General features: G+C 71.6%; 62 protein-coding genes and 1 pseudogene (1 of these 63 running past the window's edge). 19 read left to right on the top strand and 44 right to left on the bottom strand.

Annotated features, from left to right (window positions below; genetic code table 11):
- Positions 1-1143 precede the first annotated feature (1143 nt).
- The 5 genes from ACFCLZ_RS37965 to tpg (ACFCLZ_RS37985) all read right to left on the bottom strand — a co-directional run bounded on the left by ACFCLZ_RS37965 (position 1144) and on the right by tpg (ACFCLZ_RS37985) (position 3984).
- Positions 1144-1617 carry a helix-turn-helix domain-containing protein gene (locus ACFCLZ_RS37965; protein ID WP_350794563.1) on the bottom strand — a complete coding sequence of 158 codons (474 nt, stop codon included), beginning with the start codon at positions 1615-1617 and terminating at the stop codon, positions 1144-1146.
- Complete coding sequence (locus ACFCLZ_RS37970) at positions 1614-2327, bottom strand: hypothetical protein (RefSeq protein ID WP_380286492.1); 714 nt, start codon at positions 2325-2327, stop codon at positions 1614-1616. Before ACFCLZ_RS37970 ends, ACFCLZ_RS37965 begins: the two co-directional genes overlap by 4 nt.
- A gap of 329 nt (positions 2328-2656) precedes the next feature.
- Complete coding sequence (locus ACFCLZ_RS37975) at positions 2657-2854, bottom strand: hypothetical protein (protein ID WP_380286493.1); 198 nt, start codon at positions 2852-2854, stop codon at positions 2657-2659.
- A 6-nt stretch (positions 2855-2860) separates the two neighbouring features.
- Complete coding sequence (locus ACFCLZ_RS37980; RefSeq protein WP_380286494.1) at positions 2861-3325, bottom strand: hypothetical protein; 465 nt, start codon at positions 3323-3325, stop codon at positions 2861-2863.
- Between the two features lie 38 nt (positions 3326-3363).
- Positions 3364-3984: a telomere-protecting terminal protein Tpg gene (tpg, locus tag ACFCLZ_RS37985; RefSeq protein WP_380286495.1), complete on the bottom strand. Its 621-nt coding sequence runs from the start codon at positions 3982-3984 to the stop codon at positions 3364-3366.
- 123 nt (positions 3985-4107) lie between these two features.
- Between tpg (ACFCLZ_RS37985) and ACFCLZ_RS37990 the strand changes: the two genes are divergently transcribed.
- Both ACFCLZ_RS37990 and ACFCLZ_RS37995 read left to right on the top strand, forming a co-directional pair.
- The gene (locus tag ACFCLZ_RS37990) at positions 4108-4428 is read left to right on the top strand and encodes a hypothetical protein (protein ID WP_380286496.1); all 321 of its coding nucleotides are present in this window, start codon (positions 4108-4110) and stop codon (positions 4426-4428) included.
- Positions 4429-4510: 82 nt separating this feature from the next.
- On the top strand, positions 4511-5404 hold the full coding sequence (locus ACFCLZ_RS37995) for a PIN domain-containing protein (RefSeq protein ID WP_380286497.1): 894 nt from the start codon (positions 4511-4513) through the stop codon (positions 5402-5404).
- A 131-nt stretch (positions 5405-5535) separates the two neighbouring features.
- Here the strand turns inward: ACFCLZ_RS37995 and ACFCLZ_RS38000 are convergent, their stop codons facing one another.
- From ACFCLZ_RS38000 to ACFCLZ_RS38025, 6 genes are all read right to left on the bottom strand, one after another.
- Positions 5536-6030: a hypothetical protein gene (locus tag ACFCLZ_RS38000; protein WP_380286498.1), complete on the bottom strand. Its 495-nt coding sequence runs from the start codon at positions 6028-6030 to the stop codon at positions 5536-5538.
- A gap of 148 nt (positions 6031-6178) precedes the next feature.
- Positions 6179-6622 carry a hypothetical protein gene (locus ACFCLZ_RS38005; RefSeq protein ID WP_380286499.1) on the bottom strand — a complete coding sequence of 148 codons (444 nt, stop codon included), beginning with the start codon at positions 6620-6622 and terminating at the stop codon, positions 6179-6181.
- Between the two features lie 11 nt (positions 6623-6633).
- A complete protein-coding gene (locus ACFCLZ_RS38010; RefSeq protein ID WP_380286500.1) occupies positions 6634-6990 on the bottom strand; it encodes a hypothetical protein in 357 nt (118 codons plus the stop codon).
- Between the two features lie 7 nt (positions 6991-6997).
- Positions 6998-7555 (bottom strand): telomere-protecting terminal protein Tpg, encoded by a 558-nt coding sequence (tpg, locus tag ACFCLZ_RS38015; RefSeq protein ID WP_380286501.1) that lies wholly within the window; start codon positions 7553-7555, stop codon positions 6998-7000.
- A gap of 9 nt (positions 7556-7564) precedes the next feature.
- A complete protein-coding gene (gene tap / locus ACFCLZ_RS38020) occupies positions 7565-9826 on the bottom strand; it encodes a telomere-associated protein Tap (RefSeq protein ID WP_380286502.1) in 2262 nt (753 codons plus the stop codon).
- Between the two features lie 96 nt (positions 9827-9922).
- The gene (locus ACFCLZ_RS38025) at positions 9923-10858 is read right to left on the bottom strand and encodes an endonuclease domain-containing protein (RefSeq protein ID WP_380286503.1); all 936 of its coding nucleotides are present in this window, start codon (positions 10856-10858) and stop codon (positions 9923-9925) included.
- 171 nt (positions 10859-11029) lie between these two features.
- Between ACFCLZ_RS38025 and ACFCLZ_RS38030 the strand changes: the two genes are divergently transcribed.
- Positions 11030-11302, top strand: coding sequence for a hypothetical protein (locus ACFCLZ_RS38030; RefSeq protein ID WP_380286504.1), 273 nt, complete (start codon positions 11030-11032; stop codon positions 11300-11302).
- 75 nt (positions 11303-11377) lie between these two features.
- Here the strand turns inward: ACFCLZ_RS38030 and ACFCLZ_RS38035 are convergent, their stop codons facing one another.
- Positions 11378-13036 (bottom strand): hypothetical protein, encoded by a 1659-nt coding sequence (locus ACFCLZ_RS38035; RefSeq protein WP_380286505.1) that lies wholly within the window; start codon positions 13034-13036, stop codon positions 11378-11380.
- A 195-nt stretch (positions 13037-13231) separates the two neighbouring features.
- Positions 13232-14167: a hypothetical protein gene (locus ACFCLZ_RS38040; protein WP_380286506.1), complete on the bottom strand. Its 936-nt coding sequence runs from the start codon at positions 14165-14167 to the stop codon at positions 13232-13234.
- A gap of 279 nt (positions 14168-14446) precedes the next feature.
- On the opposite strand from ACFCLZ_RS38040, the gene ACFCLZ_RS38045 reads away from it, so the two are divergent.
- Entirely contained in the window at positions 14447-14863 is a 417-nt protein-coding gene (locus ACFCLZ_RS38045; protein ID WP_380286507.1) for a hypothetical protein, read from the top strand.
- A gap of 257 nt (positions 14864-15120) precedes the next feature.
- A complete protein-coding gene (locus ACFCLZ_RS38050; protein WP_380286508.1) occupies positions 15121-15336 on the top strand; it encodes a hypothetical protein in 216 nt (71 codons plus the stop codon).
- A 64-nt stretch (positions 15337-15400) separates the two neighbouring features.
- Here the strand turns inward: ACFCLZ_RS38050 and ACFCLZ_RS38055 are convergent, their stop codons facing one another.
- From ACFCLZ_RS38055 to ACFCLZ_RS38070, 4 genes are all read right to left on the bottom strand, one after another.
- Positions 15401-15616, bottom strand: a complete 216-nt coding sequence (locus ACFCLZ_RS38055; protein ID WP_380286509.1) for a hypothetical protein — start codon at positions 15614-15616, stop codon at positions 15401-15403.
- 183 nt (positions 15617-15799) lie between these two features.
- A complete protein-coding gene (locus ACFCLZ_RS38060) occupies positions 15800-15991 on the bottom strand; it encodes a hypothetical protein (RefSeq protein ID WP_380286510.1) in 192 nt (63 codons plus the stop codon).
- Positions 15992-16039: 48 nt separating this feature from the next.
- The gene (locus ACFCLZ_RS38065; RefSeq protein WP_380286511.1) at positions 16040-16576 is read right to left on the bottom strand and encodes a hypothetical protein; all 537 of its coding nucleotides are present in this window, start codon (positions 16574-16576) and stop codon (positions 16040-16042) included.
- A complete protein-coding gene (locus ACFCLZ_RS38070) occupies positions 16573-17184 on the bottom strand; it encodes an RNA polymerase sigma factor (RefSeq protein ID WP_380286512.1) in 612 nt (203 codons plus the stop codon). The genes ACFCLZ_RS38065 and ACFCLZ_RS38070 overlap by 4 nt, the downstream gene beginning before the upstream one ends.
- 603 nt (positions 17185-17787) lie before the next feature.
- Between ACFCLZ_RS38070 and ACFCLZ_RS38075 the strand changes: the two genes are divergently transcribed.
- Positions 17788-18483 (top strand): HNH endonuclease family protein, encoded by a 696-nt coding sequence (locus ACFCLZ_RS38075; RefSeq protein WP_380286513.1) that lies wholly within the window; start codon positions 17788-17790, stop codon positions 18481-18483.
- A gap of 127 nt (positions 18484-18610) precedes the next feature.
- Here ACFCLZ_RS38075 and ACFCLZ_RS38080 read toward each other — a convergent pair whose 3' ends face one another.
- Positions 18611-19339, bottom strand: a complete 729-nt coding sequence (locus ACFCLZ_RS38080) for a hypothetical protein (protein ID WP_380286514.1) — start codon at positions 19337-19339, stop codon at positions 18611-18613.
- The gene (locus ACFCLZ_RS38085; RefSeq protein ID WP_380286515.1) at positions 19336-19971 is read right to left on the bottom strand and encodes a hypothetical protein; all 636 of its coding nucleotides are present in this window, start codon (positions 19969-19971) and stop codon (positions 19336-19338) included. Before ACFCLZ_RS38085 ends, ACFCLZ_RS38080 begins: the two co-directional genes overlap by 4 nt.
- 182 nt (positions 19972-20153) lie before the next feature.
- On the opposite strand from ACFCLZ_RS38085, the pseudogene ACFCLZ_RS38090 reads away from it, so the two are divergent.
- A pseudogene (locus ACFCLZ_RS38090) lies at positions 20154-20570 on the top strand (Ku protein); the annotation flags it as partial.
- A 70-nt stretch (positions 20571-20640) separates the two neighbouring features.
- Positions 20641-21144 carry an Imm21 family immunity protein gene (locus ACFCLZ_RS38095; RefSeq protein ID WP_380286516.1) on the top strand — a complete coding sequence of 168 codons (504 nt, stop codon included), beginning with the start codon at positions 20641-20643 and terminating at the stop codon, positions 21142-21144.
- Positions 21145-21699: 555 nt separating this feature from the next.
- On the opposite strand, the gene ACFCLZ_RS38100 is transcribed toward ACFCLZ_RS38095, so the two are convergent.
- The 5 genes from ACFCLZ_RS38100 to ACFCLZ_RS38120 form a co-directional block, all read right to left on the bottom strand.
- On the bottom strand, positions 21700-22173 hold the full coding sequence (locus tag ACFCLZ_RS38100) for a protease inhibitor I42 family protein (protein ID WP_380286517.1): 474 nt from the start codon (positions 22171-22173) through the stop codon (positions 21700-21702).
- Positions 22170-22559, bottom strand: coding sequence for a hypothetical protein (locus tag ACFCLZ_RS38105; RefSeq protein ID WP_380286518.1), 390 nt, complete (start codon positions 22557-22559; stop codon positions 22170-22172). The genes ACFCLZ_RS38100 and ACFCLZ_RS38105 overlap by 4 nt, the downstream gene beginning before the upstream one ends.
- Before the next feature lie 8 nt (positions 22560-22567).
- Positions 22568-24130 (bottom strand): peptidoglycan-binding protein, encoded by a 1563-nt coding sequence (locus tag ACFCLZ_RS38110; protein ID WP_380286519.1) that lies wholly within the window; start codon positions 24128-24130, stop codon positions 22568-22570.
- A 2-nt stretch (positions 24131-24132) separates the two neighbouring features.
- Positions 24133-24321 carry a hypothetical protein gene (locus ACFCLZ_RS38115; protein ID WP_380286520.1) on the bottom strand — a complete coding sequence of 63 codons (189 nt, stop codon included), beginning with the start codon at positions 24319-24321 and terminating at the stop codon, positions 24133-24135.
- Positions 24322-24598: 277 nt separating this feature from the next.
- Entirely contained in the window at positions 24599-25765 is a 1167-nt protein-coding gene (locus tag ACFCLZ_RS38120) for a hypothetical protein (protein WP_380286521.1), read from the bottom strand.
- Positions 25766-25935: 170 nt separating this feature from the next.
- Between ACFCLZ_RS38120 and ACFCLZ_RS38125 the strand changes: the two genes are divergently transcribed.
- From ACFCLZ_RS38125 to ACFCLZ_RS38140, 4 genes are all read left to right on the top strand, one after another.
- On the top strand, positions 25936-26226 hold the full coding sequence (locus tag ACFCLZ_RS38125; protein ID WP_380286522.1) for a hypothetical protein: 291 nt from the start codon (positions 25936-25938) through the stop codon (positions 26224-26226).
- Complete coding sequence (locus tag ACFCLZ_RS38130) at positions 26223-26615, top strand: hypothetical protein (protein WP_380286523.1); 393 nt, start codon at positions 26223-26225, stop codon at positions 26613-26615. The genes ACFCLZ_RS38125 and ACFCLZ_RS38130 overlap by 4 nt, the downstream gene beginning before the upstream one ends.
- A 12-nt stretch (positions 26616-26627) precedes the next feature.
- Positions 26628-28475 (top strand): zeta toxin family protein, encoded by a 1848-nt coding sequence (locus ACFCLZ_RS38135; protein WP_380286524.1) that lies wholly within the window; start codon positions 26628-26630, stop codon positions 28473-28475.
- A 201-nt stretch (positions 28476-28676) separates the two neighbouring features.
- A complete protein-coding gene (locus ACFCLZ_RS38140; protein WP_380286525.1) occupies positions 28677-29528 on the top strand; it encodes a DUF4328 domain-containing protein in 852 nt (283 codons plus the stop codon).
- Here ACFCLZ_RS38140 and ACFCLZ_RS38145 read toward each other — a convergent pair.
- The 5 genes from ACFCLZ_RS38145 to ACFCLZ_RS38165 all read right to left on the bottom strand — a co-directional run bounded on the left by ACFCLZ_RS38145 (position 29446) and on the right by ACFCLZ_RS38165 (position 34294).
- Positions 29446-30225, bottom strand: a complete 780-nt coding sequence (locus ACFCLZ_RS38145) for a hypothetical protein (RefSeq protein ID WP_380286526.1) — start codon at positions 30223-30225, stop codon at positions 29446-29448. The two genes, ACFCLZ_RS38140 and ACFCLZ_RS38145, sit on opposite strands and share 83 nt — an antisense overlap.
- A gap of 664 nt (positions 30226-30889) precedes the next feature.
- Positions 30890-31369 carry a hypothetical protein gene (locus ACFCLZ_RS38150; protein WP_380286527.1) on the bottom strand — a complete coding sequence of 160 codons (480 nt, stop codon included), beginning with the start codon at positions 31367-31369 and terminating at the stop codon, positions 30890-30892.
- Positions 31370-31625: 256 nt separating this feature from the next.
- The gene (locus ACFCLZ_RS38155; RefSeq protein WP_380286528.1) at positions 31626-32768 is read right to left on the bottom strand and encodes a ParB/RepB/Spo0J family partition protein; all 1143 of its coding nucleotides are present in this window, start codon (positions 32766-32768) and stop codon (positions 31626-31628) included.
- Positions 32765-33964 carry a ParA family protein gene (locus ACFCLZ_RS38160; protein WP_380286529.1) on the bottom strand — a complete coding sequence of 400 codons (1200 nt, stop codon included), beginning with the start codon at positions 33962-33964 and terminating at the stop codon, positions 32765-32767. The genes ACFCLZ_RS38155 and ACFCLZ_RS38160 overlap by 4 nt, the downstream gene beginning before the upstream one ends.
- 198 nt (positions 33965-34162) lie before the next feature.
- Positions 34163-34294, bottom strand: a complete 132-nt coding sequence (locus ACFCLZ_RS38165) for a hypothetical protein (protein ID WP_380286530.1) — start codon at positions 34292-34294, stop codon at positions 34163-34165.
- Between the two features lie 218 nt (positions 34295-34512).
- Here ACFCLZ_RS38165 and ACFCLZ_RS38170 point away from each other — a divergent pair, with 218 nt between their 5' ends.
- Positions 34513-35121: an Imm21 family immunity protein gene (locus tag ACFCLZ_RS38170; protein ID WP_380286531.1), complete on the top strand. Its 609-nt coding sequence runs from the start codon at positions 34513-34515 to the stop codon at positions 35119-35121.
- 149 nt (positions 35122-35270) lie between these two features.
- Here ACFCLZ_RS38170 and ACFCLZ_RS38175 read toward each other — a convergent pair whose 3' ends face one another.
- The 3 genes from ACFCLZ_RS38175 to ACFCLZ_RS38185 are packed head-to-tail and all read right to left on the bottom strand — an operon-like array spanning position 35271 to position 37693.
- A complete protein-coding gene (locus ACFCLZ_RS38175; RefSeq protein WP_380286532.1) occupies positions 35271-35900 on the bottom strand; it encodes a hypothetical protein in 630 nt (209 codons plus the stop codon).
- Positions 35893-36723, bottom strand: coding sequence for a hypothetical protein (locus ACFCLZ_RS38180; RefSeq protein WP_380286533.1), 831 nt, complete (start codon positions 36721-36723; stop codon positions 35893-35895). Before ACFCLZ_RS38180 ends, ACFCLZ_RS38175 begins: the two co-directional genes overlap by 8 nt.
- Before the next feature lie 40 nt (positions 36724-36763).
- The gene (locus tag ACFCLZ_RS38185) at positions 36764-37693 is read right to left on the bottom strand and encodes a hypothetical protein (protein WP_380286534.1); all 930 of its coding nucleotides are present in this window, start codon (positions 37691-37693) and stop codon (positions 36764-36766) included.
- A 523-nt stretch (positions 37694-38216) separates the two neighbouring features.
- On the opposite strand from ACFCLZ_RS38185, the gene ACFCLZ_RS38190 reads away from it, so the two are divergent.
- Positions 38217-38351 (top strand): hypothetical protein, encoded by a 135-nt coding sequence (locus ACFCLZ_RS38190; RefSeq protein ID WP_380286535.1) that lies wholly within the window; start codon positions 38217-38219, stop codon positions 38349-38351.
- A 57-nt stretch (positions 38352-38408) separates the two neighbouring features.
- Here the strand turns inward: ACFCLZ_RS38190 and ACFCLZ_RS38195 are convergent, their stop codons facing one another.
- Positions 38409-39383, bottom strand: a complete 975-nt coding sequence (locus ACFCLZ_RS38195) for an SMI1/KNR4 family protein (RefSeq protein WP_380286536.1) — start codon at positions 39381-39383, stop codon at positions 38409-38411.
- 298 nt (positions 39384-39681) lie between these two features.
- Positions 39682-40080: a hypothetical protein gene (locus ACFCLZ_RS38200; RefSeq protein ID WP_380286537.1), complete on the bottom strand. Its 399-nt coding sequence runs from the start codon at positions 40078-40080 to the stop codon at positions 39682-39684.
- A gap of 89 nt (positions 40081-40169) precedes the next feature.
- Here ACFCLZ_RS38200 and ACFCLZ_RS38205 point away from each other — a divergent pair, with 89 nt between their 5' ends.
- Positions 40170-40646, top strand: coding sequence for a hypothetical protein (locus tag ACFCLZ_RS38205; RefSeq protein ID WP_380286538.1), 477 nt, complete (start codon positions 40170-40172; stop codon positions 40644-40646).
- Positions 40647-40726: 80 nt separating this feature from the next.
- On the opposite strand, the gene ACFCLZ_RS38210 is transcribed toward ACFCLZ_RS38205, so the two are convergent.
- The 5 genes from ACFCLZ_RS38210 to ACFCLZ_RS38230 form a co-directional block, all read right to left on the bottom strand.
- Complete coding sequence (locus ACFCLZ_RS38210; RefSeq protein WP_380286539.1) at positions 40727-41167, bottom strand: hypothetical protein; 441 nt, start codon at positions 41165-41167, stop codon at positions 40727-40729.
- A gap of 29 nt (positions 41168-41196) precedes the next feature.
- Entirely contained in the window at positions 41197-41742 is a 546-nt protein-coding gene (locus tag ACFCLZ_RS38215) for a hypothetical protein (RefSeq protein WP_380286540.1), read from the bottom strand.
- A gap of 107 nt (positions 41743-41849) precedes the next feature.
- Positions 41850-42599, bottom strand: coding sequence for a hypothetical protein (locus ACFCLZ_RS38220; RefSeq protein WP_380286541.1), 750 nt, complete (start codon positions 42597-42599; stop codon positions 41850-41852).
- Between the two features lie 115 nt (positions 42600-42714).
- Positions 42715-43221 (bottom strand): AAA family ATPase, encoded by a 507-nt coding sequence (locus tag ACFCLZ_RS38225; RefSeq protein WP_380286542.1) that lies wholly within the window; start codon positions 43219-43221, stop codon positions 42715-42717.
- A gap of 34 nt (positions 43222-43255) precedes the next feature.
- Complete coding sequence (locus ACFCLZ_RS38230; protein WP_380286543.1) at positions 43256-43711, bottom strand: hypothetical protein; 456 nt, start codon at positions 43709-43711, stop codon at positions 43256-43258.
- A 69-nt stretch (positions 43712-43780) separates the two neighbouring features.
- On the opposite strand from ACFCLZ_RS38230, the gene ACFCLZ_RS38235 reads away from it, so the two are divergent.
- From ACFCLZ_RS38235 to ACFCLZ_RS38250, 4 genes are read left to right on the top strand one after another with little or no spacing between them, the layout of a single operon-like run.
- A complete protein-coding gene (locus tag ACFCLZ_RS38235) occupies positions 43781-45217 on the top strand; it encodes a tyrosine-type recombinase/integrase (RefSeq protein ID WP_380286544.1) in 1437 nt (478 codons plus the stop codon).
- A complete protein-coding gene (locus ACFCLZ_RS38240; protein ID WP_380286545.1) occupies positions 45207-46925 on the top strand; it encodes a hypothetical protein in 1719 nt (572 codons plus the stop codon). The genes ACFCLZ_RS38235 and ACFCLZ_RS38240 overlap by 11 nt, the downstream gene beginning before the upstream one ends.
- Positions 46922-49087 (top strand): hypothetical protein, encoded by a 2166-nt coding sequence (locus ACFCLZ_RS38245; protein ID WP_380286546.1) that lies wholly within the window; start codon positions 46922-46924, stop codon positions 49085-49087. The genes ACFCLZ_RS38240 and ACFCLZ_RS38245 overlap by 4 nt, the downstream gene beginning before the upstream one ends.
- A 1-nt stretch (position 49088) precedes the next feature.
- Complete coding sequence (locus ACFCLZ_RS38250; protein WP_380286547.1) at positions 49089-49541, top strand: hypothetical protein; 453 nt, start codon at positions 49089-49091, stop codon at positions 49539-49541.
- 2 nt (positions 49542-49543) lie between these two features.
- Here the strand turns inward: ACFCLZ_RS38250 and ACFCLZ_RS38255 are convergent, their stop codons facing one another.
- From ACFCLZ_RS38255 to ACFCLZ_RS38275, 5 genes are all read right to left on the bottom strand, one after another.
- The gene (locus ACFCLZ_RS38255) at positions 49544-49984 is read right to left on the bottom strand and encodes a DUF3307 domain-containing protein (protein ID WP_380286548.1); all 441 of its coding nucleotides are present in this window, start codon (positions 49982-49984) and stop codon (positions 49544-49546) included.
- Positions 49981-50280, bottom strand: a complete 300-nt coding sequence (locus tag ACFCLZ_RS38260) for a hypothetical protein (protein WP_380286549.1) — start codon at positions 50278-50280, stop codon at positions 49981-49983. The genes ACFCLZ_RS38255 and ACFCLZ_RS38260 overlap by 4 nt, the downstream gene beginning before the upstream one ends.
- Positions 50281-50349: 69 nt before the next feature.
- Entirely contained in the window at positions 50350-50970 is a 621-nt protein-coding gene (locus tag ACFCLZ_RS38265) for a hypothetical protein (RefSeq protein WP_380286550.1), read from the bottom strand.
- A 74-nt stretch (positions 50971-51044) separates the two neighbouring features.
- Positions 51045-51302, bottom strand: coding sequence for an ATP-binding protein (locus ACFCLZ_RS38270; protein WP_380286551.1), 258 nt, complete (start codon positions 51300-51302; stop codon positions 51045-51047).
- Between the two features lie 122 nt (positions 51303-51424).
- Positions 51425-53528, bottom strand: partial view of a helicase HerA-like domain-containing protein gene (locus tag ACFCLZ_RS38275; protein ID WP_380286552.1) — the 3' portion only. The gene runs 209 nt beyond the window's last position; the window shows 2104 of its 2313 coding nt (coding positions 210-2313); its start codon lies beyond the right edge, outside the window; the stop codon is at positions 51425-51427.

The raw sequence follows: 53528 nt of genomic DNA on the forward strand, positions 1-53528 counted from the left end.
CGCGGACCGGCGGCAAGCCGCCGGGCAGAGAACGCCTTCGCTTCGCTTCGGCGGAATTCCCGCGCAAGCGTGGAATTGAATTCCGCAAGCGGAATTTAGGGGCGGGGAAAACCCGCTTCGCCGGGTTTCCAGGATTCTCGCAAGCGGGAATCCGATGGCTGACTGGGAGGGGTGAGTGCATCACGTGCGGCATTGTGTAGGCCCAGGAATCCCATGCCACCTCCGGCCTTTCACGCTCCGTGACCTCACGGCGGGTCAAGGCCGGCACCCCCTGTCGAGCCTAGTGGACTCCGCTTCGCTCCGCCCATCCTGAACGCCCGACACCATCCACCCCGAAACCGACACCATGAGAGAAGCATACCACCGGAAGTGCGGGTTCACGCCCGAATAGCATCGCGCATCACTCCGGAGTGGGAACCTTGGACAAGCCTAGTGCATCATGATGATGCGCTGTGTAGATTCAGGACTCGCAAGCCGCCCCCACTGAGGATAGGGATTCGGGCGGTTTGCTCCAGACAGCGAATCCGGATGGTGGTAGGCGGGGAGGTGGAGAAAATGGCTGGTGGAACGAAGTCTGATATTCAATGGGTCACCGTCGAAATGTTGGGCCGGTGCGCCGGGCTGCACTTCCGTCGGCGTGTGCGCGGTGGCCAGCGCCCGTGCCGGATCCGGCGGGGGCGGGGTCCGGAGGAGCCCCTGCCGGGGCTTCCGCGCGGCTGGAAGCCAGGCACGTCCGGCGGCAGGGCATTCCTCCCGCAGTCCGGCCGGGCGCAGCGAAGCGGGCGCGGCACTGCCGGATCGGCCCGGAGGGCCGATGTTGTGGCAAGCGCCGCAGCCCCGTGGCGCTGGCCCGCGACACCTTAGAGGGGGGAGATGCTGCATTTGCGCTGGTCAGCGTAGGTGTCGGTTCAATGATCTGTCCCCTGAGTCGGGACAGATCGCCTTCAGTGTGTCCCGACTGGGGGTGCAGATCGCCCGGGAAATGTCGGTGTGACTGACAGTAATTGCGTCAAAAGGTCGGCCTGGCTGACATTTTGACGTAGGGTGCGGTGCTTCAGCGGTGATCGGGCGGGTGCCGGCCCGGGCATACAGCGAGGCCCCGCCGACCGGTGGATCCGGTGGGCGGGGCCTCGGGCTGGGCTGCTAGCCGACGGCGTGAAGGGTGCCGCGACGCTTGGCCGCGGCGGCCTTCTTGGCGGCCGCCTGGGCCGCGCGCTTCTTGCGCTGCTGGGCGAGCTGGTCTTGGTAATTGGCAACGGCGCGGTGGTAGGAGGCGACGAAGTCCGGGGCGTCCAACCGGTCCTCCTTCGGCATCGCCGCGACGGCCGCGACGGCGTCCTCCAGGGCGTTGTACCCGGCCAGCATCGCGTTGATCTGGTAGATGCCGTTGCGGACCTTCTTGACGAGCTTGGCCAGCTCCAGGGTGCGCAGCGCGGCGTTGGCGCTGGGCCGGCTGAGGCCGAGGAGTTCGCCGACGCTGGCTTGGTCGATGTCGATGCGGCCGCCGGCCTCGCTGAGGGCGCGGAGCTTGAGGAGGGCGCGGTAGGCGGCCGGGGGGAGGTCGAGGTCGGCCAGGAGGCCGTCGGCGTTGACTGCGGCGAATCGGAGTTGGCTCACTGCAGCATTCCTTCCTCTTGGCGGGCCTCGCGTTCGAGGCGGCGCTTGGCGCGCTGCTCCGAGCGATTCTTGCGCAGGTCCTCGATGGCCTTGCGCATGTGCTCGAGCGATGGGTACCGCACCAGCTCCGGCAGGGTCGCGTCCTTGCGGATGGTGGTGAGGGTCTCGTGCTGCTCCACGCGAATGTACTCGGGCTTGCCGCCGGCGGTCTCGGTTCCTGGGATGAACTCGGCCGCCCGGTAGGAGAAGGGTGGGTTGAACTGGTAGACGCCACGCTTCACCTTGAAGGCGATGCCATGGCCCATGATCTCTTGCAAGGCCTCGGTGGCCTTCGTGCGGGAGACGTCGAGGACGGTGGCCATCTCCTCCTGGGTGAGGTGGATGCGGCCGCCGGCGCGTTGGCAGGCGATCAGCAGCAGGATCAGGCGCAGCGGCAGGGCTTCGCGGAAGTACTGCGCGATCAGGAAGAAGAACTCCAGCGAGTCCATGGCGAAGGCATTGGGGCGGTCCGGGGTGCCGTAGAACTCCAGCTGGTTGCGTTCGCCGTCGAGGGTGAGCTTCCGGCCGGGGTAGCGGCGGGCGACTTCGTCCAGGTCCTTCACGGGGGCCAGGGGCCTGCTCCACGCCTGGATGGCGTCGTCGGCCGGTGGCAGCGGTCGCGTTGCGCGCTTGGCGGTCGGCGGCCGGCCCTCCTTGGGCTCGGGGGCCACGTGCTGCTCCTCTCCTGGTTGATCGCGTGCGGCAGCAGTATGTCAGTCGGGCTGACAGATACGTCGGTATGGCCGACGTTTCGCGCGTGTTGTGTCCCCCCTGGGGGACACAACATCTCGTTGTCGTCCGGCCCGTGGGTGGGTGCGGCCCGTGTACATCGTTCCCCTGGAGGGGAAAGCCGCAGGTCAAGGCGGTAGGCACTGGCACGCGGGTAGCACTGGGGGGTACCGGTTCGTTCTGCTCCGGCAGAACGAACCGCAGGTCGCGTACATCGTTCCCCATGAGGGGAAAGCCACAGGTCAGCGTGGATGCGCCGCCCACGTCGCTATCACGGGGTTGATCGGTTCGTTCTCCGCAGCGGAGAACGAACCGAGTGCGCGGATGGCGGGTTCGGCATGGCGCCCGACGCCGTCCACGAGGTCCTCGTCGGCCTGGCCGGGGTGAGGTCGTAGAGCCGGCCTTCGCCGATCAGGCGGAGCACCTGGTCGCGGCGCTCGGTTCCGGGCGCGATGGCGTCGTTGTTCATGGGCGGTCAGCCCCTGGCCTGGCGGTAGGAGTCCCAGCGGTCGCGTTCGAGGAGCAGCGAGAGGTCGAAGGCGGCCTGGGCCTGGGCACGGTGGTCGGCGCCGGAGCAGGACTGCGGGCAGCCCGGGAGGCCGTCGGTGGTGGGGCAGGGGTAGAGCCAGGCGGCCCGCTCGCGGAGCATCGTGGGCAGTTCGGAGTGGACGTGGGTGTGGGGGTTGGCGTAGCAGCTGCGGCGGTCGGTGTAGGCGGTGGCGAGCCAGGCCTCGATCGCCAGGTAGTCCTCGGTGGTGCGGACGCCCGGGATGCGGTCGGCGAGGCGGTCGAGGACCATCTCGTCGGCCTGGGTCGGGTCCAGGGTGGCGTTCAGGGCGCCGTGGCGGTGGTGGTGCTGGAGGTGGTGGAAGCGCTGGTGCAGTTGCTCGTCCAGGTCGTGGTCGTGGTGGCTGTGCCCGCAGTGGTGGTGCTGGGTCATGGTGTGGTCCTTGGTGTCGGTGCTGGTCGCGGGCGGGGTCAGAAGGACATGTCGATGTACTCGATGTCCCGGAGGTGGACCTTGAGGTTGGCGGTGCGGTTGCCTTCGTTGCGGAAGTAGGCGTCGGCGAGGGCTTCGCCGACCATGTCGGTGAGCTGGTCGTCGGTGGCGCCGGCTTCGCGGGCGGCGATGATGGCGGCAGCGTGGGTGCCGGAGATGCGCTGGGTGAGCAGGCGTGGGCGCGGGGAGTCGCTGGTGCCGGCTCCGGCGTCGAAGCCGAACACCGCGCGGGTGCTGATCGTGAATCCGGTGCTGGCCGCGCGCTGCCGGGCCTCGGCCCGCACGTCCTGCTGCCAGTGCTCGCAGGTCTCGTCCTCCAGCGCCTCCCGGGCGGCCGCACGCGGCCGGGTGACGGTCCCGGCGCGGTAGCGCTGCACGGTGCGCTGGGAGACGCCCAGGCGGGCCGCCAGGGCCTTCGTGCCGCCCGTCAGCTTCCCGAGCAGGAACCCGACCCGACCCTGAGTGGAAGCCGGGATCAGCTCGGTGAACTGGGCGCGCTCGGCGCGCTCCAGGCCGTCCGCGATCGTTCCGCGCTTCTCCCGCCCACCGGCGGTTTCGGAGCTTATGCCGTCTATGTCTTCGTTTATGTCGTCTAGCACCCGAGCAGCATGAAGCGGTCCGCCTGTGGACAGAGTTCCGCAATTCCGAGCACAAACAGTCCTGAACCAGGGCAACTTGGAATGTTCCGGCGCAGCGGGGCGAGGTCCGGGGAGAATCCCGGTGTGATCGCTATCGCGCTGTACGCGCCGGAGAACCAGGACGTCGTCGAGCCGGGTCGGTGCGCCGTGCCGTGGGGTGTGTGCCCGGACCACGGGGGCACCCTGCGCTCGAACGTCGACCGCGGCAGCTGGTGTACGGACCCGGTGTGCTTCAACGCCTGGCCGTATGACCGCCTTGACGCGCCGTGCCCGGAGCCGGCTGCCCACACCGTCCGGGCCGACGATGGCTCCACCGTCTACGGCGTGTGCCACGGCCACGCCATCGCCGCCCGCGCGCAGATCGTCGGGGGCCAGGTCCTGCCCGACGCACCGGCGGCTGGTTGAGCACCCACGCGCCGGGTTACCGGAATCCGGCCGGCGTGGAAACGGCGGGCCCGGTGTCGGCGGGGTGGGACATCATCAGGGGATGTCACGCACCAAGCCCCTCCCGCCCTCCTACAGCGAGCTCCTCCTGGAGCAGCTGGACGCGATCGAGCAGGACTTCGTCGCCGTCCTCGAAGCCTCGGCGATCAACTACGTCAACCCGAACACGGAGGACAGCTACGTGTTCATCGTCGGTGCCGCCGACTGGGGATGGGCGCCGAGCCCGCCGGAGCTGGAGAGCCGGCGGATGGAACTGCTCGGGCGGGTGCGGGACTGGGGCCCGCGATTCCGGCTGCTGTTCCCCCATCCGACGCCGGAGGCCGCCAAGAAGCTCGAGGACGGCCTCGCGCACCTGGAGCGCTGGCTGCTCCGCCCTGGGGGGAACGACCACTCCGTGCCCCGGCACATCGCCCAGGCCGTCGGCCTGCTGCGGACGACCGTCGCGGAGCTGCGCGGCCTGACCGCTCTGCTGCCGGCCGACCCCTGGCCGGTGCGGCTGGTGGTGGACACGAACGCGCTGATCGACGATCCGGACCTGGCGGCGTACACCGGGCAGGCCGGGCCGCGGTACATGGCGCACCTGCTGCCGGTCGTGCTGCGGGAGCTCGACGACCACAAGCGCGGCGGCCGGACCCCCGAGCTGAGGGAGGCGGCGAAGAAGGCCGACCGGCGGCTCAAGGGGCTGCGCAGCAACGGCGGCGACGTGACGCGCGGGGTCCGCGTCGCAGGCGATGTCCACGCCGTCTTCGAGCACATCGAGCCGAAGTCCGACGCGCTGCCGGCCTGGCTGGACCTGGACGTCCCCGACGACCGGTTCGTGGCCTCCACCTTGCTGCTGCAGTCCCGCCACCCCGGCTCCGCCTGGTACGTCGTCACGAGCGACATCAACCTGCAGACCAAGCTCGCCGCGGTCTCCCTGCCGTTCATCGAACCCTGAGAGCCGGGTTCCCCCACCGGCTCCTGCGGGTCGGCCCGGCACCAGCTGGTGCGCGGGAAGGGGGCAGAATGCACTGTGGGCCTGTTCCCGACAGCTCCAATGCCGGGAACAGGCCCTTCTCGGTGGTGGTCTCAGGAGGATGTGGCCGGCTCCCGGCGGGCCTTGCCGTAGCGCTCCCAGGCGGCCTGCTTGGAGATGCCGAGGGCTTCACCGATCTCGGCCCAGGAGTTGTCCAGGAAGCTCGCTCGCAGGGCCGCGTCGCGGGCCTGGCGGGCGAAGTAGCCCCCGGACAGCCGGATGGCGGCCAGGGCGGCCATCGGTTTGTCGGCTTCGATCAGCGCGTCCAGCTGGCGGCCGACGGAACGGATCTGGTCGGCAAGGGCATACGGCACCGCGGTGTCCGCCAGGTCGGCGATGTGCTCGGTCTCCCACTGCTTCTCGGCGTCGATCTCCGCCTGGTCCGCCGCTTCGCCGGACGCGTCGAGGTACGGGTGGATGATGTCGCTGTTCCAGCCGCACTGGCAGCCGGCGGCGATGCCGGTGACGTGCGGGTGCTCGGGATCGGATTCGTCCACGTCGGTGAGGTAGGTGAATCCGTGGCCGGCATAGAGCTGATGGGCCGTCATGGCCGTAAAGATTTCATTACGGCGGCGCGAGAGTCAAGCCGAGTCGTAATGGAACCATTACAGCCGCCCGGGCTTCGGCCGGGTCCCGGACACGCCGTGGGCCCGTTCCCGGCAGCTCCAATGCCGGGAACGGGCCCACGTGCTTCTCCTACCGGCCGCGCGGTTCCATGCCGTCGGCCATGTCGTGCAGGTGGTGGACCGCGTCGTCCCAGCCCTGGCCGTACCAGTACGGGCCGGTCAGCGCGGTCGGCTGGTGCGGGACGGCCGCCAGCTGTACGGCGGCCTGCCTCCACGACGCGGCGACCACCGCCCGCATCCGGTCGAACTCGGCGACCAGGGCGGCCAGCTCCTCGGCGGGCGGCAGGTCGGCCTCGCCGCCGGCGGCCAGGGCGCGGCGCAGTCCGTGCGCGGCGAGACCGGCCAGGCGCTTGGTGTCCCCGTCGGCGTCGGCCGGGACGGTCGGCGATCCGGCGGCGGCCCGGACTTCGTCGGCGTAGGCGTCCAGGGCCTCGCGAAGTTCCTGCGGGGACCAGACGGTCATGTTGCCGCGGTCGGTGCGGACCATCGCTTCGAGGCGCTCTCGGGCGTTCACCGCGGCCCCGTTCAGGCCGTCGGGGCGGCGGCCCACGGGTCCGGGACGGGCGTGGCGGCGATCCACCCGGTGGGCGTCTCGTACGCCATCTGCGAGGTGACGTGGCAGACGCTCGGCGTCTGGTCGCCGTCGAGCAGCACCTTCAGCCGCTGCCCGGCGGTGTCCACGATGGTGCCCGCGCGGCCGTCGTGGCGGATGCGGCCGCCGAGGTCGACCCGGATGCCGAGGCGGCTCTCCAGCGCATAGTAGGTGCGGATGTGCTCGAGGTCGGCGGCCTGGCGCTCGTCGGGCCGCCGGCGGGCGGTCGCGAGGTGCACGCTGTTGATGTCGGTGCCGGGGACGGTGTGGTGCATGGTGGCTTTCTCCATCCTGGGGTCAGTAGGAAACGTCGATCGCCTGGATTCCGGTGAATTCGACTTCCAGGTTTTCGGCGCGTGATCCGCCGTTCTGGAAATAGATTTCCTGGAATCCTTCGGCCATGATGTCGCGCATCCTTTGGTCGCTGGCGCCTTCGTCCTGGGCGGCGAAGAGGCGGTCGGCCCACTCCGGGGGCAGGTGGACGGTCAGGTGCCGAAGCCTCGGCTCGTCGGTGGTGCCGACCGGGGCGGTGTAGCCGAAGTACGCCCACACCTCCACGGTGATGCCGGTCCTGGTGGCGGCCTTCTTGCGGGCCTGGCGGCGGATGCCGGGCTGCCAGACCCTCTTCAGCTCGCGCAGCAGGGCCTCGCGCAGCGCGGCGCGCGGGTGCTTGCGCTCGCCCTTGAGGTAGCGGCGCACGGTGTTCGGGTCGACGCCCAGGCGGTCCGCAACGGCCTTCTTGTCGCCCTTGGCGGCCTTGACCAGGGCCCGCATCTGGGCCTGCGCGGACTTCGGCAATGCCTGGGTGAAGTGCTCGGGCGCGGCCCGGTCGATGGCGTCGGTGATCTCCTCCACGGGCTGCTCCTACTTCCCGTCGACGGCGTTGGCGTCGTAGCCCTTGATGTGGCGGGCCGGGTTGACGGGCTGGTCGCGCTCGAGCCAGTCGACGACGGTCAGCATCTGCTGCACGCCCTCGACCTTGGACAGGCCCGGGGTGGCGCCGAGGCGGAACGTGCCGGGCAGCACCCGGCCGGCGCCGGTGAGCGGCAGGAAGTCCAGCGGCGAGGCACCCGGGGAGGCGTAGACGACGCAGTCGTTGTTGACGCCGAGCGGGTAGCGGCCGTTCGCCTTCGCCACGTTGGCCATCTTGCGGTGCATGTTCACCCGGGCCTTGGCGATGACCGCGGCCCGGATGTCCGGGCGCCAGGTCGGCCGCTCCAGCGCCGACCACGGCTCGCCGGACCTGTAGGTCAGGCCCTGCGGGCGCTCGCGCAGCTTGCCGATCCCGAACTTCACCGTCGACTTCACCGCGGACAGCACCATGGCGATCTGGTGGTGACGCCACACGGCCGAGGAAAGCTGGTCGTCGCCCAGCTCCGCCAGGTGCCCCAGACCCTCGGCGGCCAGCGCGGTGCGCAGCGCGCCGAGGTCGGTGCCCGCGCTTTTGAGGAGGCGGTGGGCGGTCATCGCGGCGAGGAACTGGCGCTCGTCGGCGTCCTTGTCGGTGGGGATGCCGGCCTCGGCCATCGTGGTCACGTAGGCCTCGCGGAGCCGGTCGTGCCACGGGTCCAGGTACGCGCCGGCCTTCTCCCGCAGGTAGGCCTCGATCGGCTGGACGTCGTGACCGAGCTCGACCGCGTACGCCACCGTGGCGGTGGTGTACCAGGCCGGGCCCTCGGGGGGCTTGCCGGTCGGGGTGAACGGGGAGGGCAGGCGCGGGTCGGTCGGGACGTGGGAGAGGTCGACGAACCAGGAGCCGGGCGTCTTCTTGTCGAACACCGGGTTGGTCACGTGGACCGGGCCGGACAGGCCGACGGAGAGCCGGGAGGCGGCGGCGAGGTAGGCGGTGTTGATGTCGATGCCCACCGCGAACGGCTCCACCATCTCCGCCTCGGAGAGCGTCTCCACCGGCCGGATCCACTGGTACGACTCCTCGTCCAGGAACCCGCCCTCCCAGCCCTGCGCGGCCGGGTGCTCCGTCAGTACCTCCGGCGGCGCCGCCTCGTAGACCTCGGTCAGCGCGCCCGGGTTCGGCGCGGACACCCACCCGCCCGTCGCCTCGTCGCGCACCGCCCTCGTCGGCGGGCGCAGCGCGGTCATCAGCTCCAGGCCGCAGGTCGCGGTGGAACCGCGCGGGGTGATGACCCGCTGGGCGTAGATCCCGAGGACGCGGGCCAGGTCCGGGGCCGGCAGGTCCGCGGCCGCGCCCCAGGCCCGGGTGTCCAGGGCCCGCCACGGCAGGATCGCGAGCTGCACGCACTGCCGGCGGCCGTCCTTGACCGGCCGGTAGATCCGTGCCCACGGGCCGAAGCCGCGGCGGGTGAGCTGCCACTTCGAGCGGGCCAGCGCCTTGACCACCTTGTGGTCCTCCGGCAGCCGCTGCGAGCGCCGGGTCGCCGGGTCGTCGTCCAATGTGGCCGGCAGACCGAACTTCTCGGCCGCTTCGGCGGTGAGCACGACCAGCGGGTCGCCGTCCCGGCCGTTGCGGTGCAACCGGGCGGTGCCCAGGCCGGACTCGGTGAGCGCCCAGGTCACCAGCTGCGCCAGCGTGGTCGCCGGGCACTCCAACAGCAGGCCGCCGACTCCGTAGGCGGTGCCGTCACCGTCCAGCACCACCAGCGGCCCGTTCGGGAACTGCCCGTCGAAGTACGGCGCCGGCCGCGCCGCGCGGCGCAGCACCGGCCCGCCCACACGCGCCGCGGCGGGCCGGGCCGCCGGGACGGACGGCGCCTGCGGGGCATCCCCGGCGGTCTCCACCACCGCGTCGGCCGCCGGCTCCGGCGCGCTCTCCACCGGCGCCGGGACGGGCGCCGGCGCGAACGCGGCCGGCACCTGGTCGACCGTCGAGGAGGCCGGGGCGCTCTCCGGGGCCGGGTACTTCGCCGCCCAGCCCTCCAGCAGCCTGACGTACGCCTCCAGCCGCGGCGGCTTCGGAGCCGAACGGCCGTTCTCGTAGTTCTTCACCGTCTGCACCGTCGACTGCAGCACCTTCGCCAGCTGCGCCTGGGTCACCCCGGCAGCCTCCCGAAGCCGCGCACGCTCGGCCGGCTCCGGCAACTGCGGCCCGGGCTCCTCCCCGGCCAGCAGCGCGTCCACCGCCGCGAACAACTCGTCCTGCGTGGGCATGAAGCCTCACCTCCAGGACCAACCTAACACACCATTAGCCATATTCGTTAACTAAGGCGGTTGACCCTTTCATTTAACCCTTGTTGATTCTTATTTTCAGATTGTAGTCTGTCGCTCCTTCCAGTGCGTCAGTAGGGCGCGCCAGTGCCAGCGGGCCCGGGAGAACACCGCCCACCGCGCGTCCGGCAGGTCGCCGGCGAGGTCCTCCAGCGCGATCCGCACCGCCAGGTCCAGCCAGCCGGCCGCGTACGTGTCCCCGATCAGCTCCAGCAGCCCGTCCCGGTCACGCGGCAGCCTCACCCGCGAGCTGAAGTAGGCGGCGCGGATCTCCGCGCCCGTCAGCGGCCTGCTCAGCAGCACGGGGACGACCAGGTCGACGTAGTCCCGGCACTTCGACTCGAAGGCGCTGGCGTCCCTGGGAGCGGCCGCCATCAGCTCCTTCTGCGCCCGGATCGCCCCCTCGGTCCGGAAGTGGCGCACGAACCCGCGCGGCTGCGGGGAGTTCACCCCGTCGTCCGGCTCCCGCGCCAGCCGGATCCACAGCTGCGGCGGCACCCGCTCCCACTCCATCAGCCGCGCCACGTGCCGCAGCGCCTCCTCCTCGTCGACCAGCGGCCCGATCTTCGTCCACGGCGTCGCACGGCTCAGGGCAAAGCCGGTGACCGGCGTCCAGTACACGTACGGCAGCACCAGCAGGGCATGGACCGCACGCAGCCGGGCTGCGTACTCGCGCCCCGGGATTCCCAGGTAGGCCAGATCGGTGCGATCGACCCGACCGCTCAGCCGCTCTCCGCGCTCCAGCGCCTGGTGCAGGTCGTGCGCCATGGTCTGGAAGACCCCGGTGGCCGGCAGGCGCAGCGCCGCCTCCAACGACCCGAGCCGGGAGTTGCAGCGCCGGCACAGCGCTCCCCGCACCTCGTGCGAGACGTGGTCGTGATCGACCAGCACCGACGGCCTCGTGCACAGCGCGCACCGCGGGCGCTCGGCCAGAAACGCCGCCTTCGCCTCCGACGACATCCGCCGGTAGTCCATACCCACCTCCAGCAACGGGGACCTGTCCCGCCGTCACGGTCGCAGGCGCAGCCGACAGCACGTCCACCGTTCGGCCGCCGCGACACGCCGAATGCCACGACCGGGCCGATCTGTCACGGCAGATTCCTACGCTCGGCCGCAGACGGACTCCAACGTCTGGAGGAGAAGAAGATGAACGACACGATCACCGAAGACCGGGTCCACTGCCCGGCCTGCGGCTCGGACGACGCCAACCGGCGCCCCGAGCCCGACGGCCGCCGTACCCACGACTGCCCCCGGTGCACGCGCTCCTTCGAGCCGCGCCGTTGCCCGAAGTGCGGCGGCGCCCGGATCGACGGCTCGATCGCCGTATCCGGTGCGCCGTACAAGACGCCGCCGGCAACGGTCGGCTGCTGGGACTGCGGGGCCGAGATGCCGGCGCTGCGCGACCCGTACGGCGGCTGACCGGCCACCAGCACGAAGATCGGCCGGGCTCGTGCACCCATGGTGCCCGGGCCCGGCCCGTTCTGCCTCCTGCGGCTACTGGTCCGCCAGGGCTCCCGCACCATCGGGATCGGACTGCGCCTGCGCGTGGATGGCCAGGGCGTCAAGAGCATCGGCGGTGCTGGTCACCAGGCGGACGAACTGCTCGTCGGGCCTGAGGGTGTGGAGATCGGCCCGGGTGAGGGCCGCGGTCCAGTTGCTGGAACGCGGGTGGGCCACACCGGTCGACCGCAGCCCCTGGAGCAGGCGCAGCGGGCCGACGAGCATGTCCGTGTCGCCGCCGGTGTGCTTCACCCAGCCGTCGATGCAGTTGATGGTCGCCGCTGCGGGGTCAGCGCCCGGCAGCGCACGGAGCGCCCTGGTGTCGAGGTAGTCGATGACGCCCTTGGCGAGGGTGAGGATCTGGTTGTCGGCTTCGCTCTGCTCGCTGCTGGTGGGCAGATGCAGGCCCTCGAAGGCGATCCGGTCGGCCGCGTTCCAGGCCCGGTAGACCGGTTGGCCGGCGAGGGCTGAGAGCGCCGTGCTGAACCTCTCCCGGGCCTGCGCCAGGCGCCACAGCGGATCCGTGGTCGGGGTCCACTGGCCCAGAATCTCCCGGCGGTGGCGGTCCTCGTCGACTCCGCCGCGGGGCGCCACGTTGAAGCTGAGCCAGTGGGCGCGTTCGGCGCTCGGCAGGTCGCGGCCGAGGTCGCCGAGGAAGGCCTCGACCAGGCCCTCGCCGTTGCGGCCGATCGAGATGCCCCACAGGCCCAGACACGACAGCCGGCTGGGGCTCACCTGGTAGCGGGAGGGCTCGGAGGTGTAGCGGCGCAGCACCTCGCGCCGGAAGAAGACGCGGGTCAGATAGTGGGGGGTGCCGAGGTCGGTGAAGTAGTCGCTGAGCCGGTCCGGGTCGCAGGTGAAGGTGACGGGCAGGCCGGTGCCGGGGTCGGTGCCGATGGTGAACTCGGGGTACGACTCGGTGGTGGGGTACGGGTAGCCGAGGTCGGCCGGCTTCGCGTCGATCGGCAGGACCAGGTGCTTGCCGCACAGGCGAACGAAGGCGGGGGAGCCCTCGTGGCCACTGTGGAACTCGAAGATGCTCACCTCCGTACGGTCGGCCGCCTTGATCCTCGGGGAAGGTGCGGAGTCGAGGTGGGTGACCCGGTCGTACTGGACGACGAGGAAGCGCTCGCGGACGGCCAGGTAGCGGCGCAGCGGCAGCGCGGCGACCTCGATGCGCAGGTCGGTGTCGCTGCGGCTGATGCGGACGAGTTCCTCGTCGCGGCCGGCGTCGTCGAGGTGGTACCAGCTGCCGTCGGGACGCGGAACGGCGCTGAAGTACCACAGGAACGAGTGGGCGAACTCGATGGTGGGCTCGATGCCGGGCTGCTGGTGGCGCCGGCGGTGGACGAAGAACTCGGCTCGCTCGAAGGTGTCGGTCAGGCCGTCGTCGAACACGACGCGGTCACCGAACTGGGAGACGCCTGCCTTACCGATGCCGCCGTGGATCCACGAGAACTTGGACAGGGCGTGCTCGCGGCCGACGAAACTCGTCAGGTAGCTGCTGATCCCGACGTCCCGCTTGCCGTTCGTGACCTCCTGGAGGACCGTCACCCAGCCGATGGGGACAGGATCGATACCCGCGAGGTAGAGCTCGGGCCGCGCGTCCTCGGGCAGGCCGTCACCGCTACCGCTGCTGTACGTAAGCGCCATCCGGTGAGTGTAGGACCAGCCGCTGACAGCCTCCACGACGTTCCTGGCAACCGAATCCTCCCGGGCTTCGGCGTGGCAGTGCACGGCCCCGGCTGGCCTGAGACTGCCAGGACGGGCGAGCCACGACGACCAGAGACAACCCCTCCGGGCCTGGACGCCACTGCGGCGGCCAGGCCCGTTCTTCCTAGACATCCTCTACGGCGACACCGACCACACCGCCGTACCAGCGGGCACCGGCTTCGGGGCGCAGCGCCGGGAGCAGTACTGCGGAGGGAAGTCAGTCAGTCGGAAGGGCAGCAGCGGTCTGGTCCCGCAGGTGGGGCAGGCGTCGGTGGCCTGCCGGACACGTTCGGCCTCGGCCTGGGCGACATTTCGCAGGCGCAGGCCCTCGCGGTCGATGGCGTGGCGCAGCCGCATCTCCAGGGTGTCGTCCCAGCTCCACTCGGCGACGTGGTCCGGGTCGTCGAAGCCCGAGCCGATGAGCGTCTTGATCACCGTTTCGGATCCGGCGTGGGCGACGGCGGCCTTCACCAAGCGGTCGGCACCGTGCCCGCCGCCGCAGCGTTCCGGCTCGTAGTCGGCGTCCTGCACCGTGGTGGTGGCCAGCCGGTGGGCCATGTGGACCAGTTCGGGAAGGCTGCGCCGGCGCAGGTGCTCACCGCACCAGACGACATCTTCTCCGACCGGCATGCTGAGGCAGGTCGGCTGACGGCAGCACTCGTCGATCCGTTCCTGGGTGAGGCACAGGTCGAAGCGTCGTTCCCCGGCGACCACCAGCGCCCGGTGGTCCGGATCCGCGCTCTCCACCCGGCATCGGGTGCCGAGACCGGTTTGGGCGAGCAGGCCGGCCAGCTCCAGAACGGTGCCGTGCGGCACGTCGACGCCGAGCAGCTCGGAGAAGAACGACTTCGGCGGTTCCCAGCCCGGCTCGCCCCCGGCGTCGCAGTCCAGGAACCAGGCCGGGACGGTCACCGGGGCGGACGTGCACTCCGCCAGCAGCTCCCCCAGCGAGAAGGGCTGGCCGGTCTGCGGGCGCCGGACGGCGTCCTCACGGGCGAGCGGGGTGTAGCGGCGGCCGGTCAGCTGCTGGAGGGCGCGAACGGTCTGCTTACGCTTGCGGTCCTGCGTCATGACACGAAGTCCTCCCGCAGCACGCCCACGCCCGCGCCGCAGCAAGGCGGTCAGGACTGACAAACCGAAGTGCCGCGCGAGTCCGGGACCCTTGTCCAGTGCCGGGGCGTGGGTAGGTTCCGGCCGGGAATCTGGCAGGCGCGCCTGCCGCGGGCACAACATAGCGCATCCGGGCGCGCCGACGCGGACCCGCTGACCGGAACGCGGCGACGTCCTCCAGGCTTCAGGTCTCGCTTCTCGGATCTGGGCAACGGCCCAGGTGGCTGCCAGGATGAGCCGATGGACGACGAAGCAGCCCCAGGCCGGGCCGACCAGGTCCGCCTCTACCTCGACACCCTGCAGGCCCGCATGGACCCCGACCAGTTCCGGGTCCTCGGTCAGCTCCTCACCGGTACCATCGCCAGCCTCGCCTCACCCACCGGCGACGGCCGCATCGACATCGACGACGACGACCAGGTCCACCTCACCCGCAACGTGAAGCAGGAGCTCCTCGCCATCCTGAGCATCGTCGTCACCGGCACGATGGAGCAGCACATCGTCGACCTCGGCAACGGATCCATGACCGTGATGGACTCCGAGGCCGCCGCCGACCCGGACGCGGTCCAACAAATGCGCGACTGGGCAGCCCAGGAGCGCCGCGAACGTGAGCACACCGACGCCGTCCTGCACGGCATCGCCGAGGCCTCCGCAGACTGACCAGGACCGTCTCGAAGTGGTGGAGTCCCGCCCCCCGGGGGCGGCTGCCATCCGCTGAGCGCACCGGAATTGCAGGACCAAGAGCATCCACGTGATCCAGCCGACCACCTGATGCCGGCGTCGTACCGGGCGGCTCGATATCGGTGGGGCGATGCTCCGTCAGCATGTGCCGTAGAATGCCCATGTGCGCGGGGGCGTATTAAGGAAAAAATATGGATACGGCACCCATTCATTGTTCGGCCTGTGGTTCGGCCGATGTGCGCAAGCTCCGCGAGGCGGAGGGACGCCGCACCCACATCTGCTTCCGCTGTGACAGCACCTTCGCGCCCTACTACTGCCCGCGCTGCGGCTCGGGCCGGGTCGACGGCTCCGCCGGGATGTCCGGCGCCCGGTTCCGGACGCCGCGCACCACCGTCCGCTGCTGGGACTGCGAGGCGACCATCCCCGCCCCGAAGCACCCCCGGGGCAACTGACCGGCCCCGGCGCGGTGAGGCCCGGCGCCGGTTCCGGCGCCGGGCCTCACCGCGCTGTGCTGGTCTACTCGGCGTCGGCGATCGACAGGTCCGGGCCCGAGCCGCAGCAGGTCCCGGTCTTCGGGGGCTCGCGGTGGCGCAGCGCGCGGACGGCGGTGATGGTGTTCGTCGTGCCGGTGGCGGTGAGGCCGAGGTTGCGGGCGAGGGCGGCGAGGTAGTCGGCCTGGGGGCCGGCAGGGTCGGTGAGGGCTTCAGTGAGGAACTGGAGTACGGGCGTCATCGCGCCCTCCTTCGGGAGAGGAGTCGTCCTTCACCCCTTCGAGGCGCGCGGAGTCCACTGGACCGGACTCGGGCGCGGGGAACGTTTACGGCCTGGGGCTCTCCCCAGGCTTGGGCACGTGAATTCGGCGGTGATAATGCCCGGCTGGTCCGGCACGCCACCGTGCCGGACCAGCCGGCGGTGTCAGCTCAGGCCGGCGTACTCCTCGAGGCGGTCGGCCAGGCGGCGGTCGGGGCAGGAGACCAGGCCGTCGGTGTCGTCGCCGGTGTGCATCACCAGCCGGTCGACCTCGCGGGCCAGCGCGCCGACGGGGGCGGCGGCCGCGGTGGTGCGGGCGTCCATGGCGATGGGGGCGGTGCGGAAGTAGTCGGGCATCTCGGGTACCGCGGGGACGGGGACGCCGGGGGCGAGGCCCTCGGTGGCCTAGACGGACTGCTCGAACCAGAGCCGGGCCTCGCGGATCTCCCCGCGGCCGAGGTGGTGGAGGTACAGGCACCAGGCGGAGGTGCGGTCGCGGGCGCCGGCGCCGATCTTCCACCAGAACTCCGCGCTGACCGGGTGCCCGGCCAGGTAGAGGACGCAGCCGAAGAGGCGGAAGCCCTCGATCTCCTGGGTGATGTCCTCGACCCGGCCCCGATGGCGCGGGCGCCGGCGCCCGGAGCCTGCGGCGGCCGGCTGTTCGACCAGGTCCGCGAGGTCGGCGAGCGCGGCCAGGTCGGCGATCCGGGCGAGCGGCGTGGTGCTGAGCTCGGTGGCGACCACCGCCTCCAGGCACTGCCGGGCCTGCTGCTGCTCGGCCCACCAGCCCGGCGGCGGCTGCTGGCCGCGGCGGATCCGGGCGACGTCGGCGGAGATGCGGCGCAGCTCGGCGGGGACGTCGAAGGTGTCGTCCGGCTCGGTGGTGCCGGCGGGTTCGGCGGGGGTGGGGATGAGGTCGTCGAGGAGGTGTTCGGGGTTCATCGGTCGGCTCCTTCGCGGCGGGGCCCGGGGACGGCGGCGGTGCGGCGCAGGACGTGGCGCTCGGTCAGCAGGCGTTCGAGGCCGGTGAGCGCGCGGCGGTAGTGGTAGTCGACGGTGCGGGGGTGGATGCCGAGGACCTGGGCGGTGTACTCGGCGGTGTAGCCCATGGTCTTGCGCAGGATGAAGACGTCGCACTGGCGGGCCGGCAGGTCGGCGAGCGCGGCGTAGAGGCCGGCGCCTCCTTCGACGCGGGCGAGGGCCTGGTGCATCTGGTCGAGCTTGCGGCGGGCCGCTCGCAGGCGGGCGGCGAGTACGTTCTCCCGCCGCAGCCGGTGCACCCGGTACATGACGGCGCCGGTGAGGACGTCCCAGGTGTGTGACTCGAAGTCGGGCGCGGCGAGGACCTGGTTCCAGTGGAGGGCGAGGTGGGTGAAGACCTCGCGGACCACTTCGTCGCCGACCGCCTGGTCACCGAGCATCTCGGCGGCGTAGCTGCGGAAGCTCCTGTTCTTGACGAGGAAGTAGGCCTCGAAGTCGAGCGGGAGGTCGACGGGCTCGTCGTGCACAGCGGGGCCTATCCCGTTGCCGGTGAAGGTGTCGTCGTTCATCGGGCCGCTCCTGCCGGGGAGGGCGCCGCGGCGTCCGCGGCGCCGGGTGCCGGTCGTCGGCGGTCGCGGGTGCGGACAGGCCTCCCGAGGGCGGCGGCCGTGTCACGGTGGGCGTCCATCTGACTCTTTCGGTCGGATACGGCGTCAGGTCCTGCACGCCGGGGACACGTTGTGGCCCACCTCCACACAACCAAATGACCCTGCCCGTTCACGCATACAGCCCACCCCAATCTCACCGTAAGATCACGACTGGTAACCAGTAGTGACAGGTACTCTGGGCGACCCGGTCAACTGCGGCTCCGGGTAGGCCAGTCGGCAATTCCTTTCCGCATTCAACTAGACACCATGCGTAATCAATGTGACTGGTATCACCTGTGCGTGCCCCGACTTCCTGACCGGACCGATCAGCAGAACGGCACCGAACAACTCCACCGGGCCCGAGTTCGCTGTCGCCCCGGCCATCTCCCCCGCCGGCGGACGGACTCGGCCGCGCGGCAGCCGCTCATCCGGGCCGAAGATCCGCTCGTCAACCTCCGGGCCGCGGCATGCCGCCCGCGGGTGACGAACCGCAACCGCCCCACGGCAGGCTGCTAGCCGTAGACCATGATCACCACGAACTGGTGGCGCCGCAGCGCCACCGCGCTGACCGCCACCGCCCTCGCCCTGCTCGCCGTCCCGGCCCAGGCCGCCCCCGTCCAGACCGCCGCGCACCGCGTGCCCGGCGAGACGGTGGCCACCACGTTCTTCGCCGCCATCGACGCGCTCGACGTCGCGGACGAGCGCCGCGAAGGCTACGTCCGCACCGCATACCGACACTGGACCGACGCCGACCGCAACGGCTGCAACGCCCGCAAGGACGTCATCATCAGCGAGGCCGTCAAGGCCCCGGCGGTCGGTCCCGGCTGCACCCTCACCGGCGGCGAATGGTTCTCCCCGTACGACGACGTCGTCGTCACCGACGCCTCTGGCCTGGACGTCGACCACGTCATCCCGCTCGCGGAAAACTGGGACTCCGGCGGCTACAGCTGGACGGCGAAGGAGCGCGAGCAGTACGCCAACGACCTCGCGGACCCCCGCACCCTCATCGCCGTCACCGCCCGCTCGAACCGCAGTAAAGCCGACAAGGACGTCGCCGAGTGGCTTCCGCCGGCCACCGAGTACCGCTGCCGCTACACCGAGGACTGGGTCGCGGTGAAGACCCGCTGGGGCCTTTCCGTCGACCCCGCCGAGCTCGCCGCCCTCCACCGCATCGCCGCCGGCTGCGAAGACGTTCCGATCACCGTCGTCCTCGCACGCTGACCCCGGCCCGCCACCCATGCGCCCGCCCGGCCGCAGCACGGCCGGGCGGGCCCCGACGCCGGCGGTGCACCAGCCGGTCCGCCAGTGTGACGGCCGTCGGCGGACCGGACGGGTTCCCGCTCTGCTGCTACCCGGAGGCGGCGACGACGTCCGGCCGCTCCCCGCCGGCGGCGGTGCCGGGCGCGGCGGTGGCGACGCTGCCGTCCCCGGCGGGCAGCCACAGCCCGGCGGTGCGGGGACGGCGCGCACCGCCGCGCCCGGTCGCGCGGACCTCCGCCCGCCGGCCGGTGAGCTGCCCGAAGCCGTCGCCGAGTCCGCCCCACCGGCTCACGGTCACCTCCAGACGCAGGTGGGCGCCGGGCCAGGGACCGGGAGTGACCAGGACGGTGCCGGTGCGGCGCAGGTGCGCGGCGAGCCGGTCCAGGGCTCGCGGCGGCACGCCGACCGGGGCGGCGGCGAGGACGACAGGGCAGGCGGCGGCGAGCGCGGTGATGACCTCGGCGGCGTGCTCGCCGGGATGGTCGGCGACGACCAGGCGGTGCAGGTCGATGCCATAACCGGCGGCCGCGGCGAGACCGAGGTCGGGCAGGCCGACCGCGGCGGTCCAGGCATGCGGGTCGGCGGTCGCCGGACCGGCGGCGAGCGCGAGCAGCAGCCCCGTGTCGGTGGCCTCGGTGATGGTGCCCTTCGCCAGGCCGCCGTGCGGCAGCAGGCCGGCGAGCGGGTCGAGCACCGGCAGCGTCGCGGCCTGGGCCTCGCGGGCCCGGGCCGCCGGCGACGTCGCCTCCAGCAGGCCGGCCAGCCGTGCCTGGCGCTCGACGCCGTGCCGGATGTCGGTGGCGGCCGGGGCCGTCACGCGCCGCCCGCCCGCTTCGCTGTTGCCTGCGCACCGGTCGGACGGCCGGCCGGGTGCCCGGCCGGCACGGGGTCGGTGCCCTCGGGCAGGGGCTGGAGGACGGCAGGGTCGGCGATCACCCAGGCCGCCTGCCTGTCCTCGCCCCAGCGGGCGTGCGCGATCCACGGCAGACCTGGGCCCGGGCAGCGGCGGGCCGTCACCAGGGTCGAGCGCCACGTCCCTCCAGCGCGCAGCCAGGCCAGGCGCCAGCACCCGTCCGTCCCGTCCGGATCGGGTGCGCCCGCCAGTTCACCCGGCACGGCGACCGCGTCCCGCCACCGGCCGAAGTACGGGGCTGCGGCCGGCGGCGCGGCGGTCGGCTCGGGCAGCGGGCGGATCCGCTCGGAGTCGAACAGGAACCAGCCCCAGCCCTGCCCGCCGGCCGCCGGGCCGTCCTCGGCCCAGCGCACGTGGACCACCCACATGGCGGCGCCGGGCGGGCGCCGCCACACCGTGAGCATCCCCGGCAGCCATGCGCCGCCGATCCGGATCTCCACCAGCCTCCACCGGCGCACATCGCGGTAGTAGCCGGGCAGCGTCATCAGCTCCCGCGGCGCACGCTCGGCATCGCCCGGTGCTGGCTCAGAGCGCACGGGGCGGGAGAAGGGAACGGCTGCGGTCACACCTCCAGATTATCGCTCGAATGTTCGATTGCCTGCTCGGGAGGCCGCTCCGTCGCAGGTCACGCCCCCGTGTGGTGAGGGCGTCCCGATCGCAGAAGGCAGGCGCAGCATGGAAGGGGAGGAGGCGTGCGATGCCGAACGCGATCGCCAAGATGACCGTCAGCTTCTCTCTGGTGTCGATCCCGGTGACCGTCTACGCGGCGACCGGGCTGCACACGGTGCCGCTGCACCTCGTGCACGCCGTCGACGGCGGCAGGATCCGGCAGAAGCGCGTCTGCGAACTGGACGGGGCGGAGGTGCCGTTCGAGGACGTGGCCCGCGGCTACGAGGCCCGGGACGGGCGCATGGTCGTCCTGACCCAGGACGACCTCGCCGACCTCCCGCTCGCCACCACCAAGGAGATCCGGGTCCTGGGCTTCCTCGACGCGGACCGGGTGGATCCGGTGAACTACGACAAGGCCTACTACCTGGGGCCGTCCAGTCCGGCCGGCGCCCGCCCGTACGCGCTGCTGCGCCAGGCCCTGCTGGACGTCGGCCAGGTCGCCGTCGTGCGCACCGCGCTGCGCACCCGCGAGACCTGGCGGTGCTGTGGTCGGGGATGTCACGGTCCCGGTGCGGGGCAGGTGCGATCATCGGCGGATGACACCGAGTTGCTGTGCACTGGTCTGGCTCGACGGGACCGACTTCGCGCGGTACGCCCTCGTCCCGGAAGACCTCCTGCCCGGTTGGACCGGTACGGAGGTCGACGACGTGATCGGCGAGTACGTGGCGGCCGTCCGGCACTCGGGCCGGGACGTCCTCGCGCTCGGCGGCGAGCCCCTACCCGTCACCTGGATCCCCGGGGCCCGCGTGTTCGCGCGCTCGTACTACGCCGAAGACGACTCCGCCCTGCTGTCCGCTCTCGAAGCCGTCGTGGACTCCGACGGGTGGGAGGACGTGCTCGACGTCGAACTCGGCGGCCGGTACGTCCTGACCGACGCCTCCTACAGCGGTGCCCGGATCGCTGATCACATCGGCAACCCGGGCAGGGTCCGGGAACTCGTCCGGGTCGATCTCCCCTTCGGTCGCTACCGTGTCCAGTCCCTGATCGTCGGACCCGTCTCCGAGAACCGATGGATGTTGGAACGCCTGCTGGCACAGTAGGCGAGCTCCGTCTCCAAGAGGGCCGGGACGACACACGGCGGCACCAATCACTCGGCAGCGCGCTTTCCGCCACCGCCCGCATGTGGTGGCGGGAGGCCGACGGTTTGGCTGACCGGGCGCTTCTGCCCGAGGACACCGCTTATGAGGGTGTACAGCTCGGACGGTGGACGCGGGCGCAGCGGGGCGGCCGGGCCGGCCTCGTCGAGGACCAGCAGGATCTGCTCGCGTCGATCGGAATCGAGCTGGTGGCCGCGAGAAGGCCTCCGCCGAGGCGGAGCCGAATGCGTCCCGCGGTGCTCGGTTCGCCCAAGGCGTCGCCGCGCTCCCTGTGCACCCGCGAGACGTCGGCGGTGGTGCGGGGTGCGGGAGGGCACGCTGGTGCTGCACATCCTGCTGTGGCCGGACGAGATCCGCTGCCCCGCGGGCATCGCCCCGGCCGGGGTGGAGCCGGGGGGCGCAAGCTCGTGCTGGCGCTCCCCCTCATGGATGCGATCTCCGAGGACCTGCACCTGGAGAGCGAGGCGCGGTGGCCCCACCCAGGAACGGTCGGGCGGCTCAGCGGACGTCGACGGTGAACTGGCGCTTGGTCTGGTCCGGCCCGCCGGGGAAGGACCCACCGAGTTCGTCACGGTAGGGGACGTGCACGGTGATGGTGGTGCGGCCGGGGTTCTGCGCGCGGAAGGTGAAGTAGTAGTGGCCGCCCGTGCCGAGGTTCCCGGTCGCGCCGAAGCCGAGCAGGTCCGTGAGGCCGGCGTTGCCGACGTATTCGTCGCCGGCGGCGCGGGCGACGGCCGGGTCGGGATCGGGGGCGGCCATGGTCCAGTTGTCGCCCGCTCCCCGGTAGCCGAACACCTCGATCGAGAAGAGCTCACCGGACTTGACCACCAGGTCGCCCGAGGCCTGCGTGAACACCGTGCCGTGGTCGAGCTTGCCGGTGGTCTTCCGGTGGACCGCCACCGCGCCGCCGACGACCACCAGGGCCAGCACCGCGGTTGCCACCAGCAGGATCCGACGCCACCGCCTGCTCATGAGGTTGCCTCGCGGTGGGTGACTCGCAGTGCCAGGAGAGCGGCGACCGCATCGAGCCAGCGGGCGACCAACTGGTCGCCCTGCGGGCCCTGTACGACCATGGAGGCTGCCTCCAGCCAGCCACGGGCCACGGCGGCGGCCGGACCGGGCAGCGGCTCGGGCAGTGCGGCCGCGAAGCGGGCACCGCCGGCACGGACGACCTCGCCCAGGAAGGTCAGGGCGCGCGGCATGACGCCGAGCCGGTCGACGGTGATCGCGGCGGCCACCGCGCCGTCGCCGAACAGCGTGGAGCGGTGCAGTCCCGGGTTCGGCAGGCCGAACCGCAGCAGGATCTCGACGTCCAGCTCCGCCAGCCGGCTGTCGCTCTGGGGTTGTGGGGTGTTCACCTGGGACCTCACTTGGGCAGCCGGATGCTCTCGACGTTGGGGAGGCTGGCGTCGGAGGCGCCGCCCATGTGGTTGTTGACGAAATCCGCCTCGCTGACCCAGACGGTGTAGCCCCAGGGGTTGTAGATCTCCAGCTGGTCGCCTCGGTGCCCGATGATCATCATCTGGTGGCCTCCGTCCCCGCGGACCGACACCGGGACCGGCTTGCCCTCGTCGATCACCCGCTCGATCTCGGTCAGCGCGTTCTGGCGCTTGTCCCGGCTGTCGAGATCCACATTGCGGTACTCCGCACCGGTGTGCTTGCCGATCTCGTCGTCGGCGATGTCGTCGGACTCCCAGTTCCACATCCCGCCCTTGCCGAGATGCCACCAGGCGCGGGTGTCGTAGACGCGCCTGGTCTCCTCGCCCCACCGCGCCTTCGCGGCGTCACCGTTGTCGTAGGCCGGGTCGCCGGGGCGGCCGCCGGTGGTGAGCTGGAAGGCGAACAGCGGGTCGACCATCGCCCGGGCGGTCACCGTCGACGCTGCCACGCAGGTCGGGTACTGGCCCTGGCTCCAGTTGACACCCTGGTAGCCCGTCGGCGCCTTCTGGTCGGACGTCGCGTCGAGCTGCACCGGGGAGATCCGCTCGCCGAGCCATCCGGGGGTGTCGGCATGCTCGTGGATCAGGTCGTCGAACCTTTTGACCTCGTCGTAGCTGTGCCCGGCGGCCAACGCCTTCATCAGGTAGGCGCGTTCCTCCGGGGACTTGCAGCCGGCCAGCAGCTGGTCGAAGCGGACCCTGTCGGCCTCGCTCATCTTGTCCATGGCCTGGCCGGCACGGGTGACGTCGTTGGCCGTGAGGATGCCGCCGTGCACCTGGTTGCCGTCGAGAGCGGCATCGACGAGGACCAGCTTGTCCGCGGCGCCCAGGCCCTTGTTCTTGAACTTGCCGGCCAACGCCTTGCTCGCCAGCGCGTTCAGCTCGCGGACGGCGGCCCGACCTGCGGTCTCGGCCTTCACCGCGGCATCGAAGATCGACTTGATGCCCTCCTGCGCCCGCGCCTTGGCGGTGTGCATCTTGTCGTCGTCCCAGTGGAACGGGTCCGGCGCGCCCGCGACGGTGATCTCGTGCAGCAGCGCCAGCGCCTCGGCGAGCGGTGCGTGGCCCTGGCCGTGCAGGGCCTGCGCCTCGCTCAGGGCTCCGGCCAGCGCCGTGAGCTGGCTCCCGCCCTTGCGGAGCATGTCGCGGCAGCGAGTCAGGTCGTCGGCGGAGGCCTTGACGACTTCGGCCGCCTTCTCGCCGACCTGCCCGGTCCAGGCATTCGGCAGGCTCTCGGAGGCGACCTTCTCCACCTTCATCTGGACCTGGTCCAACTGGCTGCCCGCCGTGTTGTAGGCCGCAGCGAGTTCGCCGAGCTTGACCGGATCGCCCTGCGGGGCGGGCAGCCGCAGGGCATCGTGGACCGCGTACTTGAGGTCGCCGGCGCCCCACATGCCATGGGACTCGTCAATGACCTTCTTCAGCTTCTCGGCCTGCTGGCGCTGGCTGTCCGCCAGCAGACTGGCCAGGCTCGCACTGTGGTCCGCCACGGTCAGGCCCCCTGCTGGTACTGCTGCCGCACACCGTGGTCCGCGGAGGAGTAGTTGGCCGCCGTGGTGTGCACCTTCCCCCCGAGGTCCGAGAGCGCGTCGATATTCACCTGGAGCTCGTCCTGCCAGGCCTGCCAGAACGCCTTCGCCGCGTCACCCGCGTACTCACCGAAAACTGCAGGGTCCGACATGTTCAACCGGTCCAAGACCGCTTTGACGCCGCCCACGTCCGTACCGGCCGCGATCAGCCGATCGCCCGCGTCCCCCAACTTCGCCGGGTCCGCACTGAACCCCGTCCCCGCCCCACCGATCCCCATGGCCCCACTCCCCAGCCCCCGAAACGGTCCGTAGACAGCCCGGCAGCATAGCATCGACCAGACCGGCCCCGACCGGGCGCGGCACCGAGATGAATGACGTCCAAGTCAGCTCTCCTCGGGCTCGGGCGCGGCATGCGGCACCATCAGGGTGTCACTGCGCGCTGACGGCCGACCAGACTTCCTCCAGCAGAACCGAGTGCTCTTCCCCGTACGTGGCCACGGCCGCAAAGACGGCATCCACTGATGCCCGGAGCGGATCCGGCGCGGCGGCGCCGAGCAGCGCGGGCAGGGCCATGTGCGGCTGCGACACCCGCTGCGGCGGGTCGGGCGCCGTGGCGGTACCCGCCGTGGAGTAGATCACGGTCCCGGTGGACCAGGCGTTCTCGGACGGCACCGCCAGGCCGACCGTGTGGCGCGGAGCGCGCGGGTCGCCGGCCAGGGCGTCCCACATACGCGCGGGATCATCGAACGGCGGCGGCAGCGGCCTGCCTTCGGTGAGGGCGGTGAGCGCGCCGGCGACCCAGTCGAGATCCGCGAGGCCGGCCGCCGTGCACGCCCGCCGGGCGGCGAGCAGCGCCACCTGCCGCTGGACCTGCGGGCCGGCGGCATCCAGCGCGTGCACCAGGGGCGCGTCGAAGGCCAGCAGGCCGTGGACGTTGCCGCCGACACCGCGCAGGGCCTCGCTCGGTGCTGTTCCGCCCCACTGCCACCGTTCGAGTTCCTCCCGCCGCTGCCGGGCGGCGGCGTCCTGTGCGTACCGTTCCTGCGCGCGCTCCTGCTCGGTGGGAGGGGGCGGGAGCCGGCGGGCGTAGTCGTGCCAGTAGGCCGCTGCCTCGGCGGTCTGCCGCAGGACGCGCGCCGGCCCCGGCGGGGCGGGCCAGAACTGCAGGAGGTACCGGTCCACGTGCGGCTCGCCGGCGAGCCTGGTGTCCCGTCCTCGGCCCGCGTCCATGCCGTGCGCGCAGTACCGCACCCGGTAGTCGCGCTCCTCCAGGTCCAGCTCCCAGGAGGCCTCGCCCGCCCACTGCATCAGCCTGCTGCGGTGCGAGGCCGGACGGAAGGAGACCTCGACGACGTCCTCCCAGACCGGATCCGGCGCCGGCGCCACGTCGTGCACCTCGACGGTGACCCGGACACTGCCGGTGTGCAGGCCGGTCACCAGAAAGAGCGCACCAGGGATCGCCGCGCCGCACAGCCCCGCGTCCTGGCCCGCGAACGCCTCCGCCAGACCGGGGCCGACACTGTCGGGATCACTCTCGACATAGATCTGCCGGTAGTGGACGTGCACGTCACCGTCGACCGGCCTGCGCACCGCCATCGCTTTTCCCTTCCCGAAGACCCGCTCCCCCACGGGTATGCACGGGAAGCGTACAAAGCACCACCGACACGCGCCGGCCGATCGGCGGGCCGCCCCTCCAAGGTGGGGCCGGCAATCCAGCACCGCCAAGTCGGTACACCGCTGGTGTACCAGCGGTGTACGATCGCGGTATGGCTGATGCGACGATCAAGGTTTCCCCTGATACACGCGACCGGCTGGCCGCCCTCGCGGCGGCCCGCGGCACCACCATCGGCGCCCAGGTCGCCCTGCTGGTGGAGGCGCAGCCCACCGCGGAGCAGATCGCGGAGCGCGTGGCCGAGGGCCGCCGGCTGATGCGGGAGCACTTCGGGATGACGCTCACCGACACGGAACTGGACGAGGGCCCGGACCTGCTGCAGCGGGTCTACGACATCGCCGCGGCGGATGCGCGCGCCAAGGTCGCCCCGAGGCGCAGCGCGTGATCATTCTGGATTCGAGCGCCCTGTCCGCACTGGCCGACGGTCACCCCCGGCTGCACCGAGTCGTGGACTCCGCTCTGCAGAGCCCGTTCCAGCATCTGCTGGTGCCGGTGCTGTGCGTGGTCGAGGCCGAGGTGAAGGACGAGGGGACGGCGCACGCGGTCCTGGCGCTGCCCGCGGTCGAGTTCGAGCCGCTGGACGCGGCGACCGCGGTGGTGGTGGCGACGATGGTCCGCGACGGCTACGGGGGCCAGGATCTGGCGCACGCGATCGCCACGAGCCTTCCCACCCCGGTGCGCCCGCAGCAGCACCTGATCCTGACGGCCCGTCCGGAGCTGTACCCGCCCGGGATCGTCGCCGTCAACATCGACGACCCCCGGCTGAAGCCGTAGGTGCCGATAGGAGTGTTAGGGGACGGGCTCCCCGCCGGGGAAGACGCGCGCGTCCTCACCAAGGAGATCCTGCCCGCCGCACTGGCCGGGGCCGCTCGACAGGAACGGCCGGTAGTGGTGTTCGTGACCGGGCAGGCCGGCAGCGGCAAGACGCTCGTGGTGGACCTGGTGCACGCCGCGCTCGCCGCCCGGGGCGGTGCGGTGCGGGTGGACCGCGACGCCTACAAGGCCGTCCACCCCCACTACGTCCGGTTCCTCGGCGAGGACGTCCGCACGGCCGGGGCGCGGGTGCGCACGGCCGGGGCGCGGGTGCGCACGGACACCTACGGGTGGCAGGCCCAGCTGGAGACGCGCCTGCGGGAGAACTGGTTCGACGCGGTGGTGGAGGCGCCGCTGGGCCGCCCCGAGGAGTTCCTCGCCGAGGTCGCCGCGTACCGAGAGGCGGGCTACCGCGTCGAGATCGTCGCCCTGGCCGTGGCCGAGGCGCTCAGCCAGCTCGGCGTCCTGGACCGCTACCTGCACCTGGCCCTTCAGGACCGGGCCCGCTACGTGGCCTGGGACAACCACGACGCCTGCGCCGCCGCGCTGCCCGCCGCTCTCGCCGCGGTGGAGGCCGGGCACCTGGCCGACCGGGTCTTCGTGGTGCGGCGCGGCGAGTCGGCCGCGCTGGAGAGCGTGTACGCCAACGAGCTCGGCGCCGGCGGGCGCTGGGTCCGCCCGGCGCGCGCGGACCGGGCGGTCCTCGCCGAACGCACGCGTCCGTGGGGCGCGGCCGCAACCGGCCGGTTCCGCCGGCAGCTGGCCGCCTGCGAGCGGCGCGCGGGCGACCCCCGGATCCCCGGGGACTGGGCGCTGGCCGTGGGCCGGGACGCCGAGCGGGCCGCGGCGCTGGCCGAACCGGTGCGCCGCACCGCCCAGCCGCTGGCCCGGGCGCCCGGGGTGGACTACCACCGGCTGTCGGCGGACGAGCACGCCTTCGTCTTCGACGCGGTGATCGTACCGACCCTGCTGGAGCCCGTCGCCGCCCAGGAGAAGCCGGTCGTCGTCTACATCGCCGGGCAGCCCGGCGCGGGCAAGACCCGGGCCGCTCAGCTGGTCCGCCGGTCCCTGCGCTACCCGGTCCACCTGGCCGGCGACGACTTCAAGGTCCTGCACCCGGACTACCCGCAGCTGCTGCGCACCGATCCGCGCCGGGCCTCGGAACGGATCCGCGCCGACTACCAGGCCTGGCAGGCGAAGGCCGAGGCCTACGTACGCGAGCGGCGCGGCAACCTCGTCATCGAGACCACCCCCGCCTCCCCCGCGAAGTTCACCGCCGACGCGCGGGCCTACCGGCGGGCCGGGTACCGGGTGGAGCTGCTGACGTTGGCCGTGCGCGCGGCCGACTCCCGCCAGGGCACCGCCCACCGCTACGCCCGGGTCAGCAGTCGGGGCCTGCCCGCCCGGTTCACCACCACGGCCAGCCACGACGCCCACTACCGGGTCCTGCCCGACGTCGTCGCGGCCGCCGAGGAGCAGGCGGCGGTCGACCAGGTCACCGTGATCCGGCGCGACGGCACGGCCCCGTACCGCGGCGAGCCAGCCAAATTCCGGTCCCGGCAGCCCAGGGCGGCGCTGGCCCTGCTCGCGGAACAGGCGCGCCCCTACACCGACGAGGAGGCTCACCGGTTCTGGGCCGTCCAGCGTGATCTGCACGCCGCGATGCCGCGGTACCGCGACGACCTGGTCGCCATCGGCGCCCTGGCCCTCCCGCTCATGCCCGATGCCCTGCGGCCGCGCCGCCTGGAGGCCTCGGCGGCCGTCGCTCTGCCCGTCCCCGCCGGGCCTGGGTGCTCGTACGCCCCGGCCCACGGCCGCTGACCGAAGCCGGGCCTATTGCGAGCGGCGTGCCGCGTGGACCATTTGTGGCGATACCAGCCTCTGAACTGGGAATTCTCGCTGGCGGGCTGCGGCACAGGTCCCCTAGAGTCGGCGCGCCCGCCCCGGTCGGGGCGGTGGCGTACCGGCGCGCGTGTCCGCGAGCGGTGCTTTCCTGGAGGGGGCAATCTGATGGTGTGTGTGGTGTGCGGGGCACGCCCGGCGGGGACGGACAGTGGGCGCTGCTACGGGTGTGCGGAGGCGTCCCCGGGGTGGGCGGCGGCGCTGCGTCCGCCGAACGGACTTGCCGCGGCCCTCTACGTCCTGCTGGGGCTGAACGCCGTCCTGGCGGCGGTGGTCGCCGCGGCCGACGTCTGGGCGAACGTCCTCCTGGGCGGTCTGCTGGACGGATCCGACGACGTCGGGTTCGACGACCTCGACGCCGTGATATCCGTGACCGACGCGGTGAACGGGCTGACCGTCCCGCTGTTCCTCGCCACCGTGGTCGTGTTCATCATCTGGTTCCACCGGATCCGTCAGAACGCCGACCTGCTGGCGCCCAACGGACACCGCCACGGGAGCGGCTGGGCCATCGGCGCCTGGTTCACCCCCGTCGTCGGGCTCTGGTTCCCCTGGCAGCTGACCGCGGACTGCTGGCGGGCGAGCGCGCCACTGGACGCCGAGGGACGGCGCCACACACCGTCCGAGACGGTGGTTGCCCTGTGGTGGGCCACCTGGATCGGCTCGCTCGTCATCGGCCGGATCGCCTCCTCCATGACCCGCCAGTTCGACCCGACCTTCGGAGATCTTGAGAGCCTGCGCAACGTCGGCCGGGTCGAGGCCGCCGGCTTCGCGCTGCGCCTGGTGGCGGCGGTGGCGGCGATCATGGTGGTCAACCGGCTGACCGCCATGCAGCAGCAACGCCGGGCCGATATCAACCCCATCGCGGCCAGGGCGGCGAGCTCGGTGGGTGTCAGCGGCGGGAACCCCGGCTTCGGCGGCAGGGGCGGCGGGACCGGGGAGCGCGTGGGGACCGCCGGGTTGACGGGGGTGTAGACGGCAGGCACCAGCGGCATCGGCCCGGGCAGGGGGAGCGGCAGGGGAAGCGGAAGCTTCGGCAGGGGGCCACCCAGGGAAAGCCCGGTCCGGGCGGCGCGGGCGGGGCAGGATTCCCCTGGGGGACCTTGACGCGCTGCTGGGTGCTGTCAAGGACGTGCGCGGTGTCGCCAAGGGAGAGGATCTGCGTGTCGCTGAGGACCTTGGGCTTCAGGCCGCCGTCGTCGCCGTTTCCGCCGAAGATCGGGCTGTCCCACGGCGCGTCGAACCAGCCGTTGAACACGCTCGCGCTGTCCTCGATGTGCTTGGCGTAGCTCTCGCAGGCCCCGGCCAGCTGTCGGCACGCGGACGCGAGGTTCGCCAGCAGGGTGTGGTCGTCCCCCGGCCTGGCCGGGTAGTCCTGCTTGCCGACGAACGCGAGGAAGTAGTCGTTGATCGCCTTGGCGGTCGCACCCTCGTGGATCCCGCCGACGGTGCGCCACGCGTCCTGCGCGTCGGACAGCGCCTGGACGGTGAGCCGGTGCGCGGCCTGCCAGGTCTGCGCGGCCTTCCGCAGGCCGCTCGCATCACCGCGGAACCGCTCTCCCCAGACCCACTTGTCGACACCGCCGGTCCGGCCGACCGACTCGCCCAGCTGCTCGCCGATCCCCCGCGGGTCGAGCGCGCACTGCGCGGCCGTCTGCCACGGCTTGGACAAGTCTGCTCCCTCGCCGGCCGCGCCAGCGCTCATCGCGAGCAGCTTGGCCGCCACCGAGTCCGCGGCGGATTGCGGCTCACCGCCCCCTGCTGGGCGGCCACCCTGCTCATCCCGGCCATCAGCGACATCAGCACACCCGGCTTCGGCACGTCCCCGGCCGGGGCGACCGGCAGGGCGGCCACAACGGGCCGGCACCGGGACCGGCAGCAGATCCAGCAGGGCGTCGACCACCTCCAGCAACCGCTCCGGCGGCGCCCAGTAGGCGAGGCGCTCCGGGTAATCGACGTCGGGCTCATCGGAGCCGTCCGCCGTCTCCAGGACCAGGTCGCAGCGGATCGCGGCCCTCCGCCACACCTCCCCGCCATTGCGCCGCTGCGGGAGTGGATCCACTCCCGTAGCGGCGTCTCCAGGGCGGCGGGGACGTCCTCGCGCAGGGGAGCGCTGCCGCCGTCGCGGTAGGGCAGTGGGGTCCACGGATTCTTCACCCCGTCACCGTAGAGATTCAACCCACCGTGTGGCACGGGCATTTGACACTGGCTCGCACGGCTTGGCGACCTGCGGCCAGTCGGCTGGCGGCCCGGCAGGGCCTCGAGTTCCGGCGCGGTGATGGCGCCGACGGTCGGCGGGCCCTCGCTCTGCTGGGCGGCCTTCCTGGCGGGGTGTTTCATTCCGAGGGGGAGAACACCGGTGTCCCGTCGGCGCGGAACCCCTCCACGTGGAGACCCAGGATCCTGCCGAAGACCATCAATGGGTCTTCCTGGTCGTTGCCTCCGATCACGTCGAAGCCGATGACTGTCGCGCCGACCCGGACCGAGCGCACTGGAACCGGGAGGGCGGCCGGCCAGAGGGGCGGATCGGTCCGTGCTCCCTCTCGGAGTACTTGGCGGAACGGCCCGGTGGTACCTCGAAGGCTCTTGCCGTCGATTCGAACGTCTTCTACTGGCACCCGGCCGCCCTTTCGGACTGCAGCATGCAGGATGCTGCGGGCGCGAGGTGGCAGCCGGTCGTAGTAGGCGCGTGCTCGTTCCGGAGTCCAGCGGTCGTCCGGAACGGTCGACACTGTCGCACCGGGAGCGGAGGCGATGGCGAGCAGGTGCTGCAGTACCTCGGGGGTCGGGTTCGTGACCGAGATCGTGATCGTCATGTCCGTACTCACGGACCGCACTCTTCCACAGGGCAACCGTTTAAGACAAAAGACATTGGTAAACGCCTAATAGAGATATTCCTCAGTGGTCCTGCGTCCGACTGGTCCGGCAACTCCTTGGCTTGTGAACCGGGTTGTAGTGGAGCAGTGGCCGCGTGGGATCGGGCGGCAGAAGCAGTAGGCGGAGGCCGAACGCGTGCGGCGCCCGGCAGGTGTGCCGGGCGCCGCACGCGGAACGCATCGAGATGATCGCGGATCAGACTGGCTGAGGCTCAGTGCGGAGCCTCAGGAGTTCGAGCAGTTCGGACGCGACCTGGACTGCCTGGCGGTGATCCATCGCGTCGAGGATGATCTGCGCGCTTGTCCGGGGGTCGGACGGCAGGAGGCGGATGGTGACCGCCGGCGTCTCGTCGACGCCGCTCTCCCGCTGGTCCGGAACGCTCGAGGGGTAAACGGCGTTTACCTCCGCGGCCGAGGCCGACTGGCCGGTCGGCGAAGCCCCGGTGGAAGCTGGAGGGTAAACGGCGTTTACCTGACGAGTGTTCTCGCTGTCGCTCACACCACCGCGCGGCAAGGTTCCCTGGGACGATCCGGCCTGCTCGCCGACCGGCTTGGCGGCTGCCCGATCTGCCTTCGTGGCGGTCTTCGCCGCCTGTCTGTCGGCTGCCGCTTTCTTCGCCGTCTGCGCCCGCTCGGACTGCTCGGCAGCGGTCAGCTTTCCGGCACGTGCCTCGGCTCCGATCCGGCGGGCGTCCGCGATGGCCAGCTCACCGCTGCTCGCCTGCTCCTGAAGTTCCGTGGTCAGGTGCAGCAAGGCCAACCGCTGCCCCACCCAGACCTTCGACTTGCCGAGCTTCCTCGCAACCGCGGCCTGATTCCCGTCGTACACGTTCTTCAGGAGCTGCTCGATCGCCTGGGCTTCTTCCAGCGGCGACACGTCCTCGCGGTGGGCGTTCGCGATCAGCGCGGCCTCGACCATGTCCGAGGCGGTCGAGACCAGGTCGTCGTTGAGGTCCACCCGGAGGGTTGCGAGGCCGGACCGCTGCGCGGCGAGCAGGCGTCGGTTTCCGTCGAGAGCGACGAAGTCCGCGTCACCGATCGCCTCGGCCTGCCCCGGGTGCGCGTCGAGGAAGGCCCCGCGGCTGACGACCGTGATGGGAACGATCTGCTGCCGCCCCAGGCTCTCGGCGAGCTCGGCGATCGACTCGTCATCGATGGTCCGCCGCGGGTTGAGCGGGTTGAAGACGATCGCCGAGACGGGAGCGGACGAGGCGCGCCGCACCCGCCCCGTCGCGTCGAGCGCCTCACTGCGTGCCAGCACCTCTCCCCCGCGCGCGCCGCCCTGGGCCAGCGCCCCGAAGGATCCTCCGCCGCCCTGGAGCTTCTTGGCGATGCTCATGCGAGCCTCCGTCGGATCTCGCGCATGCGCTGGGCCTGGGTCGCGGTGGGTGCGTACATCAGCAGGGGCTGCTTGAGGTGGACGGCCTCACGCTGCTCCTTCAGGTCGGGGACGATCGAGAGCACGGGGGGTGTTCCGAGGGACTCCCAGTTCTCGAGCGAGTGGGTGGCGACGTAGCCCTTGCGCTTGTCGAACTTGTTGACGACGAGGCCGAGCCGGTCGATGTCCACCTCGTAGTCGAGGCTGACGGTGCGGATCTGGCTGTCGAGCATGGCGTAGGCGTCCGCGGAGGAGTCCTCAGCTTCCACGGGGACAAGGACCCCGGAGGCCCCGACCGGCTCGTTCTTGCGGCGGTGGGCGTAGTAGAGGCCGGCGTCCATGGCGAGGCCGAGGTTCGGGGGCGCGTCGACGACGATGACGTCGAAGTGCTCCTCGAGCGGTGCGAGGGCCCGCTGGAGGCTGGTCTCCCGGGGGCCGCGGACAGAGCCGAGGCGGGAGTCGAGCAGGAAGGCGTCGAAGCTGGAGGGCAGCAGGCTCAGGCGCCCGTCGAAGTGGTCCGGCTCGATCGCGACGACCTGGTCGAGCAGGGAGCCGACGACGCGGTCGCGGTCGACCATGTGGGTTACCAGGCTTTCCTCGCCCGGCGAGATCTGCTTGACCCCGAGCTGCGAGGTGAGGTGGCCCTGCGGGTCGTAGTCCACGAGGAGGGTGCGAAGCCCTGGCAGGGCGGGCAGCTTGGAGGCGCCGGTGGTGGCGGGCAGGCCCAGCGCTATGGCCTGGCCCACGCCTGCGGCGACGGTGGTCTTGCCGACTCCGCCCTTCTGGTTGCAGACGACGATCCGGCGCGTGTAGCGCGGGATCGTCAGCTCGGACAGCGCGACGACGTGGGAGTCGATCCACACGCGGAGGGCCTGGGCGAGGCCCTGGACGAAGGAGATGTCCCGGGCGGCGCAGTCGGCCTTGAAGGCGTCGTACAGGCCGGCGGGCAGCCAGGTGTTCCAGCTCTCGGCCCCGGAGGTGTCGATGGTGGGGTTGTCGCCTGCGGGGCGGGCGCGCCATTGCTCGACTGCTTGGGCGACGGCGTCCTGCATGTCGATGCCGAGCTGGGCCGCTCGGGTCTTGAGTTCCTGACGGAGGGACACAGGAAGCTTAGACGCCACCTTTTCCCGATCGCCTCCGGAGTTTTGAGATGCCATGGCGTCACCATAGTTGCGTCGGGGCCGTTTCGGCACATCCGGGTCCGGTGTGTCCCTACTTTCGCCCCGCCGAGGAGTAAACGGCGTTTACCCGTGCGGCCTCGCTGGCCCACGGCACGGGTGTCCTGGCAAACAGAAAAGGGCCCGTCTCCCCCAGCATCGATGCCGGGGGAGGCGGGCCCTTCGCCGCGTTGGGTATCAGGCCGGGACTGCCACACGGTCCAGGCCGGTCGCGCGACCGACGGCAGCCAGGGTGACGGTCCAGTCGCCGCCGTGGTGCACGGCACGGTCGTCCACGTAGCGGGCGGCGCCCAGCTTCGTGCTGGTCACGAGAATCGGACCGCGAGCCGTGTAGTAGGCCCGGTCCTCGGACGGGTCGGCGAAGGCCTCCAGCCCGGAGTACCAGGTGAACCAGTCCGGGATCTCGGGCAGCCAGGTCCTCGGCCTCGCGGTGTAGTTATGGGGGTCTTTCAGTTCTGTCCGTTGTCCGCCGTGCAGGTACTCCCCCAGGTTCCCTGCTTGTCACTGATCAGCGGGACACTGCGCGCATGAGTACTGATCCACATGCCGTCCGGATGACCCTCGATCTGACCTGGGTCGAATCCGTGGGTGGTCCGCTGATCGTCGTCCCGGTGTCCGCACTGCAGTACTGGGGTGGCTGCACCGAGGACGGCATGATCATCGGTGACAGCGACCAGCCGGACGACTACGACCGGGCCTGCGGGGTGGAGGGCCTGGCCGAGGTGATCGGCCTGCGCGGCCGCAGCGACATCTCCGCGCTGGTGCTGGGCGACGAGCCCGCCACCACCTGCTACCTGCCCGAGCAGAGGGCCTTCATGCGCTGGCTCGCTGCCGACTCCGACGCCGAGCTGCTCGCCGCTGGCGAAGCGGCGCTGAACGACCCGGCGACGCCGTGGGAAGAGTGCGGTCTCTGGGAGAGCGACGGACCGGCGGTCCTCATGGACTCCGCCGAGGCCGGAAAGAACCTCGGCGTGCGCTACCCGGACGGCAGAGGCGAGCCGGACCAAGCCCCCGTCCACCTACCCGCAGGACGCTGGAGAGTCCGCGCGTTCCATACGTGTGCCGACGAGTCCGTCTGGGTCGGCATGGTCCAACTCCTTCCGGAAGCTGACAGGCAGTCGACAACGACTCTTTGATTCGAATGCCGAGCCCGCCCCTGTAGCCCAGAAGGACGGTCACGAATATGGGGACGGTTCGCAGTGGCCCCACCTGTCGGTGTACACGGGTAAGTGCTCAGTAGTGCTGCTGGACGTGCTCACAGTGCCGGTTCGGCGGGAGCCTTCTCTCACTGTGTGGTTGCCCGGCGCTGAGTGGCGCGGATCAGTGCGGAAACCAGTGCCGCCAGGTCGAGGGCGCCGTCCGGGTCGTCCGCGTAGCGGGTCGTCTGCAGCGGCCCCACTTCGTCCAGGCGTACTCCTCCCGTTTCCAGGACGTGGGCGAGAACCAGTAGCGCCAGGCGGGCGTTGCCGTCCGGGTAGGGGTGGAAGAAGGCAACGTCGAGGTACGCCCGGGCCGCGCGGGCTGGCAGGGGGACCGACGGGTCGGCGCTCTGCTGCAGGCAGTCGGCGAAGTCCTCCCAGGTGTGGGGCGTGATCCCGTATCGTTCCCGGCCGTCCTTCGCGAATGCGTCACTCTGGCGCAGGTGCACCTCGTTCACCCCGAGGACCACCTTCTGCCAGCCGGCGAGAAGCGCTGGGGTGAGCGGCTCTCTCTGTGAGGCCGCGGCGCGGGACAGGGTCATCGCGGCGAGCAGCCGGTTGGCGCGGTCCGGGGCGCGGAGGCGGACCGGACCGTCGAACCAGGCGGCGAGTCCGTCGACGGCCGGGCGGGCCGGTGCCGGGCTCACGCTCTCGGCCGAGGACCAGTTGACCTGCTCCCTGACCTTGCACCACGTGGCCAGCGCGTCATCACTCACAGTAGAACCCGCGGCCGGTCAGGCGAATCGCCAGGTCCTCTCCCACCGCGTCGACCAGGGTCGGGGCTGGCGCGACGTGGCTCTTGAACCGGCCGCCGATCGCGGCTTCCACCGCCTTCTGAGCCTCTTCCTGTCCCAGGCCGGTGGAGGTGAGGAACCAGGTCAGCGTCGTCTCGCAGATCCCGTACCAGGACGACTCGGCGCGGGTGCTGTTGACGACTGCGGTGACCAGGCGGGTCGCCGCGCGTTCCAGGTGCCAGCTGCGGTCCTCGGCGTCCGCGCCGGGAGGGGGCACGAGCTGCTCGAACCGCTCGGCCATGTCCTCCAACCAGTCACGCCACTCCAGCAGGCAGGTCACGACGCGTTCGGCGGTCTCCGCCGCCTCTCCGACCGAGTGCGAATCGCAGCACCAGGTCTCGACGGGACCACCGTGGTGGTTCGAATGGTCCCAGCCGCAGGCCCACCGGCCGTAGCGGGACACCAGGAGCACGGTGACCTCGTCGATGAATCGAAAGCTCGCCATCCGCTCGGCACCGATGGGAGGCACCATCGGAGCGAGCAGTGCCGTCAGCCGCGCCGCCTCGTCGTCGTCCCAGTCGAAAGCGTTCCGGTCGGGGTCAGCAGCGGACCACGACAGGTCCCAGGCTCGTTCGCGGTGGATGGACGTGGCGTACCTCCGAGGTGAGAGATGACGGAACAACTGACCGATCATGCCGACCGGGTCGAGACCTGTCACTCCAATTTGTTGGCCACCGACCTGCGTCTCCCGCTGACCGGCTGCCTTCACCCAGCCGGGCACATTCACGTGTACCTGTCTGAGCACTTACCCGTGTATGCCGACACCACCGTCGCCTCTCAGGCGTCTATGGCCGGTACGCGTCGTGATACCTGCGCAGCCGGGGGCCGCGGATCGCGGGCAGCCCGACCATGGTGTCCCTGAAGGCGTAATGATGGGGTTCCAGGGGGTACCAGGGGCGTGATGCCAGTGGGTAGTCGTCGCGTAGGACACCCTCCGGGAGAACTCCGGTGGCGGGCGTCGGCGAGGTCTCCCCGGGGCTGGTGAGATACGCCCAGACTCCGCTGTCCAGCGGCACTACCGTCGCCTCGCGGTCGGGCGGGCGCCACGGTTCACCCGTGCCGGGGTGGCGGGGGACGAGGAGGACGTCGGGGCGGGGGAGTGGCTCAGGGATGCCCGGGCCGGCCAGCCCCACCGAGTGGGGGTCGGGCCCGGGCGGGAGGTAGCGGGCTACGGCGTGGCCGAGCAGTTCGGTGACGGGGCCGGCGGGGAGGGTCACCGGGTGGTTCTCGGTGGCCGCCACGAGGTGGGCCAGCGCGACGCCGAGCGCGGCCTCCCAGCGGCGGCTCCAAGACCCGTCGGGTTCGACGGGCGGGACGCGGTGTTCGGCGCGCTCCAGGTCCGCCCAGTCAGGTAGCGGGCCGTCCGGGAGCCCCGAGGGACGGCGGACGACCGCGTCGGGCTCCAGCCACACGGTCTGCCACGAGCCGCAGTCGTCGATCCGTGTCGCCACGGCCAGTCCGCACCCCGTGCAGGCCAGATTGGGCTCGGCCCGGCCGTCCACGCCCCGGCAGTAGCCCTCGCACTTCTCCAGGATCAGAGCCATCGACCGGGAGTCACCGGGCGCGATGACGATCCTGCCCCGCGCGCCGAAGGAGACGGAGTTCAGCGGCGCGTACACCCCTTGTTGGGCAGCCGCTTCCTCTCCGACGTCCTGCCACAACCGCCAGGGCGGTCCGGTGGGCCGGGGATCGGCGGCGTACGTCCCCGGCTCCATCAGCGGAGGATGAAGTTCCTCCCAGGCACCGTGGTGGGTGTGGACGGGCAGTGCGACCCGGGACACCGGTGCCGTCAGCTCGGTGCGGCACCCGGCACACGCGAACACGTCCAAACGAGCTCCCCTCGCCGTGGTTCACCGGGATTGTGCCTGGCTCGGGGCGGAAGATCCATCGGACTTCGGAGCGGCTCTGGGGCTTCCGGGGGCGCTTCGTCGCCGGGTTGATGACGGGTCGGTGCCCCAGGTCGACGACCGCACCGAGCCGGAGCGACAGGCGGCCACCACAGCTCCCAGGACCGGTCCGGTAGCCGGGGCGCAGCCGGTCGGCGGGGCCGGCTGCAAGGAAGCCGCGGCGCGCGCCCGGGGCGAGGCGTGGTTGGTGGTCATCTACCTGTCTCTTCAACCGATCGGCTCTGGCCCACGGCTGTGATACTCGGCGAGGCTGCCCGTGAGCCGCTCGGCAAGTCTCCGGTCCCGGCACAGTCGGCCAGGGCCGAAACCGGCCCGGCTTCCTCGGCCTCGAGTGCCCAGTCGGCGCCCGGCGCAGCTGCTTCCGCTGAGCAGGGCGGCCGACGAGGTGCGCGAGCGCGCGTACGAGCCGCTCGCCCCGGCTGCGGTGAAGGCTGCCGGCAGCCAGATCCTCGGTCTGGCGGTGTAGTTATGTGGGTCCACCAAGTTGTCCGTTGTCCGCTTGGCGAACCTGGCAGCCGCCCTACTACGGCAGGCGACGGTCGTCGAAGGGGGTGTCGGGTTCGTGGGGCTCGTACGGATCGAAGTCGGGGCGGTCGATGAGCTCAGCGACGGAGAAGGGGTGCCGGTGGTCGGTGAGGAGCCGGTGGACGAACTCGGCGGTGGAACCGTCGAACCGCGCCCAGCTGTCGCCGTCCTCGTTTCGGGCGATGACCGGCCACCGGTTCGGGTCTGCGCCCTCCGTCAGCCAGTAGAACTGGTCGGCCCGGACGGAGCCGGCCCACTGCAGGAGTCCGCCCGGAGCGGGGTAGAGCTGGTGGGGGTGGTAGAGGTTTGCGATGCCGGGGTCGGCGGCGGCGAGTTCGGCAAGGTAGAGGGCTTGCTCAACGAGGCACAGGAACTCGCAGCCGAGCGGGGGGCTTGGCAGGGAGAGATCGAGGAAGCCTGCGAACGTGCCAGGGCCGAAGTGCTCCGCCAGGTGCCGGTAGTCGGCAGGCAGGGCAGTTCCGAGCCTGGCCTCGGCCGCTGACCAGTCGACGGGCCACTGCCGCGACTGCGGCTGGCCCGTCGCGGCGGCGAGCCGCCGCGCCCAGCGGTCACCCGGCACGTCGGCCCCTTCCTCCCCGTCCTCGGCGGGCAGGAAGGCCATCGCCGGGTCGGCCCGGCGGGCCGTCACCGCGACCAGGTGCGGCGCGCCGCAGTCGTTGTCTCCGACGATCCCGCAGCCGACCCAGCGCTCGCCCACCGCCCACCCGCACAGCTCGACCAGGCGCCCGGCGAACGGGGCGACCAGCGGTAGCCCGCTGTCGTCGTCGATGGTCGGGTCGACGAAACCGCCGGTCGCGAGGTTGCGCGACGACCCCCAACGCGGACGCAGCGCCTCAGCGAGGCGGCGGTGGGCGGTGGCGAGGTCGCCGTCGGCCGGGAGGTGGGCGATGTCCGGGGCCGGGCGGGTCAGCAGGGCGTCGATGCGGTGCAGGTGGTCGGTGGTGTCGTCCATGGTGTCAGTCAACCGCGGGCCACTGACAGGGGTTCCGGTAGTTCTCGCTTGCTGGCGATCGCAGTCGGTCGCCAGCGGGTTGGGTTCCTCGGGGAACTGGCGACTGTCGAATACGCGGGCCATCAGTACTGCCGATCGCCCGCCGGGACGGGCGTCTGCAGGAGAAGTCGCCGTGGCAGGACGTCCTGCCTGGCCGTGCGAAGGTGTGCTCAGCGAGGGTCCAGTCCGGGCCATGGCGGCGTACGCGTGAACCAAGGAGTTCGGGACAGGCCCGGCAGACGATCCCGCACGGATGGTCTCAGGCCTCCCGCCGTCGGCGTTCGATGAGGCTGGTCACCCCGCCGAGCGCTTGCAGTTCGTCCTCCAGGGCAGCCTTGTCTACGGTCAGCTGGCGGATCGCCTCGGCGTAGATGCGGACCAGCTTGCGCAGATCGCTGTTCTCCCTCCGGAGACGGGCGTTCTCGTCGTCGGCCCGCGCGCTGTTCTTCGGGGTAGTGGTCGGGCGGTGCCGGTCGGCAAGCCGGGTCGTGAACCAGGTGATCGGTTCCGGGTAGTTGCGGTAGAAGGTCGCGTGGGTGACACCGAGGCGCTTCTCGACGTTGGTGATGGTGGCGCGTCGGCCAGCTGCCTCACTCTCGGCGAGTTCGGATTCCATCGCGGTGCGGACCTGCTCGTCGGTGGGTAGGTGAGGGCTCACGGGTTCTCCGTCTTGGCGTCCGGGTCGATGCTGACCGTCTCGCTGAGGAAGTCGGCGAGCTCCTGAGCCGGGCCTCGGCTCGTAAGGCGGTGGCTTCGGTCATCGCCTCGCACGACCTGAAGACGGCCCGCACGGTGGTCGAGCTGGGTGTCGCTGAAGCGGTCGAGCAGGGGAAGAAGCGCCCCACTGCGGCCCGGCTGGTCGAGCTCGCCGAGGAGTTGACAGCGGCGTCCATCCCCGGGCAGAACACGGGGTCAGAAATTTCTGACCCCGCCCCCAGTGGGCAGAGGTCAGAAATTTCTGACCCCCGATCCGGGGAGCAGCCGGGCGCGGCACAGCTTCGCGACTTGAGCCGCTCAGCGGCTGTGCTGCGGGAGCGGGTGGCTTCACTGATCGCTCCTCGCGCACTGAAGCCCGCGGTGGAGGCTGACCCGGCTGCGGCTCATCGACACCTGGAGGATCTCGAGACTGAGCTGCAGCGCCTCGCCAAGCGCTTGGCGGCCGCCAAGAAGGCGGCGGCTGCGGCAGTCGCGGCCGCTCCGGTGGACGCGGAGATCGTGAGCTGACCGTCAGCGGCGTCTAGAAACACGAAGGGCCCGCCTCCCCCGACAGCGTCGGGGGAGGCGGGCCCTTCGATTTGGTCCGGTCAGACCTGAACGAGAATCCCCGCGCGGTCGAGGCCGATCGCGCGAGCGACAGCGGCGAAGGTCGTCCCCCAGTCGCCCGCGTGGTGGACGGCGCGGTCGTCGATGTAGCAGGCCGCGCCCAGCTTGGTGCTGGTTACGAGTATCGGTCCGCGGGTGGTCCAGTACGCCCTGCCTTCGGACTGATCGACAAAGGCCTCCAGCCCGGAGTACCAGGTGACCCAGTCAGCGACCTCCGGCAGCCAGAGCTCCGGCCGCGCGGTGAAAACGAATACGGCGCACTGCCGGGCGATGGTGCGTAGCGCCTCGATGGCGCCGGGCTGGGGCAGGCCGATGCGGCCTCCCTGCCATCCGCTGTCGACCGTCAGAGTGCCGTCCAGGTCGAAACCGACGGCCTGCGAGGCGGGGCTGTCCGGGCGAGGGGCGATGACGGTGCGGTGCATGCGGTCCTCCATCGGATGTCGGGGCTGGTCTACAGGAAGGTGAGCTGGTTCTCGTCCGGCTCAGGGGCGTCCTCGGTGCGGGCCTCGGCGCGCGCTTCGTCGTGGGCGTCGTCGGTGCGGTCGCAGACCAGGCGGCCGTCGGGGAGCTCGTCCCATTCGCGGCTGCCGACGGCGTCGTCGGCCGCGGCCTCGGGCGAGTCGTGGTGGGGGATGAACTCGTCCTCGACCAGGTCGCCGCAGACGCTGCACTTGGCGGTCCAGCACAGCGACGGGACGGCGGTGCAGGCGCCCGGGCGGGCCGCGCCTTCGCGGCGCCAGGCGTAGCCGTGGTGGAGGACGAGGGCGTGGCTGACGGGCTGGAGCGGGGAGCCGTCGTCGAGGTCGGCGGCCAGGGCGTTGTGCTCGGCGGCGGCCATCAGCGCGGTGGCGAGGTCGGGCATCGGCAGCAGGGCGTCGGGGCCGGTGAGCCACAGCTCCCAGGCCTGCTCCGGGGTGCCGGGGCGCAGCCGCTGGTCGGGGTCGGTGGCGAAGAGGCCTCGGCGGCCGGCCGGCGTGAGGGCGGGGGTGGTCGTCATGTCCGGGTGTCTCCTTCGACGGGTCGGCCCCGGCCCGCTGGGGTGCGGGCCGGGGCCGGGTGGTGGCGGGCGGTCAGGTGGGGCGGGTGGCGGCCGGGAGCGGTCGGCTACAGCAGGCCGGCGGCGTGGGCCTGCACCTCCTGGTCGACGTCCTCCTCGTCGGCCTGGTCGGCCTGGTCGGCCTGGTCGTCGTCGGTGGCCGGGCCGCGGAGTTCGGCGATGGCGAGGTCCCGGCCGATGGCTCGCCACGGGTCGCCGTCCCGCTCCTCCCTGTCGGCGGGCTGCGCCGTATCGGCGGCGGGGGCCTCCAGGAGGACGGTCAGCTCGCCGAGGCTGTTTACCGGGACCGGCCGCTGGTCGTCCTGGAGGAGCAGGTAGGTGCGGCTGTTGTAGCCGTCGCGGCCGGTCGGGCGCGGGACGGCCAGCAGGCGGGCGGTGGGCGTGATCTCGCACGTCGCGGTGCCGTCCGGCTGCCCCTCCCAGTTCTCGGCCTTGGTGAGGGCGCCGTGGCTGTAGTCGAGGCGGGCCGCGCCGGAGGCGGCGCGGTGCGCGGCGTCGGCGCAGGCGTCGGCGGCCAGCTGCTCCCGGGTCGGCGCCGCGGCCGCCGTCCGGACCCCGTGGTGCTCGGCACCGAGGCGACGGCGCAGCGGGGTGAGGGCCTTGTAGGCGTGGTGGTCGGTGAGGATGGCGGCGAGGGTGCCAGCGGCGAGGGCGAGGGTGATGCGGAGTTCGGTCGGGCGGGTGGCGAGGGTGCGGTAGGTGGTGAGGCCGGCGGCGGCGCCGGCGGTGACGGTGGCGATGCTGTCGGCGGTGTCGAGGGCGGTGCGGGCCAGGCGGGTGCGCAGGGTGTCGGTCACGGTGCCTCCGAAGGGGGAGCGGGGTGGGTGCCGGCCGGGCAGCCGCGCCGCGCACCACGGCGCCCCGCCTGCCGGGCCTGGCCGGCACGGGGGCGGGGTGCGGTGGTGGGCAGCGTCAGTGCCCGGTGCGGTGGTGGCGGATCTCGTCCCAGCCCTCACGGGGGAGAAGGTCGCGGGCTGCGCGGGCCATCCGGTGCTGGTAGCGCAGGACGTCCTCGGGCACCCGCGCCTCAGCGGCGCGCCGCGCGTTGCGCGCGAGGCAGTCCGGGAGGGGAAGGTCGAGGTGGATCGCGACGGCCCGGCAGCCGTGCTGGTGCGCCAGCTCCACCAGCTGCAGCCGGTGAGCGGCTTCGGTGGAGGTGTTGTCGACGTAGGTCGTCAGGCCTCGGCGCAGCCGCATGGTGAGGAGGTGGTGCTGGAGGAGGACGGCGTCGGGGGTGGCGCTCTGGTCGCCCGGTTCGGAGACGGCGGCGCGCAGCCGGTCGAGGGAGACGATCTGGTGGGAGGGGATGCCGGCGGCGGCGAGCAGCGTGGTCTTGCCGGAGGCGCTGGCGCCGATCACGGCGACGAGGTCGCCGGCGGTCCGGACGGCGTCCAGGGCTCGGGTCTGGGTGGTCGTCATGCTGGTGGTCTCCCGGGTGGTGTGGGTTGGTGGGTCAGCGGGCGAGGACGGCGGCGGCGAGGGTCTCGAACCCGTGGTGGACGGCACCGTCCATGCAGTACGCGCCGTTCATGCCGTGGTCGGCGAGCCTGTAGAACGCGCCCTTGCCGGTGGCGTCGGCGAACCGCTCCAGGAGGCCGCCCGGGATGCGGCGATCGATCGCGAAGTGCGTCAGTCCGCTGATCGCGAGGGCGGCGGCGACCGGGCCGGGGCGCAGTCGCAGGCCGAGCGCGCGGGCGCCGAGCAGAAGGGCCGCGGCCTGGGTGGCCGAGTAGGTCAGGCAGTGCAAGGCGCAGGCACGGCGGCCGGCGGCGGTGCCGTGCGTCGCGATGACCCGTCCGTCCTCGTCGAGGACCTGGACGGGCGCGGCGTCGGTGGCGCCCTTGGTGCGCGCGCAGTGGTCGGACTGGACGAGGTTTGTTGCTGCTTTGTTGGCGTGTCTCGGATCCATCAACGTCGTTGCCTCTGTGTGGACTTAGCAGGTGGCGGTGGTCGTGTCGTGTCCGTACCGTCTGGACGCGTGTTGGTGCACTACTTCTCTGCCGAGGGCTGGCAGTCCTGGGGCCTGAGTGGCCAGCCGGTCATCCCGGAGCGGATGCCGGTATTGATCGACGACGACTTCCGGTTCGAGGACGAGCTCGGTCCGCGGCCTACGCGGGCGGTCAATGCCTGGCTGCGGACGTTGCCGTCGAGCGGGGCTTCATCTCCGAACTCTTGGAGGGCGTACGCGCTCGCCGCCCGCGACTGGCTGACGCACCTGGGCCGCCACGGGATCGGGGTCTTCGATCAGCGGCAGGAGCTGGTCGCCGCGCTTGGCACGTACGCGGACCGGCGTCTCTCGGGCCCCCTGAACGAGCGTCTGGCCACCGGGTCGTGGGAGCTTCAGGTCACCGCTTTGAGCCGGTTCTACGCCTGGGCCGTGAGTGAGGAGCTGGCGTCGGCCGTGCCGTTCACGATGGCCACGGGCATGCGAATGGTGGAGGGGCGGCTGGTCAGCGGCCAGAGGAATCTAGCGAGGCTTCGCCGGCCGAAGCCGCACGTGAAGATCCAATACCTCGACGCCGACTTCGCTGAGCTGTTCTGCTGGGCACTGGCTGGCCTGGGGCCCGGCGGCATCGAGGACGAGCGGTTCCGCGGCCGCTTCCCGGGTCGAAACGCGGCCATGGGCCGACTCGTCCTGGGCACCGGGATGAGGTCCCGGGAGTTCAGCCACCTGCTGGTCCACGAGGTCCCACCCCTGCCCGGCGAACCGACGACGGTGCCGATCCCCTGGCCGGTGCCGACGCTGGGAGCGAAGGGGAGGAAGCCCCGATCCAGCTGGATCGACTTCGACTCGTTGGCTGCAGTGCACTCCTACATCGATCTGGAGCGCCCGCTCGCCGTCGGCCCGTGGCAGCCTCGGCGCCCGTTGCTGGTGGAGGCCCCGGACCGGTTCGGTGCCAGGATCAACGGACGTTGGACCGCCTGGTCCTCTCTGGCTCCGGCTGAGCGGCTCCGGTTGGTCGGCCCGGACGGCGGCTCGCCGCTGCTCGCACTGAGCTACGGCGGTCGGCCGTTCACGGACTGGGGCACGCTGTTCCTGCGGACCTCGCGCCGCCTGCGCGAGCGGTTCGAGCCACGGTTCCCCGATGTCTCCCCGCACCGATGCCGGCACACGTTCGCCATGGCCACCTTGGAGATGCTGGTGACCGGGCACTACCGGCAGGCCGCCGAGCTGGCCGCGGTCGCGGGCGACGACGCCGGCCTGGCGTTCTACCTGCTCAAGGCCGACCCGCTGCTGATCCTGCGGGATCTGCTGGGGCATTCGAGCGTGACGACGACCGAGGTCTACCTCAAGCGCCTGGATGTGAACCGGATCTACCGCGCGGCCTGGGAGAAGGCTCGCGGCGAGGTCGGGCCGGACGTCCTGGCCGAGGTCGACGCCGAGTTCGAGGGGTTGTTCGCCAATGCCTGCTGAACTGATCCGCGATCCGCTGGGCACAGTGGTCTCACTTCCTGGACATGAGCCGTTCTCGCTGGACCTGAGTGATCTGCCGAACCTGCTTCTCGCCGCTGACCTGGTCGAGGGACTGGCGGGGTCGGTGCACCCGAACGGTCCTTTGACCAAGCCGAGTTCGGTGCGGAGCTTCGAGAGTTCGTTGCGGCGGATGGTCCGCGACTTCACGAAGGACGGCTTCACCGGCTCCGCTGCCGACCTCACCCGGGCCGCCCTCATCAGCTACTGGCTTCGGTCCCACTACCTGGTCGAATACCGCACCCGGCAGATGCTGCGGGCCCTGGAGACAGGGCGGCCGGTGCTGACCGAGCCGGTGCGCCAGATGGTCTTCGGCGTCAACTTCACCCGGCCCGCGCCACATCGTCCGCTGGCCGCCTACCAGCCCGCGGAGTGGCAGCGGCTGGTCGCCGCTTGCCGCGACGACATCCGCCTTCACTGGGGCCGGCACCAAGAGATGACTGCCCTGGCCGAGGCAGGCCGTGATCCGGCCCACGCGGGGTGGTCCGACCAGAACGGCGCCTGGTTGATGGCTCGGCTGGGACCGGCCAGCGCGGAGGCCGTCGCCAGTCACGTGGGCCTGACCAGGTCGGCGTTCGAGAAGCGCTACGGCGGGATCCGCCACCTGAGGTCGGCCCTGTTCCCCAGCAACCTGCAGGCGGCGCCCTACCTGCTGCTGATGGGCGCCTGGACCGGCATCGTCCCGGACGGCCTTGCCGGCATCGGGCTGGGCGACATCCAGTGGAGCGGCCGGCAGGCGATGCTGTTGAACTACACCAAGGGCCGCACGGCGGAGGAAAGCCTGGTGCTGTCGCCACGGGCGAGCGCGCTGCTGCACCAGTGGCTGCAGCACAGCGCGCTTCTGCGCCGACATGCCCCGTCCGAACTGCGTGACCGGGTCTGGATCGCAACGAACAGCCAGGTCCGCATCTGCCCCACCTACGCCGGGGACTGGGTGCTGCGGCGATGGGTGGCCAACCACGGCCTGAGCGGGGAGAACGGGGAGCCCCTGAGTATCGACCGCCGCCGCCTGCGCACGACGTTCATCGCCCAGCGAGGACAACGGCAGTGGTCGCTGCGGGCCACCATCGACCCGAACCACTCGCCCCAGGTCGAGGGAGACCACTACTTGGAACCGGCCACACCGGCCCAGCGCGCGGTGGTCGAGGAGATCATCAGCGACGCGCAAGCCGACCTGCTGCGGCGGGCGACCGCCCCGGCGGTGGTGGACGAAGCCACGACGGCCGCAGCCCTGCCCGACGAGGTCCAGCGTCTGGGGCTGGGCGGGGAGGCCCTGGCCGAGCTGATGTCGGGGCAGCGAGACGTGTTCACCGCCGCCTGCAGCGACCTCCTGGCCGGCCTGCACGGCCCCAAGGGCAAACCGTGTCCGGCTCGGCCCTGGGTCTGCCTACTCTGCCCGCTGGCCGTCTTCGCGCCGCGGCACCTGCCCAACCTGCTTCGGCTGAAGGGGTACTTCGCCCGGCAGTTCCGCGCGATGCCGCGTGAGCAGTTCGCCGTGGTCTTCGCGCCCTACGCGCACCGCCTCTCCTCCCAGATCCTGCCGCGCTTCCCGGAGCCCGCCGTCACCGCAGCCCAAGGGGAAGTCCGTGACCGCGACGACGAACTCCCGCTACGGGCTGAAGAGTTGACCCAGGGAGGTGCTGGCCGGTGAGCGTTCCCGCCTTCGGGTCCTACAGCGGGTCGGTCTTCACCGGCGCCGACATCGCCGCGACCGCGGGCATGCGCTGGCACCCCGGCGCCGCGCGGCCGAAGTTCGAGGACCAGGTGTGGTCCCTGGCGGGCTGGGCCGACGCCCCGATCCAGATGAAACCCACCGAGAAGACCTGGGACTTCGCCGAAATCCGCTATCCCGGATGGCAGTTGGTGGCGAAGGAGCTCGCGCTGGCCTGGCTCGCGTCGCGCGATGAACGGGTCCTGGCCCTGCCCCGGGCACGTCGCATCCCGCGCCACCCCCGCACGATCTGGGCCCGGCTCTACCACCTACGGTTCTGGCTGAACTGGTTGCACGAGCGCCGGATCCACACCCTGGCCTCGGTCACCCAGGACCACTGCACCGCGTTCCTGCACGAGTACGGCTTCGTGCTGGACAAGAACGGAGACGTGATCCGCCCCAAGGCTCCGAATGGCCTGCGGACCGTGGTGTCGGCCATGCAGGAGATCGCCGACTACGGCGATCTCCTGCATGGCGACCGCTACCACCGTGGCTTCCGCCCGTGGGGCACCACCTCCCCGCGCGAGGTGGTCGGAGCGCCGGCCCGTCCCGACTTCGAGGCCAAGACGGCCCCGCTGCCGGACGAGGTCCTCGCCCCGCTCTTGACGGCATGCCTGCAGGTGATCGACGTGCTCGGCCCGCACATCCTGGACCTACGGCAGGCTCTTCGCGAAGAACGCCGAAAGCAGGACAGCGTCCCGCTGGTTGCCCGCAGCCTTCACGACGCGGGCCAGCTCCGGGACCTGCTGGACCGACGCCTGGCGATCGGCGAGCCCCTGCCCGAGCAGGAGAAGGGCGCGGTCAAACGGCGGCTCCAGCAGGGCTGGGATCCGCAGGATCCGCTGCTGCGGCTGAACTTCAGAAGCCTGCTCCGGCCGGCCGGTCACCGCGACATCGCGAGGAAGGTTCAGGCCAGTTGCCGTCCGATGCTTGAGGACGCGGTCGCCCGCCTCGGCGTCGCCCATCTCTGGGGTCGCGACGCGGCCCTGGTTCCCCGGGCGGACACCGGTGAACTGGTCCCATGGACACTGCCGCTGCCCGCTCTCGCGGCGGACGCCGTCGCCCGGATCGGTGCTCACGCCTGCCTGGTCACCACCAGCGCGCTGACCGGCATGCGGTCCAGCGAGCTGATGGAGCTGGCCGGTGGGTGCCGTCGACCGATGGAGGAGACCGCCCCCGGGCTTGGTCGCCATCTGATCGCAGGGAAGGTCATCAAGGGACGCCGGTGGGGCGGCGAGGCCGATGAATGGGTCGTCCTGGACGAGGTCTTCCGGGCGATCGGGCTGGCTGAACAGCTCAACGACGTTCAGCCCGGCCAGTCCATCTTCGGGCATTTCCAGTTCGACTACGGCGCCATCCGCTGGTTGCGACGGTGGGTGAACTCGCCCGCCGGCCAGCGCCTGGGGCTGAGCCCGATCCCGGACGAACCGATCCACCCGCGGCGGCTGCGGCGCACCCTCGCCCTGGAGATGGCGGCCCGGCCAGGCGGTCTGCTGGCCGCGAAGGTGCACTTCAAGCACCTGACCGTCGTCACCACCGAGGGCTATGCCCACCGACCCGGCGGAGCCCAGGCCGTGTTCCACCACGAATGGAAAACTGCCGAGGCCAAGGAGAAACTCGCCCGCACCGTCGAGGTATTCAGGCAGTTCCAGGAAGGCCGGCTGCCCGCCGGGCCCGGCGCCGAAGCGCTCCTTGCCTCCTTCCGCTCCGTCGAAGAGGAACTGGCCCAGCACGACGCCGGGCCGGCCAAGGCCGTCAGCGACCGCCAGATCGAGCTGCTGCTGAAGGGCAAGGCCGCGACACTCCACCTGGGAGTGGCGAACTACTGCTGGTTCGAGGACCCGGCCAAGGCGCTGTGTCTCAAGCTGGCCGGGGCGAAGTCCGCGTCCGCGCCGCTGACCGGGATGTGTGACAGCGGGCGGTGTCCCCAGGCGACCCATCACATCGGCCACCGGCAGGTCTGGCAATCGGCTGCCGACAACGCCACCGCGCTGCTGGCCAGTCCGCGCATCCCGCCCGGCGAGAAGACACGACTGCGGGCCGAGCACGAGCGCGCCCAGCGGATCCTCGAAGAGATCGACAAGGCAAGAGGGGAGGAATGAGATGGCACTCAGCCAGGACCAACGCGAGCACACCGAACGACGCATTCGCGAGGCGATGGACCGACTGTTGCGCGGCCAGATCCCGACCAACGGTGGCTGCGACGTCAAGACGCTCGCGCGTGAAGCGGGGATCTCCCGCGCGGCTCTATACCGCACCTGGGGCCACCTTAAGGAGGAGTTCGAACGACGACGGGCGGCTGCCTGGGCGGCGGGTCAACAGCCCGATCCTCGTCAGGCCCGGATCACGAGCCTGCGGGAGGTCAACAGCCGACTCACCGCGAAGCTCGCTCGCACCAACACCGAGCTCCAGCAGCTCAAGGCGGCCCATCAGCTGGTCCTGTCGGTGCTTGCCGCCACCGACGACGAACTCCAGCGAGCTCGCCGCCGGCTCGCCCAATCCGAGCGGGACCAGGCGAACAGCGGCGACCGCGTCATTCCTCTGCACCGTCGCTGACATCAAATGAGCGCGATCAGCAGTGCCGAGATCCACAGGCAAAAGACGTGTTGAGCCTGGTCGACGGAGTATCGCCCCTGAGGAGACTTGGCGAACTCGCCGCTGCCGGTCTTGACCATCCACGCCCGCACCGGCCACCGGCGGTCCCAGAAACCGTGCGTCACGGCGGAGAAACCGATCCCAGCCGCTGCCCCAGCCAAGCTGACGGGCAGGTCGAGCAAGACCACCGTCACCGCGAGCATCACCGCCATGACCAGGTGATAGACGGCAACGTGCGCGATCAGCGCGCGCCACGACTCAGCCGCCGTCGGAGGGCTCTCCGCCTCTTCTTCCGGGCGGCCCTTCCGGGCTGCCCATCCATCGGTCTGCCAGCAGTGATCGGCCCAAACATGGGCCGCGAAGAGCACCGCGAACACGGCGGCGAAGACGCTGGCCCCGGTCATGCCGCAGCCACCCCCATCGCCCAAGCGGGTGCATTCCGGATCACGAGGACAACGGTCTCGAAGCGCGACACACGCGGAACGGACTGGCCACGCCGCCTCCGTCGACGTGGCCTGGTGACCGAGACACGCGTGGAGGTGGACACAAGCAATGCAGCAATAACCCAGTGGTCGCCGATGTCCGCCCCGGCGCGCAGCAGGGCGTAGGCGGCGGCGAAGCGGGCGGTGCGGGCGGTGTTCATGGGTACCTCCGGATCGTGGTCGGCCGGACGGCCGGCGCCGCGCACCATCGCGTCCACCGTCCCGGCCTGGCTGGCACGGGGGCGGTGGACGCGATGGTGAGCAGCGTCAGCACCCGGGCGGGGTGGTCAGTGGTCCTGTTCGCCGGGGGAGGGGCGGGTGCGGGGGTCGTGCCAGCAGACGCGGGTGTGGCCGATGGCTTCGGTGACGTAGCCGGTGCGCATCAGGGAGCCGGATCGGTTGATGCGGTAGCGCAGCTCGTTGAGCATGTGGGCCATTTCCGCCGGGTCGGTGGGGTCGGCGGTGCCGGGGAGCGGGGGTTCGACGACGTCGCGGCCGACGTGCCGGTGGGTCAGGGTGACGTGCGCGCCGAGGTCCTGGAGAAGTCGGCCGGTCTCGCGGCCGACGGCCACACTGCGGTGCCTTCCACCCCGGCAATACAAGTGGATACGGATCGGCTCGCCGGGCAGCGCGACGTACTGGGCCAGGGCCCGGCGGGCGGTGCGGTCGGCGATCTCGCGGGCGCCGGGGGTGTCCAGGACGTAGTCGAGGACGTGCTGGTCGAGGCCGGTGGAGCGGATCATCTGCTCGCGGACCTGCGGGTCTTCGGGCGGGTTGCGCAGGGCGGTGGTCAGGTCGACGGTGATCGCGTCGCCGGGCGGCGGGTCCTGGTGGAGGGTGCCGTAGGTGGTGACCTCGACCTCGAAGGGCGTGGCGGCGAGGTGGTCGTCCCAGGTCGTCGTGCTCAACACGTTCTCCGATCCGATCTGGTGGTGGCGCCGGCCGGGCGGCTGGCGCGGTGGTGGGCGGCGTCAGCGTCCGGTCAGGCCGTGGTGCCAGCGGGGTCGGCGTGGGCGGTGCTGCCCGCGGCGGCGCGCTCGCGGGCGAGGTCGAGGAGCTGGTCGAGCATGCGCTCGGCGCCGTCGAAGTCGGTGTGCCGGTCGGCGGTGGTCAGGCTGTCGCGCCGGGGCTCGATGGCCCAGGTGGTCGCGGTGGGGTCGGCGGCGGCCTGGGCGATCAGCTGCTGGAGGGTGTGGGTCTTGCCGGAGCCGGTGGGGCCGACGATCAGGTGCGTGGACATGCGGGTCCTCTCGGTAGGATTTCCGCCGCCGACGGCGGGACAGTGGGGTGGTGCGGGTCCGGGAAGCGGTCCGCCCGCCCGGCCGGGAGTGGCGGGGCGGGCGGGTCCGACTGGTGACGGGGTCAGAGGCTGTCGGCGAACTCCGGCTGCGGCACGCCGCCCGGGTCGCCGCTCATCGGCAGCGGCAGGCCGTACTCGCCGGCGCCGCGGCGCACCAGGTCGCCGGCGCGGGCGAGGTCGGAGCAGGCGTTGAAGACGGTCTTGCGGGCGGCACCGACGATCGTGGTGAGCGCCTCCACGCTGAGGTACATCACCTCAAGGTTCATGGGGTCGCGGTGGTCGGCGAGGACGCGCAGGATCTTCTCCTTCGCGGTCGGCTCCTTGGTGAGGACGGCCGGTGCGGGGCCGGGCTCCCACGACGCACCGTCGCCGCCGCCGTCGCCGGTGGTGGTGGGGTCGATGAAGGTGGCGGCGATCTCGTCGCGGTCGTCCCAGCCGGGGAAGTCGGCCGGCACGCGGATGTCGTCCGGGTCGAACAGGCCGGCGGCGGACTCCAGGATCCAGGCGCGCATCATCTCGGCACGCTCGTCGGGGCCGACGACGTAGCCGACGCCGAAGGTGCGGCGCGGGTCGTCCTCGGGGACCGTCGGGTCGTAGATGAGCGAGTCGTCGCCGCCCGGCCAGAACGGCGGGATCCTGGACGGGTCGGCGCCCTCGAAGGAGTCCGGGAGGTCGACGCGGTGCTTCTGCGCCCCGTCGGAACGCAGCAGGACGAGCGCCCCGCCGTAGAAGACGTTGTCCCGGATCGAGGTGTCGGAGCCCATCTTGTTCAGGTTCAGGATCTGGCCGCACAGCACCATCGCCATGCCGAGCGAGCGGCCCTGCTCGGCGATCGCCGCGACGATCGCCGCGGCCTCGTCCATGTGCGGGCTCTTGTCCCCGAGGAGCTGGGCGAACTCGTCCAACACGACCGCGATGTAGGGCATCTCGTCGGAGGCGACGAAGTTCTTCATCCTCAGCCGCTGGGACTGGGCGATGCGGTGGAGCAGGATCGCGTACGCCACTCGCAGGGCGCCCATCGCGCCGTCGCGCCCGCAGCCGCCATAGCCGGCCATGTCCTCGATATCGGGGTTGGAGCTGCCCTTCGGGTCGGCGTAAATGATCGCCACGCCGTTGACGTGGTACGAGAGGCACAGCAACTGCAGGACGCCGCCCTTGCCGGAGCCGGTGACACCGGCGACCAGCGCGTGGCGGGCACCGCCCTTCGGGTCGAACAGCTGCACCCTGGCGGGGCGCCCCGAGATGCCGGTGCCCAACTGGACGAAGCCGTTGTCATTCGCCAGCAGGGCCTCGACACCGGGCAGGGGCGTGCCGCTCTCCAGCGGCGAGCGCTCCATCATCCGGAATTTGGCCCGGCGCGGGTCCTGCGTCGGCTCGAAGGAGACGAGCAGCGCCGTAGTGCGCATCGCGCCGGCGAGCTGGTACGGGTCGGGCACGGCGACGGTGTCGGTGTCGTCGTCGGCGACCACCCAGGCGGCGACGCCGCCGGTGGCCGGGTCCTCCACCAGACCCTCCAGCCGGGTGCCGGGCACACAGCCGCCCCGGCGGGCGACCCGCTGCAGCCACATCCGCTCCAGGAACCCGTGCTGTTCCTGGCCCGCGGGCGGGGGAACCAGGTCGACACGGATGTGCCGGGAGCTGGTGTGGAGCCCGTCGCTGATGGTTACCCAGTCCGGCGGGACGCGGTAGACACCGGAGACCGTCTCGGGGGTGACGGTGACCGGCCGGCCCGGCGCGGCCTCGATCACGCCTTCCCACGCCTGGGGGCTGTAGCCGGTGAGGGCCAGGTGCTGGCCCTGCGCCGCGCCGTACTCGCCGGAGATGTGCGCGTGCCAGCGCTCCAGCACCCGCCGGACCTCCGGCGGCAGGGCGGGCTCCGCCGGCCCTGCCGCGGCCGGCGCGCTGGTGGGGGGCTTGGCGGTGGCCAGGACGCGGCGCAGGGAGAACGCGACCAGACCGACCGAGCCCCACCAGACGGCGGAGACGAATCCCGCGACGGAGGGCATGGTCATCCAGCCCGCGGCCAGGGCGTCGATGCCGGGCAGGCCGCTGACGGTGGCGGTCGCCGCCGCGGTCGCCGTGGCGACGGCCGAGACGAGCATCGGCCGGCGGTGGGCGCGCAGGATGTCCCCGCCCGGCACCGCATCCAGGGCCCGGTCGGACAGC

Source organism: Kitasatospora purpeofusca (genome assembly GCF_042691725.1).
Lineage (GTDB): Bacteria > Actinomycetota > Actinomycetes > Streptomycetales > Streptomycetaceae > Kitasatospora > Kitasatospora purpeofusca_B.

Excerpts from the sequence above, each read along its gene's own strand:
- ACFCLZ_RS37980 (WP_380286494.1), bottom strand. The coding sequence starts at position 3,325 with ATGACCCAGCACCACCACTGCGGGCACAGCCACCACGACCACGACCTG.
- ACFCLZ_RS38095 (WP_380286516.1), top strand. The coding sequence starts at position 20,641 with ATGACACCGAGTTGCTGTGCACTGGTCTGGCTCGACGGGACCGACTTC.
- ACFCLZ_RS38170 (WP_380286531.1), top strand. The coding sequence starts at position 34,513 with ATGAGTACTGATCCACATGCCGTCCGGATGACCCTCGATCTGACCTGG.
- ACFCLZ_RS38115 (WP_380286520.1), bottom strand. The coding sequence starts at position 24,321 with ATGTCGGACCCTGCAGTTTTCGGTGAGTACGCGGGTGACGCGGCGAAG.
- ACFCLZ_RS38160 (WP_380286529.1), bottom strand. The coding sequence starts at position 33,964 with ATGGCATCTCAAAACTCCGGAGGCGATCGGGAAAAGGTGGCGTCTAAG.
- ACFCLZ_RS38240 (WP_380286545.1), top strand. The coding sequence starts at position 45,207 with ATGCCTGCTGAACTGATCCGCGATCCGCTGGGCACAGTGGTCTCACTT.
- ACFCLZ_RS38045 (WP_380286507.1), top strand. The coding sequence starts at position 14,447 with ATGGACGACGAAGCAGCCCCAGGCCGGGCCGACCAGGTCCGCCTCTAC.
- ACFCLZ_RS38010 (WP_380286500.1), bottom strand. The coding sequence starts at position 6,990 with ATGGAGAAAGCCACCATGCACCACACCGTCCCCGGCACCGACATCAAC.
- ACFCLZ_RS38055 (WP_380286509.1), bottom strand. The coding sequence starts at position 15,616 with ATGACGCCCGTACTCCAGTTCCTCACTGAAGCCCTCACCGACCCTGCC.
- ACFCLZ_RS38000 (WP_380286498.1), bottom strand. The coding sequence starts at position 6,030 with ATGACGGCCCATCAGCTCTATGCCGGCCACGGATTCACCTACCTCACC.
- ACFCLZ_RS38100 (WP_380286517.1), bottom strand. The coding sequence starts at position 22,173 with ATGAGCAGGCGGTGGCGTCGGATCCTGCTGGTGGCAACCGCGGTGCTG.
- ACFCLZ_RS38270 (WP_380286551.1), bottom strand. The coding sequence starts at position 51,302 with ATGTCCACGCACCTGATCGTCGGCCCCACCGGCTCCGGCAAGACCCAC.
- ACFCLZ_RS38210 (WP_380286539.1), bottom strand. The coding sequence starts at position 41,167 with ATGCACCGCACCGTCATCGCCCCTCGCCCGGACAGCCCCGCCTCGCAG.
- ACFCLZ_RS38065 (WP_380286511.1), bottom strand. The coding sequence starts at position 16,576 with ATGAACCCCGAACACCTCCTCGACGACCTCATCCCCACCCCCGCCGAA.
- ACFCLZ_RS38215 (WP_380286540.1), bottom strand. The coding sequence starts at position 41,742 with ATGACGACCACCCCCGCCCTCACGCCGGCCGGCCGCCGAGGCCTCTTC.
- ACFCLZ_RS38035 (WP_380286505.1), bottom strand. The coding sequence starts at position 13,036 with ATGGCGCTTACGTACAGCAGCGGTAGCGGTGACGGCCTGCCCGAGGAC.
- ACFCLZ_RS38155 (WP_380286528.1), bottom strand. The coding sequence starts at position 32,768 with ATGAGCATCGCCAAGAAGCTCCAGGGCGGCGGAGGATCCTTCGGGGCG.
- ACFCLZ_RS38075 (WP_380286513.1), top strand. The coding sequence starts at position 17,788 with ATGATCACCACGAACTGGTGGCGCCGCAGCGCCACCGCGCTGACCGCC.
- ACFCLZ_RS38225 (WP_380286542.1), bottom strand. The coding sequence starts at position 43,221 with ATGACGACCACCCAGACCCGAGCCCTGGACGCCGTCCGGACCGCCGGC.
- ACFCLZ_RS38030 (WP_380286504.1), top strand. The coding sequence starts at position 11,030 with ATGAACGACACGATCACCGAAGACCGGGTCCACTGCCCGGCCTGCGGC.
- ACFCLZ_RS38255 (WP_380286548.1), bottom strand. The coding sequence starts at position 49,984 with ATGACCGGGGCCAGCGTCTTCGCCGCCGTGTTCGCGGTGCTCTTCGCG.
- ACFCLZ_RS38250 (WP_380286547.1), top strand. The coding sequence starts at position 49,089 with ATGGCACTCAGCCAGGACCAACGCGAGCACACCGAACGACGCATTCGC.
- ACFCLZ_RS38150 (WP_380286527.1), bottom strand. The coding sequence starts at position 31,369 with ATGACGATCACGATCTCGGTCACGAACCCGACCCCCGAGGTACTGCAG.
- ACFCLZ_RS37975 (WP_380286493.1), bottom strand. The coding sequence starts at position 2,854 with ATGAACAACGACGCCATCGCGCCCGGAACCGAGCGCCGCGACCAGGTG.
- ACFCLZ_RS37995 (WP_380286497.1), top strand. The coding sequence starts at position 4,511 with ATGTCACGCACCAAGCCCCTCCCGCCCTCCTACAGCGAGCTCCTCCTG.
- ACFCLZ_RS38060 (WP_380286510.1), bottom strand. The coding sequence starts at position 15,991 with ATGCCCGACTACTTCCGCACCGCCCCCATCGCCATGGACGCCCGCACC.
- ACFCLZ_RS38070 (WP_380286512.1), bottom strand. The coding sequence starts at position 17,184 with ATGAACGACGACACCTTCACCGGCAACGGGATAGGCCCCGCTGTGCAC.
- ACFCLZ_RS38185 (WP_380286534.1), bottom strand. The coding sequence starts at position 37,693 with ATGGAGCCGGGGACGTACGCCGCCGATCCCCGGCCCACCGGACCGCCC.
- ACFCLZ_RS38195 (WP_380286536.1), bottom strand. The coding sequence starts at position 39,383 with ATGGACGACACCACCGACCACCTGCACCGCATCGACGCCCTGCTGACC.
- ACFCLZ_RS38120 (WP_380286521.1), bottom strand. The coding sequence starts at position 25,765 with ATGGCGGTGCGCAGGCCGGTCGACGGTGACGTGCACGTCCACTACCGG.
- ACFCLZ_RS38040 (WP_380286506.1), bottom strand. The coding sequence starts at position 14,167 with ATGACGCAGGACCGCAAGCGTAAGCAGACCGTTCGCGCCCTCCAGCAG.
- ACFCLZ_RS38125 (WP_380286522.1), top strand. The coding sequence starts at position 25,936 with ATGGCTGATGCGACGATCAAGGTTTCCCCTGATACACGCGACCGGCTG.
- tap (WP_380286502.1), bottom strand. The coding sequence starts at position 9,826 with ATGCCCACGCAGGACGAGTTGTTCGCGGCGGTGGACGCGCTGCTGGCC.
- ACFCLZ_RS38025 (WP_380286503.1), bottom strand. The coding sequence starts at position 10,858 with ATGGACTACCGGCGGATGTCGTCGGAGGCGAAGGCGGCGTTTCTGGCC.
- ACFCLZ_RS38230 (WP_380286543.1), bottom strand. The coding sequence starts at position 43,711 with ATGGATCCGAGACACGCCAACAAAGCAGCAACAAACCTCGTCCAGTCC.